This is a genomic window from Dyella marensis (assembly GCF_049532885.1).
GTDB classification, from domain to species: Bacteria; Pseudomonadota; Gammaproteobacteria; order Xanthomonadales; family Rhodanobacteraceae; genus Dyella_D; species Dyella_D marensis.
Genome location: NZ_CP064029.1, coordinates 4,431,875 through 4,487,727, shown reverse-complemented (window position 1 = coordinate 4,487,727; position 55,853 = coordinate 4,431,875). Strand labels below are relative to the sequence as shown.

Genomic DNA, 55,853 nt, shown 5'->3' with positions numbered 1-55,853 from the left:
GCGGTAGCGCACGGTCAGTTCCTGGCGCCATACCAGCAGGCGCCGCGGCCGCGCGCGCCGGCGCAGATGCGGACGCGCCGCGGCGGCGTCCACCGCAGTGCGGAAGGCGTCGACATTGGTGGACAGCGCCAGCCACTGCAGGTGCTGCTGCGGCAGCAGGCGCAGCTCGGCCCAGTCCTGCGGCGCGACGGCGGCCAGCGCCTCGGCGCCGATGGCCGGTTCGTCCGCGGCGTCGAAACAGATGGAGATCGCCCAATCCAGTTCGGCCGCCTCGGCGAAGGCCGGCCGGTCGCGCCAGGGCAGCGCGTAGCGCAGGAACGCGGCCAGCCCCGCGCCGTGCCAGCGCAGGTTGTAGTGCTCGGAGGGGCAGGCGTCGATATAGCGGTCGAGCAAGGCGTTGAAGCGGCGCCCGGCCACGCTGGCGAGGGTGGGGAATTCGTTGCCGAGCGCTTCGCGCAGGCGTGCGCGGTAGCCGTGGCGGTAGATGGCGAGCCGGCTCTTCGCATCGGCGATGCCGTCGCCGACCAGCTCGGCCAGCGGCGTTGCGGCCGATGCCATCACCGCCCGCTGCAGGCGCAGCTGCAAGGCCTGCAGCTCGCTCATGCGGCCGCCTTCGCCAGGGGAGCGGCCAGCCGGCGCGCGTGTTCCAGCTCGGCCAGCAGTTCGCTCAAGGGCGGCATGTGGTCGTCTCGCTCGATCATGGTCGACACCGCGCCGAAGCGGCGCACCGCGGCCTCGTACAGCGTCCACACCGGCGTGGGGACCGGCGCGTCGTGCGTGTCCACCAGCAGCGCCTCGCCGTGTTCGTGGCCGGCGAGATGGAACTGCTGCACGCGTTCGACCGGAATGCCGTCGAGATAGCGCAGCGCATCGAAGCCGTGATTGCGCGCGCTGACGTAGACGTTGTTGATGTCCAGCAGGATCAGGCAGTCCGCGCGCCGCGCCACTTCGGCCAGGAACTCCCATTCCTCCAGCTGCGCATCGGCGAAACGGATATAGCTGGAGACGTTCTCCAGCAGGATGCGCCGCCGCAGCCGCTCCTGCACCTGGCGCACGCGCGCGACCACGTGGTCCAGCGCTTCCTCGGTATACGGCAACGGCATCAGGTCGTGCAGGTTCACGCCCTGCACGCCGGTCCAGCACAGATGGTCGGACACCCAGGCCGGCTCGATGCGCCGGGCCAGCGCGTCCAGGCGCGCGAGATAGCCTTCGTCCAGCGGATCGGTACCGCCGATCGACAGCGACACGCCGTGCATCGCCAGCGGAAAGCGCGCGCGGAAACGTTCCAGCCATACCAGCGGCAAGCCGCCGGGGACCATGTAGTTCTCGGAGACGATCTCCAGCCAGTCGACACTGTGCGGGCGGTCGAGCAGTTCCTGGTAGTACTCCACGCGCAGGCCGAGGCCGTAGCCGAGGTAGGGCGGGCGCTCGTTATCGACATGGCTCATCGCGCGTTACCTCCGCAGTCTTCAAGAGTGAAGCCTTCTCCCATCGGGAGAAGGTGGCGGCAGCCGGATGAGGGTACGGGCGAAGCGGTGCACATCACTCTTGCGCTCCGGCCGTACCCTCACCCCACCCCCTCTCCCAGCGGGAGAGGGGCTCAGAGCATCAAGCCTTGTTCTCAGCCTGCGCCTTCTCGCAGTCCGCCTGGCTCTTCTGCATGGTGAAGCCCTGGCCCTTGCACGCATTCTGGCCTTTACAGGCATTGCTCGCCTGCTTGCATGCGCCGTGGCCCTTGCAGGCCGAGGAGTTCATGCACTTGACCGACGCCGTCGCGCCCTGGGCCTTGTCGCCCTTGGCGTTGTCGGCCATGGCGGCGGAGGCCGCGGTCAGGGCGAACAGGCCGGCGACCATCGCGGCCATCGCGCCGCTCTGCAGAGTCTTCTTCATGGTTCAACTCCCTCTCGAGGTGTGGGTGCCGCCCGGGGCGGCGGTAATGTCCAGTCCGTGCGCCGGTGGCGCGGGTCGGTCTCGACGGCGGGCATTCTGCGCGCCCCGGGGCGGGGGCGAATGTGTCCTGGTATCCGTGGTTCATGCCCGATCGTCCGGTCGCGCGGAACTTCGGCGATGCCGGACCCCGGGCAAGAAAGCGTGGACGCCCGGGCATGGCGGGGCTGCCGGGTGCGGCCGAAGATGCCGCCCACTCTCCTCGACCGGACCACTGCGATGCGTACTTTCCTTGCTGTCCAGGCCTCGCGCCTGCTCGATCTGCTGCATGCCGGACGCTGGCTGGGGCCCTTGGTCATGCGCCTGGGCTTCGGCTATTTCTGGCTGGAGACGGGCATCGCCAAGGTGCAGCACGTGGATGGCTTTGCCGAGCGCTTCGCCAGCTGGAACATTCCGTTTCCGCTGCTGAGCGCCACGGTGTCGGCCTGGACCGACCTGGTCGGCGGTGCCCTGCTGATGCTGGGCCTGTGCACGCGCCTGGTCAGCGTGCCGATGCTGATCAATATGATCGTCGCGCTGACGGTGGTGGTGTCGCGCGATATCTCGGGCCTGGACGAATACGTCGAGAGCTCCGAATTCACCTACATCCTGATTCTGTTCTGGCTGCTGATGGCCGGCCCGGGCAAGGCGAGCCTGGATACCTTGCTGGCGCGCTGGCTGGGCATCCGCACGCGGGACTGAAACGCACGAGGCGCGGTGGATGCCGCGCCTCGTCGATGCTTCTGCGGTAAAGCGCAGCTCAGTAGGCGAATTCGCGGAACACCGGATCCACGCTGCCGTTCCACGCGCCATTGAACAGTTCGAGCTTGCGCTCGGCCGGCGTCTGGTTCGCTTCGACGATCTCCAGCAGCGGCTCCAGGAAGATGCTCTCGTCGGCGCCGTTGCGGTTGAGGCGGGCGCGGCGCTTGAGGCCGTGCGCGGCGATCTTCAGCGTTTCGGCGGCCAGCTCGCGTACCGAGTGGCCGCGGAACGGCAGCTTCAGCGCATGCTTGGGCACGCCGTCGCGCAGCGCGTGGCGTTCCTCGCGGCTGAAATCCTTGACCAGGTCCCAGGCCGCGCCCAGCGCCTCGTCGTCGTACAGCAGGCCGACCCACAGCGCCGGCAGCGCGCACAGGCGGTTCCACGGGCCGCCGTCGGCGCCGCGCATTTCCAGGTACTGCTTCAGGCGCACTTCCGGGAAGGCGGTGGTGAGATGGTCGGCCCAGTCCTTCATGGTGGCGTGCGTGCCGGGCAGGGCCGGCAGCTCGCCGCGCAGGAAGCGCTTGAAGTCCTGGCCGGCCAGGTCGATGTAGCGGCCGTCCTGGTAGCTGAAGTACATCGGCACGTCGAGGATGTAGTCGACGTAGCGCTCGTAGCCGAAGCCGTCCTCGAACACGAAATCCAGCATGCCGGTGCGGTGCGGATCGGTATCCGTCCACACCTGCGAGCGGTACGAGAGGTACCCGTTCGGACGGCCGTCGGTGAACGGCGAATCGGCGAACAGTGCGGTGGCGATCGGCTGCAGCGCCAGGCTGGTGCGGAACTTGCGCACCATGTCGGCTTCGGTTTCGAAGTCGAGGTTGACCTGCACGGTGCAGGTGCGCGTCATCATGTCCAGGCCGAGCGAGCCGACCTTGGGCATGTACTCGCGCATGATCTTGTAGCGGCCCTTGGGCATCCACGGCATTTCGTCGCGGCGCCACTTCGGCTGGAAGCCCATGCCGAGGAAGCCGATGCCGAGGTCGTCGGCGATCGAGCGCACTTCGTTCAAGTGCGTGTTCACTTCGCAACAGGTCTGGTGGATGTTCTCCAGCGGCGCGCCGGAGAGCTCCAGCTGGCCGGCCGGCTCCAGGGTCACCGAGGCCTTGTCGCGCGACAGCGCCACCGGCGTGTCGCCTTCGCGCGCGACGTCCCAGCCATAGCGTTCGGCCAGGCGCTCCAGCAGCACGCGGATGCCGCGTTCTCCTTCGAAGGTGGGCGGGCGCAGGTCGTCGGTGAGGAAGCCGAACTTCTCGTGCTCGGTGCCGATGCGCCAGGCTTCGCGCGGCTTCTCGCCGGCGGCGAGATAGTCGACCAGCTGCTGGCGGTCGCCAATGGGCGTGCTCTTGACGGCACTGGGTATGGACACGATCGGCTCCTTCGCGGGAATCGCAGCACTGTGGGGGTGATCGGGGGATTTTCAAAGTGCCGCGTTACATGAAGCCCCTCTCCCCTTGGGAGAGGGGTGAGGGTGCGGGCGGAGCGCAAGAGTGATATGCACCGCTCCCGGCCGGACCCTCATCCGGCTGCCGCCACCTTCTCTCCCACGGGGACTACCTTCGGGTCGCCGAGGGGAGAAGGGTTCCACCCGAAGGGTTGAGGCTAGCGATCCGGCGACGAGGCGCGCACCGGGAAATCGATCCGCATCCGCGCGCCGCGCCCGCAGCTGCCATCGAGGATGCTGAAGCTGGCGCCGTGGGCGCGGGCCGATTCCTCGACGATGGCCAGGCCCAGGCCGCAGCTGTCGCCGTCGCTGTTGGGACCGCGGTAGAAGCGCTCCTTCACCTTTTCGCGATCGGCCGGCGGGATGCCGCTGCCGGTGTCGTCCACTTCCAGGAACGGCCGCCCGCCCTCCACGCCGCAGCGCAGGGTGACGTGGCCGCCGGCGGGCGTATGGCGGATGGCGTTGTCGACCAGGTTGATCAGCAGCTCGTGCAGCACCCAGTACACGCCGGCCACGCGCGCCGGCTGGCAGTCGGCGCCCAGGTCGATGTCGTGGGCCAGGGCGCGGTCCAGCGAGGCGCTCACCACCTGGGCGATCAGCTTGCCCAGGTCCACCGGCAGGAAGCGGCTGGAGCCGTGCGCCGACGGCTCGGCGCGGGCCAGCGCCAGCAGCTGGTTGGCGGTATGCGCAAGGCGGTCGACGCCGCCATGCAGCAGGGCGATGCGCTCATGCAGCGGCGTGCCGGCGGTGTCGCGGGCCAGCACTTCCAACTGGGCCTTCACTCCGGTGAGCGGCGTGCGCAGCTGGTGCGCCGCGTTGGCGAGGAAATGCTGCTGCGACAGCGCGGAGTCGCGCACCGTGCCCAGCAGCGCATTGAGCGATTCGACCAGCGGCAGCACTTCGCTGGGCACGTTGTCGGTGGGCAGCGCGGTGAGATTGTGCGAGGGGCGGTTGGCGATCTGGTCGCGCAGCCGCTGCAGCGGGCGCAGCGCCACGCTGATGCCGAACAGGGCGATGCCGAACACCAGCAGCATCTGGATGCTGTCGTTGACGCCGAAGGACAGGTCCATCCGCTGCACCGCCATGTCGCGGCGCAGCGGCGTCTCGCCCACGGTAATGACCAGCGGCTCGCCGCCTTCGATCACGCGATAGCTCACCAGGCGCAACCCCAGCCCCTGGTAGCTGGCGTCGGCGTAGGCGAATTCGTCGTCCTTCTCGGCCGGCACGATCGGCAGGTCTTCGGAGCCGGCGTAGGTCGAGCCCTGCGCATTGCTGACGCGATAGAAGAAGCGTTCTTCCGGCAGCGCGCGCAGCGGCGGCGGCGGATGGTCCGGCAGCATGATGTCGAACTGGCCGCCGGGCTGGCGGTGGATCTGCGTGGCGATCGCCAGTACCGCGCGCGCCAGCGAGCGGTCGAACGAGGCGTAGATCGGCGACACGATCGAGTGATGGTCGATCGCCACGCCGACCACCAGCATCACCGTCAGCGGGGCCAGCAGGTAGCCCAGCAGGCGGCGGCGGACGCTGGGGCGCCGCGGAGTGATGTCAGCCGTCCTCGAGCCGGTAGCCGAGGCCGCGGATGCCGCGGATCGAGGCCGAGTCGCCCAGCTTGCTGCGCAGGCGCGACACGTGCACTTCGATGGCGTTGCCGGAGATGTCCTCGCTCCAGCCGGCGATGGCCTGGGTCAGGCGCTCCTTGCTCACCACCTTGCCGCTGTGGTGCGCCAGGCATTCGAGGATGGACCATTCGCGGCGGGTCAGTTCCAGCGCCTCGCCCGCGGCATTGATGGCGCGGCGGCCGGCCAAGTCGATGCGCAGGCCGCCGACGGTGAGTTCGTTGGCGCTGGCGGCGCTGGCGCGGCGGATCAGGGCGCGGCAGCGCGCGGCCAGTTCCGGCAGGGCGAAGGGCTTCACCAGGTAGTCGTCGGCGCCCAGGTCCAGCGTGCTGACGCGGTCGTCCAGGCCGTCGCGCGCGGTGACGATCAGCAGCGGCAGGCCTTGGCCGGAGCGGCGCAGGCGGCGCACCAGGCTCAGGCCGTCCTCGCCGGGCAGGCCTAAGTCGATGATGGCCAGGTCGTAGTGGGCGCTGTCCATCATCCCGGAGACCGGCTCGGCGGTGCCCACGTGGTCGACCACATAGCCCTCGCCGGTAAGGCCACGGACGATGCCATCGGCCACCAGCGGATCGTCTTCGACTAGCAATATGCGCATAAGAGGCACGTTGAACGGAGTGCCCGGCATGCTAGCAGGCCCATGCCCGGGGGAAATAGCCGGTACCGGCTAAGAAAAAACTAAGGTCGCCGCGGACCGGCGCTTCGAATACGCCGCCATCACGCCTAAGCGTTTCCACGGCGCAGGTTTCGATCGAGCAAGCCGCCAATTTCGTACAAATACTGGATGTGCGGGATGCGCTCTGAATCTCCCGCCCAAACCACACCGCGCCCACGGGGCGCCGGCAAAAATGATCGCCACGGAGACGCCCGCGGCGCTGCCCGGAACGGGCGATCGACCTTTCCGGCACGGCGGCGGCCACTCCGTGTTCTCCCTGCTTCGACCCCCGAAGCGCCATGGATCATCAATCAGGCGAGGATTTGCCATGTCATACATTTCGATTGGAAAAGAGGATTCCCGCTACGAAACCTTGAAGAAGGGTTTCAACCAGCGCTGGCCATCTCCCGGCCAGGACGCAGGCTCGATCTACGTCTGCCGCACCGTGGAAGATGCCGAGCGCGCCTTGCAGAACGCCGTGAACCAGGGCTTGCGCCCCACCGTCCGCAGCGGCGGGCATTGCTACGAAGGCTTCGTATCCAACAATTCCGGCGGCGTCATCATCGACATCGGCCAGCTGACCGAGCTGAGCATCCACGACGATGCGGACAACCCCTTTTACCGCGTCGGCGCCGGTACGCAGAACTGGGACGGCTACGTCAACCTGTTCAAGCTCACCGGCAGCCTGCCGCCGGGCGGCTCGTGCTACTCGGTCGGCGTGGGCGGCCACGTGGTGGCCGGCGGCTATGGGCTGATGTCGCGCATGCACGGCCTGACCGTGGACTGGCTCAAGGCGGTGGAGTTGCTGACGGTGGGCAAGAACGGGGCGGTGGAGCGCCGCCTGGTCGATGCCACTAACGATCCGGACCTGTTCAAGCTCTGCCGCGGCGGTGGCGGCGGCAACGTCGGCATCATTACCAGCTATTACTTCGACCCGCTGCCCAAGGCACCCGCCAAGGTGGCGCTGTTGACGAAGCAGTATCCGTGGGCGCAGTTCGAGAACGACAAGCCCAGGTTCAAGGCTTTCCTGCAGGCCTATGCCAACTACATGAAGCGGGCCGACAGCGACCCCCGTACCTATGGCCTGTTCACCTTGTTCAAGCTCACGCACATCAGCGCGGGCAACATCGGCCTGGTGGTGCAGTACACGGACCAGAACGGACAGCTGGAAGACACCCAGCCGCTGCTCGACCTGATCAACGCCATGGACTCGGTGGCGGAGGGCGCGCCGCACACCGCCTACATGCCGGGCACGGGGCCGCTTCCGTTTGCGCGGCATCCTGTCTCGCGCCAGGCCGTCGGCGAGCTGCCGGAGGGCGCCATCGTGTACGACTGGCTGTATGCGACGCAGACGGTCAACGGTTCGGGCAACAACCAGCGCGGCAAGTACAAGTCCTCGTACATGAAGGACATCTTCACCGACCACGAGATGGACGCACTCTTCAAGTACCTGGTGCAGAAGGGCGATGGCGACTTCTCGCAGTCGCTGGTGCAGGTCGATTCCTACGGCGGCGCCATCAACCACAAGGCTGCGGGCAACAACGGTTTCGATCCGGCCGCGAACAAGACCGCGGTATTCCAGCGCAATTCGATCATGAAGCTGCAGTACCAGACCTACTGGACCGACAGCGCCAACGACGAGAAGCACATCCAGTGGCTGCGCGACTTCTACTACGAAGTGCACCGCTTCGACGGCTATAACGGCACGCCGTATCCGAAGTCGCTGGCCTTGCCGGCGTCGCGCTACGAGGGCTGCTATATCGGCTATCCGGACGTCGACATGCTGACCGGCGAGGACCCGTCCAAGCCCTATTACAACTGGGGCGAACTCTATTACGGGCCGCTGTACAAGGAGCTGGTCGCCACCAAGAGCAAGTACGATCCAGGCCGGATCTTCCGCTTCTCGATGTCGCTGGGGGCCACGCCGCCGCCCGTTCACCGCGGCTGACGATCGAAGCCGCGCCGGCAGGCTCTGTGCGTTGCGGGGCCTTTCGGAGCATGCCACGCGGTGGCATGGGCTATGAGGCCGATCCGGGAGCATGCGTGCTCCCGGATCGTTCGAGCCCGTCAGCCAACGATCGCGGCCAGTCCCAGGGTAAGCAGCAGCGCGATGATCGAGATCAGCGTCTCCAGCACCGTCCAGGTCTTGAGCGTCTGCGTCACGGTCATGTTGAAGTACTGCTTCACGATCCAGAAACCGCCGTCGTTGACGTGGGACAGGATCAGCGAACCGGCACCCGTGGCCAGCACCATCAGTTCCGGATGCACGGCCTTGCTCGCCGCCGCGGCGATCGGGGCGACGATGCCGCAGGCCGTGCCCATGGCCACCGTGGCCGAGCCGGTGGCGATGCGCAGCAGGGCGGCGATCAGCCAGCCCAGCAGCAGCGGCGAAATCTGCGAGGACTGCGTCGCGGCGATGATGGCGTGGGAAACGCCCGAATCCAGCAGGATGCGGCCGAAGCCGCCGCCCGCGCCCACCACCAGGATGACGGTGGCCGTCGGCGCGAGGCAGTCGTTGGTGAAACCGAGGATGGTCTCGCGGCTGAAGCCACGGCGCTTGCCGAAGGTGTAGAAGCTCAGCAGCACCGCGACCAGCAGGGCCACCACCGGATTGCCGAGGAAGGCCAGCAACTGGTTGGCCGCGCCGCCCGGCGTGGTCAGCAGGTCGGCCCAGGTGCCGACCAGCATCAGCAGCACCGGCAGCAGCAGCGTGGCCAGCGCGATGCCGAAGCTCGGCAGCTCGCGCGACCCGTCCATCTCGACGAATTCCTTCTCCAGCGGATTGTCGCCCTCGACGAGGACGTAGCGCGTGATCCAGCGGGCGTACAAAGGCCCGGCGATGATCGCCGCAGGCAGGCCCACCAGCACCGCGTAGAGGATGGTCTTGCCGATGTCGGCCTTGTACGCGGTGACCGCCAGCAGGGCCGCGGGATGCGGCGGCACCAGCCCATGGACCACCGAAAGGCCGGCCGCCATCGACAGGCCGATCAGCAGCAGCGGCAGGCCGGCGCGCCGGGCGATATGGAAGGCCACCGGTATCAGCAGCACGAAGCCGACGTCGAAGAACACCGGCAGGCCGACGATAAAGGCCACGAACATCATGGCCCAGTGCGCGCGCCGCTCGCCGAACGCGGCGATCAGCGTATGTGCGATGCGTTCGGTGCCGCCGGACTCGGCCATCATCTTGCCGAGCATGGTGCCCAGCGCGATCAGCAGCGCGATATGGCCCAGCGTATTGCCGGCGCCGGTCTCGAACGCCTTGACGATGCCCTTCATCGGCATGCCGACCGCTGCACCCAAGCCGAGCGATACGGCCAGCAGGGCGACGAAGGGATTGAGCTTGAGCGCCGCGATCAGATAGATCAGGACGCCCACGGCCACGGTTGCCGCCAGCAGCAAGGCATCGCCTTGCAACAGAAAGTTGGTTTGTATGGGGTTCATTGCCTCACCGGTGCGCGATGGATACGGGACACCGGCTCAAGATGCCTGACAAAACGCTCCTGTCGGTTGGCAATCGCCTTTGTCCGCGTTGTTTTCAGCAGACTCCTATAGCTACGCATCGCAATGATGCGAAAGCTCTTACGCGAAGGCCTGAAATCTCGGGCGCGACCGCTGAGATTCCATGGGCTGACTACGCCGCCGTCAGTTTCTTGTAGGCCACGCAGTCGACCTCGACCTTGCAGTCCACCACCATGCTCGACACCACGCAGGCGCGCGCCGGCGGGTGCGCGCCGAAGTACTGCTTGAACACGCGGTTGAACGAAGGAAAGTCGCGTGGATCGTCCAGCCACACGCCGCAGCGCACGACGTGCTCGGTGCCGTAGCCGGCTTCTTCGAGAATGGCGATCAGGTTGCGGATGGTCTGGTGCGACTGCTCGATGATGCCGCCGTGGATCACCTCGCCGTCCACCATCGGCGTCTGCCCGGAGACGAACAGCCAGCCGTCGGCACCCGCGGCGCGCGCGAAGGGCAGATGCTGGCCGCCGGTGCCGGAGCCGCCTTCGACGCCGAATCGAACGATGGGATCGGTCATGCTTGAGTCCTCGGATGTTGGAGTGGATGGAAATCAGACGGTAGCCGCGGCGGCATGCGCCGCCGCCTGCCGGGGAAGGTAACGCCCTGCGCGCTGCGGCAGCGCGCGGCCCTGGCGATAGGACAGCACGCCGTTCACCCACACGGCCTCGATTCCGGCCGCCTGCTGCCGCGGCTGGTCGAAGGTGGCCGTGTCGCGCACGGTGGCGGGGTCGAACAGCACCAGGTCGGCCCAATAACCCGGGCGGACGAAGCCGCGCCCGGCCAGGCCGAAGCGCTCCGCCGACTGCCCGGTCATCTTGCGCACGGCGGTGGCCAGGCCGAACAGGCCGCGTTCGCGGCTGTAGTAGCCCAGCACGCGCGGAAACGCGCCCCACAGGCGCGGATGCGGATGCACGTCGTGCGGCAGGCCGTCGGAACCGATGGTGGTGGCGGGATGCGCCAGGATGTCCGAGACGTCCGCATCGGACATGTTGTGATAGACGGCATTGGCCGGTTGCAGGCGGCGCGCGGTCTCCATCAGATCCATGCCCCAGAGTTCGGCGATCTGCCTGAGCGTGCGCCCGGCCATTTCCGGATGCGGCACCGATGCGGTGACGTCGATCTCGATGTCATTGGTGACCTGCTTCAGGTCGAGCGTGGACGAGCTGGCGATATAGGGATAGGCATCGCAGCCGACCGCATGATCGCGCTGCGCCGCCTCGATGGCGTCCAGTACCTCGCCCGCGCGGCCCCAGTTGGCGGCGCCGGCGCATTTCAGATGCGAAATCACCACCGGCGCCCGCGCCTGCCGGCCGATCCGGCAGGCTTCGTCGATGGCGCCGAGGATGCCGGCGAACTCGGTGCGCAGATGCGTCGCGTAGATGGCGCCGGCCGCCGCCAGCGGCTCGGCCAGCGCCATCACCTCCTCGGTGGTGGCGGCAAACGCATTGCCGTAGGCCAGTCCGGTGGACAGGCCCAGCGCGCCATGCGCCAGCGCCTCGCGCAGCTGGCCGCGCATGGCGTCGATCTCCGCCGGCGTGGCGCAGCGGTCCAGCCGGTCCATATGGTTCTGGCGCAGCGAGGTATGGCCGACCAGGGCCGCCACGTTCACCGCCGGCTGCGCGCGCCCGATGGCTTCGACGTAGGCGGCGAAGGTGGGATAGGCAAACGCCTGCGCCGGACCGAGCAGGTTCATCGGGTCCGGCGGCTCGCCGCCCAGGGCGACGGGCGCGGCGCTGATGCCGCAGTTGCCGACCACCACCGTGGTCACGCCCTGCGACAGCTTGGGCAGCATCTGCGGCTCGCGGATCAGCTGCAGGTCGTCGTGCGTGTGCACGTCGATAAAGCCGGGAGCGAGCGTCAGGCCAGCGCCGTCGATTTCATCGATGCCGCGCCAGCGGCTGACCAGCGCGTGGCCGATCTCGGCGATGCGGCCGTCTTCGATGGCGACGTCGAACAAGGTGTCGTCCATGTCGGCGCCGCTGCCATCGACGATGCGGACGCGGCGGATAAGAGTGTGAAAGTGCTGCATGGCGATCCTTGGTCGGTAGGAAATATCTAGGCTGGTGCGTCGGTAGCTGCTGGTCGTGATGGAAAGATCTGACGGTTAATTCTGAAAATTGGATCGGTGCGATGGCGTCGGCGTTCGCGTGCGTTCAAGATCGATGACCGTTCGCCTATGATCAATTTTTTCCGTGACATCCCCCGGTATTTAGGACAATTCCCTATGCCCGACCGAAAGTCGCCGAGCGGCCTCATGGCCGCCACCGTCCATCCGCTCGACAAAGGCATCGGCGGGCTCGACGCGCCCTGTGCGCCGGAAGAGATCGCCGCGCGCGGCTGGAATCTGTTCGAGGAAGACCTCAGCCTGCCCGCGGCCGTGCTGTCGCAGCCGCGGCTCGAGCACAACCTGGCGTGGATGCAGCGCTTCGCCGCCGAATACGGCGTGCAGCTCGCGCCGCACGGCAAGACCACCATGGCGCCGCGCCTGTTCGCGCGCCAGCTCGACGCCGGCGCCTGGGGCGTCACGCTGGCGACGGCGCAGCAGGTGCGCGCGGCGTATGCGCATGGCGTGCGGCGCGTGCTGATGGCCAACCAGCTGGTGGGGCGGCGCAATATGGCGATCGTCGCCGAGCTGCTGGCCGATCCGTCGTTCGAATTCTTCTGCCTGGTCGACAGCGTCGAACAGGTGCGGCAGCTGGCGGCGTTCTTCGGCGCGGCCGGGCAGCGCGTCCAGGTGCTGATCGAGCTCGGCGTGCAGGGTGGCCGCACCGGCGTGCGCGACGAGGCGCAATGGCAGGCGGTGCTCGAAGCGCTGGCGCAGGCGCAGGGCACGGTCAAGCTGGCCGGTGTGGAAGTCTACGAGGGCGTGCTGAAAGACGAGGCAGTGATCCGCGCCTTTCTGCAGCGTGCGGTCGAGGCCGTGCATGCCCTGGCGCGGGCGGGCCGCCTGGAACGCGCGCCGGCGGTGCTGAGCGGTGCCGGGTCGGCCTGGTACGACGTGGTGGCCGAAGAATTTTCCAAAGCCGATATCGGTGTGCCGCTCGATGTGGTGCTGCGCCCGGGCTGTTATCTCACGCACGATGTCGGTGCCTACCGCGCCGCGCAGACGCGCATCCAGGCGAGCAATCCCATCGCGCGACGCATGCAGTCCAGCCTGCTGCCCGCCCTGCAGGTGTGGGCCTACGTGCAATCCGTGCCGGAACCGGAGCTGGCCATCGTGGCGCTGGGCAAGCGCGATGCCGCCTTCGACGCGGGTTTCCCGCTGCCGGCCGCGCACTTCCGGCCCGGCAGCTCCGCCCCCGCGGCCGTGCCGGAGCACTGGGCGATCACCGGCATGATGGACCAGCACGCCTATCTGAAGATCGCCGCCGGCGACGATCTTCGCGTCGGCGACATGCTCGCCTTCGACATCTCCCATCCCTGCCTGACCTTCGACAAGTGGCGGCAGATTCCCGTGATCGACGATGCCGGCCAGGTGGTCGACATCGTGCAGACCTATTTCTGAGACGGCAGGACGAACAGCAATGACGCAGATCCTGGCCTTCGGCGAGCCGCTCGCCGAATTCAACCAGACCCGTCCGGACAGCGCCGCATGGCAGCTCGGCTACGGCGGCGACACCTCCAACTTCTGCATCGCCGCCGCGCGCCAAGGCGCCGAGGCGGGCTATATCGGCGCCGTCGGCGAAGACCGCTTCGGCGATGGCCTGCGCCAGCTATGGGAAGCGGAGCAGGTCGAGCACACCCATGTACTGACGGACGAACAGGCGCCGACCGGCGTGTACTTCGTGTCGCACGATGCGTCGGGACACCATTTCGACTACCTGCGCGCCGGTTCCGCCGCCAGCCGCTATGCGCCGGACCGGCTGCCGCGCCGGGCCATCGCCTCGGCGCGCGCGCTGCACCTGTCGGGCATCAGCCTGGCGATCAGCCAGAGCGCCTGCGATGCCGGCCTGGCCGCGATGGAAGAGGCGCGCGCGGCCGGCGTCATGGTCTCGTTCGACACCAACTTGCGGTTGCGCCTGTGGCCGCTGGCGCGGGCCCGCGCCGTCATGCGCGAAGCGCTGCGGATGTGCGAGGTGTGCCTGCCGAGCTGGGACGACGTCACCGCCTTGCTGGATTGCGACGACCGCGACTTCATCGTCGACACGCTGCTGGGCTACGGCGTCGAGCTGATCGCGCTGAAGATGGGCGCGCAGGGTTGCTACGTCGCCACGCTGCATCAACGCACCCTGGTGCCGGCGTACGCAGTGGAGGCGGTCGATGCCACCGGTGCGGGCGATTGCTTCGGCGGCGCCTTCGTCGCGCGGCTGGTGGCAGGCGACGATGCCGTGGCCGCGGCGCGCTATGCCAACGTGGCCGCGGCACTGTCGACCACCGGCTACGGCGCCGTCGCTTCCATTCCGCATGCCGCGGCGGTGTACGGGGCGCTGGAGAAATACGCCTGCGCTTCGTGAGCGCAGGCCAGGCCCGATAGGCATCGCGCCATCGGCGTCATCCAGCGCGAGGGGCGCGGGTCACCGCGCCGGTCGCGGATGAACCGTCAGGATCGCCACCGCCGGCGAAGCCGGCACGACAGGCGCGACATCGGGCAGGGCCGCGCCGGCCGTGGCGGCCACCGCCGGCCCGGCCTCCTGCAACAGCGACGATGCCTCCGCCTGCCTGTTCATCACGATGATGCTGATGCGCCGGTTGACCGGGTCGGCCGGATTGCTGCGGTCGAACGGCACTGAGGCGGCCAGGCCTACGACGCGGGCGATCTTGTCTTCGGTCAGGCCGCCGGCGAGCAGGGCGCGGCGTGCGGCGTTGGCGCGGTCGGCCGACAGTTCCCAATTGCTGTAGCGATGATCGCTGTTGTACGGCGCGTCGTCCGTATGCCCGGACAGGCTGATCCGGTTCGGCACGCGGTCGATGAAACCCGCCAGTTCCTCAAGAATCGTCATGGTGTACGGCCGCAGCTGGGCGCTGCCGATGTCGAACATGGGGCGGTTCTGCTTGTCGACGATCTGGATGCGCAGGCCTTCGGGCGTGATGTCCAGCAGCAGCTGGTCCTTGAAAGGGGCCAGGGCCTGGCTGTTCTGGATCGCCGCCTGCAATTGCTGCATCAGGTCTTCCAGCCGCGCGCGTTCCTGCCGCCGCGCTTCTTTCTCGATCTCCTTCGGGTCCACGCTGGCCGCGATGCCGCCTTGGGCTTTGCCGCCGGGAGCGCGCGCCAGATCTTTCGCGCCACCGAGCTTGATCATGCTCGTGCTGGCGCCGCCCGGCCCGGTCTGTCCCGGTGGCGCCATGGTGGCGGTGCCCTGCGTCATGCTGGGATTCTTGAAATACTCGGAAATCGCCGCGCGCTGCTCGCGCGTGCCGGCGCCGATCAGCCACATCACCAGGAAGAACGCCATCATCGCCGTGACGAAGTCGGCGTAAGCCACCTTCCAGGCGCCGCCATGATGGCCGCCATGGCCGCGCCGCTTCACCCGCCGCACCACGATGGGCGGCAGCTGGCCCTGCTCGCTCATGCCGTGGCCTTGGCGCGCGGCGCCTTGAGGTGATCCTCCAGGTCCTGGAAGCCCGGGCGGGTGTTGGTGGAAAGCGACTTGCGCGCGAACTCCACGGCTACCTTGGGGTTATAGCCGCGCAGATTGGCCAGCAGGGCGATCTTCACGCACTCGAAGGCCTTGCCGTCCTCCTGCACCCGGTTCTCCATCGCCGCGCCGAGCGGACCGACAAAGCCGTAGCACAGCAGGATGCCGAGAAAGGTGCCGACCAGCGCGCCGGCGATATGCATGCCGATGCGCGAGGTATCGCCATCGAGCTGGGACATGGTGGTGACGATGCCGAGCACGGCCGCCACGATGCCGAAGCCCGGCAGGGCGTCGGCCAGCTTGGTCACCGCCAGCGCGGGCGCCACCGCCTCCTGGTGGTGCGCTTCCAGCTCCACCTCCAGCAACTGCTCCAGCTCATGCGGATTCATGCTGCCACCCACCATCAGCCGCAGGCAGTCGGTGGTGAATTCGATCAGGTGATGCTCGCGCAGCAGCCGCGGATAAGCCGAGAACAGCGGGCTGGACTGCGGGTCCTCCACGTGCTGCTCCAGGCTGAGCAGTCCTTCCTTGCGCATCAGGCTGAACAGGTCGTAGAGCATCGCCAGCAGATCCACATAATCCTGCTTGCGATACTTCGGCCCCTTCAGCAGCCCCAGCGCATCGCGCGCCGCCGCCTTCACCACCTTGGACGGATTGGCCGACAGAAACGCACCCAGCGCACCACCGCCGATGATCAGCAACTCATACGGCTGCCACAGCGCAAGCATCTGCCCATGCGACAACAGAAAACCGCCAAGCACGCATCCAAGCACCACGACGGCGCCGATCAGGACCAGCATATTCGCTCCGGGGGACGGAGCCTCTTGCTCCGTGTCCGGGTCTTATCGGCGTGGGGGTAAAAAAATTGAGCCGACCGGCGCCGTGATATGCGTGCTGGAAGAATGAGACGGGCGGTCAATCGCTCCCGTCCATGGCCCCCTAGACTCCGCCCATTCCAATCGCACAGGGGGATTCATGGCTGACAAGCTGAGTTACGACCAGGCGCTGTATCAGGCCAGTGCTCTTATGGGTTGGATCGACAAGGTGGGGCGCGGACCCGGCATCGTGCGGGAGCGCGGCATGACCATTGCCGAGCTGGGACCTCCGGTGGCGCTGAAGCTGCAGACGTTGGACAGCGATATCGGTTCCTCGTGGGACCCGATGGACGGAGACAGGCAGTTGCGTGCGCGCGATCGCCTGGTGGACACGCTGAAGAGGATGCGGCTGCAGCCCGGGATGTCCTTCATGATCGATCCCTCGATGTGGAAAACCGATTGACCGGACAAAGCCAGGGGGAAGGACGGGGAAGCGAGGGAGGCATGGATGCCTCCATTTCCCCGCCCGCATGGCGGCGGAGGCATCCATGCCCCGCGCGCAAGGATCAAAGCCTCTTGCGGAAACCCAGATAGACGTTGTGTTCGCGCAGATGTCCCTTCAGCTGTTCGTCGCGGGCGTGGGCGCGGTTGTCGAACAGATTCGGGTTCGTCGAAATGCGCCCCAGATCGACCTGGCGATAGCCGAGTTCCAGGTGCATGCCTGCCGCGATGCGTAGATCCGCACCGGCGCCCACGGCGTAAGCGGCGCGTACATTCCGGTGAGGTTCGAACGCCCGCTCCGGGCGGGTCTGCCAGCCGGACGTCGTCGTCACCGCCACACCCGCACCGAGCATGCCGAAGAGCGACAGGTTCCGCGTCAGCGGCCAGCTCGCGTAGCCGTTGAGCATGAGCCGCTGCGTGCGGGTATGCAGCACGTTGTCATTGGCGGTGAACGGCGCCCAGCGTCCGACATGGCGCGCGTCCGAAGGCAAGCTGTATTCCAGCTCGGTGCGGAAAGGCGACTGGTATTGATAGCCCAGGCCCAGGGAGCCATTGAGTGAGTGCGCCGACTTCGGATGCTGCGTGCGATGGGTGACGCGTGGGCTGGTGAGGGTCATGTCCGAGAGTTGCCGATCGGCATCGAACAGCTTGATGGTTCCGTAAAGCCCCTGCTCCTGAGGGGCGGCCGTGGCCGCAACCGTTGCGGTCAGCAGCAAGCCGGCAATGATGCACTTCGTCATGCGTTACCTCGCTGTTAAAAGTGCGGGCAACGTATAGAAGAGGCTGTCATGCGCCCTACTCGAATTATCCAGTGCTGGGTGTTGGTCCGGCGTTGCTTCGGCGGGAGCCTCTCCGAAAAATCGCGTCACGCTTCCGGTAACGCAGAACTAGGGAACACCCTAGTAATAACCCCCGGGGATTAGTCCTACATTCGGCTCCATCGCGCACAGCCCCCGGCAAGGAGCGACTCCGATGACTTCGACCAGCGGTGTAGGCGGCAGCGACTCGCAGAACAACGCGCCATCGCTCGGCAATCAAGCAGCGAATCCCCATGGCGGCACGCCGCAGGCGGATGCCGTCGTGGGCACTACGCTGAGCATTCCCGCGGCGACGGTGGGCCTGGATTTCAGCCACACGGTGGCGCCTGGCGAAACGGTCGACGCACTGGCCGCGCGCTACAACGTGGACGCCAATGCCATCCGCGCCGCCAACCCGGATCTGCTGCAGCCGGCGGGCGGCAGCTTCGATTTCACCTCGTCGGTGCCCGAGCTGCAGGACGCGGTCAAGGACGTGCAGCCATGGGCCGGCGTCAGCCTTACCGTCCCGGCCGCCAATCCGCGCATGGTGATGGAACACACGGTGATGCCGGGCGAGACGATCGAATCGATCGCCAAGGACTACGACGTCAAAGCCACCGACCTGCGCCAGGCCAATCTCACGGCGCTGGCCTTGCAGAGCATGCTCACCGCGCCGCCGTCGATCGAATCCGGCCCGGGCAGGCTCGGCCTGATCGATACCTCCAAGCTCACGGGCGTGCAGCTCACCGTGGCGCAGACCTATAACAAGTACGGCGCCGCCATCGAAGGCCTGGCGGCCGAAGCCGGCATCAAGGTCAAGGACGTGCTCGGCATCATCACGCAGGAAACGGGTGGCGCGATCGACCCCCATGCGCGCATGACCATCCGCTTCGAGGCACACAAATTCGACCAGGCGATCGACCCGTCGCTGCAGCCGGAATTCGATCAGCATTTCCAGTACAACCAGGCGAAGGGGCTGGGCTACAAAGGGCAGAAGTTCAATGCCACGGGCGATCCGGACGATTGGCATGCGCTGCATCCGACCGGTACCGCCAAGGACCAGGACATCAACTGGTCGGCATTCAATTACGCCTATGGCATGAACCCGGAGGCCGCCGCGTCCTCCATCTCGATGGGGCCCGGCCAGGTGATGGGTTTCAACCATGCCACCGTGGGTTACGCCAGCGCGGACGCGATGTACCAGTCGCTGAAGGACAGTGCCTACAACCAGTTCGCCTCGATGACCGATTTTATCGGCGCCAACGCGTCGATGAAGAAAGACCTCAACGACGGCGATTACGACGCCTTCGCCAAGGCCTATAACGGCGGCATTGCCGGCTACGGCGACCACGTAAAGAGCTATGCGGACGCGTTCGACACCATTACCGCCGGCATGCAGCCGACGGGTGCGCCGGCCGCTACGGGTCCCGTTGCCGCGCCGTAAATAGAACGCCAAGGCCGATGGAGGCAGCCAGCCGTGCCGGCTGCCTCGCATGCACTGATTACTTCTTCGCCGCCTTGGCCGCGGCTTCCTCTTCCGCGTCGGCCTTCAGATAAGCGGCATAGCCCTTCGCCTCATCCGCCTGCGTGGTGATGTGCAGCGTCACCTCGTCGCTTACCTGCGGCACGAACTTGCCCAGGCCGAAGTCGGAGCGCTTCAGCGTCGCCATCGCCTCGAAGCCCACCGCCGGCAGTTTCAGCCGCGGGTTCTCGCCCACCTTGTTGATGGTGACATCCAGCGTTACCGGCCTGGTGATGCCGTGCACGGTGAGGTTGCCCGTCACCTTCAGCTGGTTGGCCATGGCGGTGGTCTCGACCTTGGTGCTCTTGAAGGTGGCGGTGGGGAAGCGGGCCAGGTCGAAGAAGGCGGGAGAGCGCAGGTTCTCGTCCAGGTCGGGGATGCCGCTGCTCAGGTTGGCCAGGGGAATGGTGACCATTACCGAAGCCATGCGCGGATTGGCGGGGTCGAACTCCAGCGTGCCCTCGACGCGGGTGAACTGCGCCGTGGGGTTGGCGAAGTCCAGGTGGCTCCAGCGGAGGGTGCCCATGGAGTGGTTGGGCTCCAGCGTGTAAGTGGCCGCCCAGAGCGGGCAGGCGGCGAGGGCGAGCGCAAGGGCGAAGGCGGTACGGCGGATCATGGGCAGGGCTCCAGGGCTGAGGTCGGCGCGGGGCCGATGGTGGGTCTCCAGCACGCATCGGCGTGCGTCGGCACCGTGCCGGCGGCGGCGCGGGAAGTCCTGAAAAAGCGTCTGAATTGGCCTGAAGAGTTCTGAAGCAGGGCCGGGTTGCCTTCGGTTGTGGCCCGCAAACGTTGATGCGACTATCCGGCGGCTTTCCCCAAGGTGGCGATAAACAGTGAGTTACGTGCCCTCCGACCCCGAGCGCTCGACGCGCGCAACCCTGCGCATCGGCGACTGGATCGTCGACCCGATGGCCGACCAGCTGTCGCGCGACGGCAACGTGCTGCGCGTCGAAGCCCGCACCATGCGCCTGCTGCTGTGCCTGGCGGACCGCGCCGGCCAGGTGGTCAGCATCGACGAACTGCTCAACGAGGTCTGGGCGGGGGTGATCGTCACGCCGGATTCGGTCTACCAGGCGGTGACGTCGTTGCGGCGCTTGCTGGGCGACGATCCCAAGCAGCCGGCGTATATCGCCACCGTGCCGCGGCGGGGGTATCGGCTGATTGCGGCGGTGCAGGCCTTGCCGGACAAAGCGGCCGCATCCGTTGAAGCGCCCGCGGCGAAGCCGGAGCCGCCCAGGGTTCCCAGACAGGGGCGAGGCGCACTGGTCGGCTCAGCCCTGGCGCTAGGCGTGATCCTGCTGTCCTGCGGCGCCATCTCCGCCTACTGGCTGCTGCGCGACCATCCCGCCGCGCAGGCCGCCCGCGGCGCCCGCTCCATCGCCGTGCTGCCCTTCCTCGACCTCACCGACAAGATGAACGAGGAGCCGTTCGCCGACGGCATGACCGAGGAGCTGATCGACCAGCTCAGCAAGTTCCCCGGCATGCAGGTGTCCGCGCCGACCTCGTCGTTCTATTACAAGGACAAGCAGGTGCCGGTGGCGAATATCGCCAGGTCGCTCGGTGTCGCCTACGTGCTCGACGGCAGCGTGCGGAAGTCGGGGGATACCATGCGCGTGGCGGCGCGGCTGGTTCGCGCGGCGGATGGGTTCGTGGTGTGGTCGGCGACGTACGACCGGCCCTTGGGCGACAAGCTCAAGGTGCAGGATGAGATTGCCGGCGAGGCGGCGAAGGCGCTGACGCCGGCGATTCGATAATAAGTCCGCACCTCTCACCTTCGTCATTCCGGCGCAGGCCGGAATCCAGTGGCGATATCGACTGGTTTTCGCGAGAAGCCATCCAGCTCTATCGCGAAAACCGCGCACTCCCGCCACTGGATTCCGGCCTGCGCCGGAATGACGGTATTAGGCTCCGTTGCCGGAGTCGGTTGCGCAGCGGCTCAATGAAGCTGTTTTTTGCGGCTTCGAACCGAACGTCACGAAGCTCGCCGCCGCCAGCATCCACGCGCCGATGCCGCCATACAGCATCACCCAGTGGAAGCCCTGGACCAGCGCGTCGTGCGCCGGCGCGCCGTAGGAAGAGAGATTGCCGGCGGCGATCTGGTTGGCGATATCGCGCAATGCCGACGCATCCGCCGCGCCGGGCATGGCGCGCTTCAGGTGCGCAAGTATCCCTTCGATCAGCAGGAACCCCATCAGCGCGATATTGATCGCCAGGGTGATCAACCGCGCGCTCATATCGATGCCCGATGCCATGCCGGCACGCGCCGTCGGCACCGAGCCCGTCGTGGTGTTGGACACCGGCGTATTGGTCATCCCCAAGCCGATGCCCGCGAGCACGCAGCCGGTCAGCAAGGCAGCCAGCCCGTGCAGCGGCATGGCGAAGAAGCCCAGGCCGATGGTGAACAGGCCCGCGGGAATGACGGCGCGCGGCTGATAGCGCACGGTCAGTTTCTCGGCGAGCGGCGGTACCAGCAAAGTCGGCAGCGTGTATGCCAGCAAGGCTATGCCGGAGGTGACGACGCCATAACCCAGCACCGACTGGAAATAGATCGGCAGATAGATCATGAAAGGCCAGAAGCTGAAGTTCATGCCCATCGAGCCGTACAGCGCACCGGAGAACGGACGGATCCGGAACACCGAAAAATCGAACATCGGATGCGCGTGGTTTTTCTCCACGTACAGGAATGCGGCGAAGCAGGCGGTGGCCCCGGACAGGGCGATCAGCACCAGCGGGTGGTGCAGTCCAAGCGACGGCCCCTGCGTGATGAAATAAGTCAGCCCGAATACCGCCAGCGACATCGACACGATGCCCGCCAGGTCCAGATGCCTGGCTTCCGGATCGCGCGATTCGTCGACGCTCCATGCAATCAAGGCCAGCGTGACCAGCGACAGCGGCACCTGGATGAGGAACACCCAGGTCCAGTCCAGCCAGACGGCAATCGCGCTGCCGATCATCGGCCCGAAGCCCAGCCCCACGCCGAAGATGATCCCCCACGCCGCAAACGCGCGGCTGCGCGCCGGCCCCTCCTGGAACTGGTGCGACAGCGCGGCGATCTGGCAGATCACCATGGCGCCGCCGCTCATGCCCTGCAGGAAGCGGCTGGCGATCAGCACCGACGCATCGCGCGCCAGCCCGCAGGCCAGCGAAGTGAAGCCGAACGCCGCCACGCTCAGCAGCAGCATGCGCTTGCGTCCATAGCGGTCGGCGAGCGTGCCGGAGGCCATCAGTACCGTGGTGCAGGCGATGGTGTAGGCATTCATGATCCACTGCGCGCCGCTGAAGCCGGTGTGCAGCAGTTTTTCCACGGTCGGCAGCACGGCCGGCACGCTGGAGATCTCCAGGCCGAACATCAGGGCCGCGAGGCAGATCGCTACGGCGGCGACGGCGTTTCGATGGGTGGGGGAGGGCGCCACGGTGGACTCCGGGTCGAAAGGCAAACGCCGGCCGCACGCGGCTGGCCGCGCGGCTTGTGCATCGCCGAGGGAGGAGGGGAAGGCCTTTATTTTCGGCACGCGCCATCCATGATGGAAATGATTTATTTTTGTCGCCCCCATTAAGGCTGTTCATCAATCGCCCATGGACTTCGACCCCGCCCTGCTGCGCGCCTTCGTCGCCGTGAAAGAGGCCGGTGGCTTCACTCGTGCGGCGCAGCGCCTGAACCTGACCCAGTCCGCGATCAGCCATCAGATCCGGCGCCTGGAAGAACAGGTGGGCCGGCAGCTGCTCTACCGCACCACGCGCGCGCTGACCCTGACGGAGGACGGCGAGGAGTTTCTGCAGTACGCGCAGAAAATCCTCGACACGCTTGACAGCATGGCGCGCCGCTTCCGGCCGTCGCCGATTTCGGGCGTGGTGCGCTTCGGCGTGCTGGAGAATTTCCTCGGCGACCGCCTGCCCACTTTGCTGTGCCAGTTCGGCCGCGCGTTTCCGTCGGTGCGGCTGGATGTGAGCGTCGGCATGAACCTCGATCTGATGCCGATGATCAAGGCCGGCGAACTCGATCTGGCGGTGGTAATGACCGCGCCGGACGACAAGGAAGGCACGCCGCTGCGCCGCACGCAGTTCGTATGGGTGGCCGCGGAGACCTTCGACGTGCCCGCGGGCGCATCGCTGCCGTTCGCGTTCTTTCCTTCGCCGTGCATCAACCGCCAGGTCGGCATCGCCTCGCTGGAGGGGCGGGATGTGCCATGGCATGTCGTGTTCACTTCGCAGAGCCAGCAGGGCATCCGCGCGGCGATACTCGCGGGGCTGGCGGTGACGGTGCTGGCGCGCGACGACGTGGAGCCGGGCATGAAGATCGTCGATGGGCAGTACGGGCTGCCGTCGCTGTCCAAGGCGGACTTCACCCTGGTGTGGAGCAGCGGCGGCAAGACGCCGGCGGCGGTGGAGTTCGGGCGGATGATCGAGCAGATGACGCGGGTTCCGCTCGCGGCCAGCCACGGCTGAGCGCAGGCCGGGCGGCCGGCGCCTGCGCTATGCTTTTAGAAGAACAGGGGAAATGCATTATCCATGCGTAAATGGGGCTTGCTGCTGGTCCTCGTGCTGCTCGGGCTGGTCGCACTGCACTGGTCGCGGCAGCGTCCATCCGTGCCGGCTGCCGGCGTGCTCGCTCCCGCTGCGCCCATCCAGGACGACATCGCCAACGGCACCGTCCTGCAGCGTGGCGACGTCAGCCTGCTCACGCGTGCTCATTTCGAGCTCACCGCGCGCGTGCTTTCCCGCGAGGATTACCGCTTCGATGCCGGCGCTTCGCTGGCGCCGGTGGATCTCGCGCTGGGCTGGGGCCCGATGTCCGACAGCGCGGTGCTGGCGAAGATCTCGATCAGCCAGTCCCATCGTTTCTACTACTGGCGCGTCGAGGAGTTCCCCATCCCGCAACGCGATATCGAAATCTCCAGCGCCAATATGCACATGATCCCCGCCGACGACGCGGTGCGCCGCGCGCTGGAGCGGGTGCAGCCGGGGCAGGTGATCCACCTGCAGGGCTTTCTCGTCGACGCCAGCCGGCCCGATGGCTGGCGCTGGCATACCTCGATGACGCGCGAAGACACCGGCAACGGTGCGTGCGAGCTGGTGTTCGTGGAAGACATCGGCACGGTCAGCCGCTGATCCCGCCGCAAAGGTTTTTGCCGTACCCTGCTGCCACCCCACTCCCACGGAGTACCCCCAATGAAAGCGTTCTGCGCTGCTGTGCTGCTTTGTGGCTTGATCCAGGGAACGCCCGCGCTCGCCGCACCACCCGCGGCATCGCCATTGCTCGGCACCTGGGCGGTGGACACCGCGCGCCTGCCCATGGCCGCCGCGGCGCGCCCGAAGAGCGTCACCTTCACGTTCGCCGAGGCGGGCGGCAACAAGCTCAAGACCGAGGTCGATATCGTCGATGCCGGCGACGTGCGGATCCATTCGACGTCCACCGTGGGTACCGATGGCGTCCCGGGTTCCATCACGGGCGGCATGGAGGCCGACACCGTGGCATTGACGCAGCCGGCGCCGAACGTGCTGGTGATGGTGTTGAGCAAGGCCAGGACCCCGGGTTCGACGCGCATCTACGTCGCCGCCCCGGATGGCAAATCGATGGTGGAAACGGCCACCTATTTCGGCGACAACGGCACGCCGATCATCCGCACCAACTACTTCACGCGCGTGCGCTGACGCGGCGGCGCACGCACACGGAGACCGCCGGCGCCCGCATCAAGGCGTCGGCAGCTGCGCATCCAGGAAGGCGTAGATATCCGCAAACTCCGTCGCCTCCGCGCCCAGCGACACCTGGATGCCATGCCCGCCGTTGGCATTGGTGCGGATCCAGATCGGCTTGCCGCTGGTATTGGCGGCACGCAGCGCGGCGGCGAACTTGCCCGTCTGCCACGGATCGACGCGGCTGTCGTTGAGGCTGACGTCCAGCATCACCGGCGGATAAGCCGTATGCGGCTTGATGTTCTGGTACGGGTCCGACGCCAGCATGTAGGGGAAGTCGGAAGCCTTGCCCGGGTCGCCGAATTCGCCGATCAGGTTGGCGCCGTTGTGTGCGTGCATCAGGCGGATCGGATTGACGAAGGCCACGCGCAATACCGCGGCGCCAAACGCCTTCGGCTCGCTCACCAGCGCGCCGCCGAGCAGCAGGCCGCCGCCGCTGCCGGAAATCAGGCCGGTGCGTTCCGGGCGGCTATAACCCAGCTTGCCCAGTGCCTGCACGCCGGCGACGAAATCCTCCACGCCCTTGTGCTTGTTCGCGCCCTTGCCGTCCTGATGCCAGGACTCGCCCTTCTCGCCGCCGCCGCGCACGTGCGCATAGGCAAAGATATTGCCGTGCTTCACCCACTCCAGGCGCACGGGATTGAACACCGGCACCACCGATAGTCCGAACGTGCCATAGCCCCACAGAATCGCGCGATGGCTGCCGTCCGCCACTGCGTCCTTGCGGTGCAGGATGGTGAGCGGCACATGGGTGCCGTCCTTGCTGACGTACTCGGTTTCGGTGGTCTCGATCATGCTGTAGTCGGCCGGGCTGGACTGATCCTGGCCGAGCGTGTGCATGGCGCTGTCCTTGGGGTCGTAGCGCCAGGATTTCGGCGGCGTGGTCCAGCCGCGCAGTTCCAGCAGGAAGCCGCCCTGGTTGTCGTCCGCATGGAACAGCGAGGCGGCGCCGGCCAGCGGCATCGGTATCGCGCTGGACTTGCCGCTGACGTAGTCGATGCGCCGCACGCTGTCGATGCCGTTGCGGGTGACCTTCACGTACAAGGCGTCGCGGGCCGGCGCCAGTTTCTGCGTGTCGGTCAGCACTAGGCCGACCACGATGTCGTCCTGCTCCAGCGGAAGCACGGAGCGCGCCTGCGCCAGCGTGGCATCGGCCTGCGAGAGATCGAGCGCCAGCACTTCGCCGTTGGAGCGCTTGTGCGCGGAGACGAGATAAAGCGTGTCGCCATGGACCACGGCTTCCTGCACCTGGTCCTCCTGCGCGGCGATGCAGCGCCAGTGGACGCCGGGCTTGATCGCCTCGGCCTGCGGGGCGACGCAGTAGCGCGTCTCCGGTTGCGCGCCCGTGACGGCAGCGACGGCCCAGCGCGAGCCGGTGGGAAATTTGATAGTGGGAAAACGGTTTGACGGAATCTCGAACGAGGCATTGACGCCTTCGCCCTTGCCCGCGCGCAGCAGGATCGGATCCTGCGCCGCGGGCGCACCCAGGCGATGGAAGCGCAGGCGCATGTCCTGCAGCGGGTCGCCGTTCGTGCGCTGGTCCGCCGGGGCCATCTGCGTATACGCGAAGCCGCTGCCGTCGGGCAGCCAGTCGGCCGCGAACTCGCCCCACACCGGTTCCACCGCATCGCCGGTGGGCTTGCCGGTGTTGACGTCGAACACTTCCAGCCGCGTGACTTCGGCGCCGCCGCGGTCGGTATTCACCGCCACCTTGCTCCCGTCCGGCGACGGTGCGAACAGCGTGATCGAGGCATGGCCGCCTTCGCCGGCAAGCGTAGCCGGATCGAGCAGCACGCGTTCCTTGCCGTCGGCCTCGCGCAGCATCAGCGTGCCGCTGCCCTGGCCTTCCTGGCGGATAAAGAACAGGCGCCCGCCGACATAGCGCTGGGCGCGATGAACCACTTCGCTGCCGCTGGTCTTCTGCAGGGTTTCCTGCCACGCCTTCAGTGTCGGCAAGGCATCGAGCCTGGCGCGCGTGTAGTCGCCTTGCGCGGTGAGCCACTTCTGGAATTCGGGATTCGGCTCGTTTTCCATCCAGCGGTACGGATCGCTGACCGTATGGCCGAAGATCTGCTCGGTCACGTTCACGCGGCGCGCCGGCGGCGGGCCATCGTTCTGCTTGGCGAAAGCCGCCGATGCAAGCATGCAGGCGATCAGGGCGAGGCCAAGGGAAGCGTGTCGGCGCGGCGAAGCGGACCTGCGGCTCATGCGGTGTCCTTGCGAGCGAGGAAGCGCAGGAGCTTAGCTTCGTTCGCAGGAACCTGTCGTCATAACCGCCGTTAGTCATTACTGCCGGGCGGAATGTGATCGTCATCGCACTTCGCTGGCTCGTGTGCAGCACGCAAAGAACTGCATGGCCTCGCCAGCCCATATGCCATGCGGAATCACATTGCCTTCACGTCAACGGGCGGTTGATAAACATTCGGACATGAAAGGCGCGCCCTCCAGGGCGTTTCAAGGAAACGGCCACGGCAGCTGGCCACCGACGCATGCAGGGGGCATCGCGTGAAAGGACAGGAAGGGACGTCGCCACGGATGACATCGCCCAGTACATCGCCTCTGCTTCCGCTTCGCCGCAACGCTTCGCCACGGCATGCCTCTCCCGCTCGTGCGCGGTCCGCCTGATCCCCATTCGCTTTCACCGCAGCCGCGCTCACTGCGGTAGACGCGTACGCGTCCCATCCGAGCGCACACCATCAAGGAGTACGACCCATGCAGATCGATCACATCGTGGAAGGCTGGCTGAAGGGCTCCGATAACGTGGACGGCTACGCCAATCCGGCGGGCTCGCTGTACACCGAAGGCCAGGCGGCCACCATCGCGGCCGTGACCAGCCCGGAAATCGCGCTGGATACCCGCTGCAGCGGCTGCACGGCTTCGCGCCCCGGCTTCTGCTGTTGATTTGATTCGCCGCAGCCGTGGCCGTGCCACGGCTGCGGACGAATTCCGTTCCTCACTACCGGGTGTTGAGCATGGGCGACGCGCCGTCGAACGATACGTTCCTGGGAATCATCGATCACCTCACCGCCGATGCCCGGCGTTCGCTGGCCGAACGCATCCGCGCCGTGCCGGGACTCGGCGACGGCGAAAGCGCGATCCTGATACGGCAGGCGCACCAGGCGCTGCGCGACAACGCCGAGCGCAAGCTCAATCGAGTGCTGCTGCTGGAGCTGCATGCGGCGAAGCTGTCCGGGCAGCTCACCGCACCCGACGAAAGCGGCAAGTTCGCGCAGTTTCTCGAACTGGCCAGGCAGGACGCCTTCAAGGACACCTTGCGCCGCCGCTATCCGGTGCTCGAAGAGCGCCTCGATCGCGCGCTCGGCCAGCAGAGCGAAGCCATTCTTGCCTTGGCCCAGCGCATCGTCGCCGACCGAGCCGCCTTCGCCGCCTTGCTCGGCCAGCCCGCAGGCGCATTGCGCGCCGCCAGCCTGGGCCAGGGCGATGTGCACGACGGCGGCCAGTCCGTGGCGCAGCTGGAATTCGACGGCGGCCGGCTGATGTACAAGCCGCGTTCGGTACGCGTCGACCAGGCGCTGGAAAGCTTTCTCCACGATCTGTTTCAAGGCGTGACCGAGCGCATCCGCGTACCTGCGGTGCTCGATCGCGGCGCTTACGGCTGGACAGCTTTCGTCGAGCATCGCCACTGCGTCGACCAGGACGAACTGAAAACCTTCTACCGCCATATCGGGCATTGGCTCGCCGTGCTGCGCCTGCTGGGCGGCACCGACGTGCATCATGAAAACCTGATCGCCTGCGGCCCCGTGCCCTATGTAGTCGACGTGGAAAGCCTGTTCGTGCCCGAACCGCCGCCGCAGGTCACTGAGCTTGGACAGGCCGTGGATCTCGCCGACGCGATGATCCGCTCTTCGGTGCTGCGCACCGGCCTGGTGCCGTTCCGCGCGCCGGCGCTGGGCATGGATGGCGTCGATATCTCGGCCATCGGCGCCTTGCCGGGACAGCAGCCGAAGATCCGCGTGCCGGAGATCGTCAACCACGGCACCAGCGACGCGCGCGTGGGCCTGGTCAGCATCGACGTCGACATGGCGCGCAATCACCCGTGCGAGAACCCGGATATCTCGCGCTTCTGGCCGGATATCCTGGCGGGTTTCCAGCAGCTCACCGGCCGCTTCGCCGCGCTGCATCGCGACGGTGCGCTGGCGCCGAAGCTCAAGGTGTTCCTGGGCAGCCGTATCCGGCTGATCCTGCGGCCCACGCAGATCTACGTCGAGGTGATGCGCATGCTGTGGCATCCGGCCTCGCTGCACGACGAGCCGGCCGCGATCGAACGCGCGCGCGACCTGCTGGAAAAGAATTCGCAAGCCTCGCTGGTGGCGCCGCGCGACGCCGCGGCGATCCGCGCCGAGATCGACGACATGCGCTACGGCGACGTGCCCGTATTCGCCAACGAACTGGATCAGGCCCAGCTCGACGAGATCTTCGGCGCCTGGCAGGCGATGCGGCTGGACCTGGAAGAACTCACCATCCGCGGCGCGCTGGTGACAGCCCATCTCAACGGACGCCTCAACGACGACAAGCGCGCGCCCTACGATCTGCGTCCAAGCGATCCGAGCGCACGCGACCTCGACCGCCGCCGCCGCACCATGGCCGCGCTCACCGTGCAGGAACTGCTCGAGCTCTCCGTGCGCGGCGAGGACGGCACCGTCACCTGGATCAGCCCCATCCTGGGCCGCGCCGGCTGGGCCATGCGCAGCCTGCAGCCGAATCTCTATGTCGGCCTGTGCGGTGTCGCCGTCACGCTGGCGGCGTATGTGCGCGAGATGCGTGCGGGGCGTGCCGATGAAGTGGCCGGCGTGCAGGAAGCGCTGGATGGCGTGCTGATGGTGATGCGCAGTACCGAGCGGGTGCGTCCCATCGAAGCGGTGGGCGGTTTTATCGGCGTGGGCTCGCAGATTCTGTCCTGGCTCATCTTGCACGCGTTCCAGCCGCAGTCGGATTTCCTCGCGATGGCCATTGCGCGCGCCGAGGCGATGGAGCGGCGATCCTTCGGCGAGGAGCGCAATTTCGACATCCTCGAAGGCGTCTCCGGCGCCATCGTGCCGCTGCTGCAACTGGCCGATGCCAGCGGCGATGCGCGCTGGCTGGCGCTTGCCGCAAAGGCGGCGCGGCGGCTGGAAGAGGCAGCGATCGTCGACGAGCGCGGGGCGCGCTGGCCGGCGGCGGTATACGACGAGCCGCTGGGCGGCTTCGCGCACGGGTCCACCGGCATCGGCTGGGTGCTGACGCGGCTGGGCTTGAGCGGAACGGGCAGTGCCGAAGATCGCCGGCGCTGGCTGGCGCTCGGCGAGCGTGCCTTCGATTTCGAGGAATCGCTCTATCTGCCGGAGTTCGGCAACTGGCTCGACGTGCGCAAGCCGGACAGCCGCGAGTTTCCCAACACCTGGTGCCACGGCAGCGTGGGCATCGGCCTGACCGCCTGCGACCTGTACCTGCGCACCGGCGAGGACCGCCACCTCGATACGCTGCGCCGCGCCGTGCAGGCCGCCAAACAAGGCGGCTGGGGCTACAGCCACACGCTATGCCATGGCGACCTGAGCATGTGGGAGCTGCTGCTGCGCGCCAGCCCGCTGGTGCCGGACCTGCTGCCGCCGCAGGCGATGCCGGGCAGCGCGGTGATTCTTTCGAGCATCGAGGAGCACGGCATCGTCGGCGGCCTGGCCAGGGATGCGTTCACGCCGGGCCTGATGAGCGGCATTTCCGGTTCGATCCACCAGCTGCTGCGCATGCATCCGGACTGCGATATCCCTTCGCCGCTATTGATGGAAACCCGCCTGGGCGAGTACGCGCGCAACCGCGCCTTCGAACAGGAAGGGCTGACCGCCTGAGCGGCGCACCTCCATGATCCTGCAGCGCTTCCTCCGCCGGCATTACCGTTCGCTCGCGGGCGCGGCGCTGCTGTCCTGCGCCAGCGCCGGCTGCACGGTGGCCTTGCTGTCGCATATCAACCGGCTGGCATCGGAAGGCCTGCACGGAGCGATGGCGCATCCGCTGGCGGCAGGCGTGTGCTGGCTGCTGGCGCTGCTGGCGGCCAATGCCTTGTCGCAGCTGCTGCTGGCGCGGCTGGGCGCCGCGCTGGTAGCGCAGTTGCGCACGGAGCTGGCGCGGCGTTTTATCGATCTCGAGTACGAAAAGCTGGCCGACCAGAAACACACCGTATTCGGCTCGCTGATCGACGACGTCGCCAACATCGCACCGCTCGCCCTGGTGGCGCCGCTGCTGGCCTACAACCTGTTGCTCGCGGTGTTGTATGCGGGCTATCTCGCCACGGTGTCGCCGCCGTTGCTGGGCATGCTCGGCGTTTTCCTTTGCGCGAGCTTCGCCGCTTCGCTGCTGCTGGCGCGGGTGATGCGCGGCAAGCTGGACGAGCTGCGGCGCGCCAACGAGAAGGTGTTCGAGTATTTCCGCTTCATCAGCGACGGCAAGAAGGAGATGACGCTGAACGAGGCGCGCGCCGGGCACTTCACGCGCGAGCTGATGAATCCGGCGATCGGCCGCGCGCGCGGCCTGATGCTGCGCGCGCATGCGGGGCTGGGGCTCAACGAAGCCTGGTCGATGGCGGTGCTGTACGGCTCGATCTTCCTGATCGTGTATCTGGGCTACGCCTCGCTGGGGCTGACGCAGAACACCATCATCCGCTTCGTCATCGGCGCGGTATTTCTCGGCGGGCCGGTGGGTTTTCTGGTGAGTGCGGGGCGGCAGCTGGCCGTCGGCGCGGCCAGCCTGCGGCATCTGGAGCGGGTGGGACTGGATCCGGGCGGAGCGTTCGATGAACCGCCGTCGCGCGCGCCAGCACCGGCCGCGCTGGAGAGCTGGCGCGAGATCCGCCTTGAGAATGTCTGCTATCGGTATCCGGGTCACACCGGCACCCGACCGACGGTCGGTCCGATCGATCTCACGCTGGCTCGCGGCGAGATGGTGTTTATCGTGGGCGGCAACGGCAGCGGCAAGTCCACGCTGCTGCTCCTGCTCAGCTCCCTGATCGCACCGGGCGAGGGCCGCGTCAGCATCGACGGTGCACCGGTCGGGCAGGATCCGCGCGCCTATCGCGAACGCTTTACCGGCGTGTTCGGCGATTTCTTCCTGTTTCCGCATGTGCTGGATGCACAGGGCAACCCGCTGCCGGATGCGCGCATCGAGCAACTGCTCGACGTGCTGGACCTGGGCGAACACGTACAGACGCGCGATGGCCAGCTGTCCCGCCTGGCTCTGTCCACCGGCCAGCGCAAACGCCTGGCCCTGCTGCAGTGCTATGCCGAAGACCGCGATATTTTTTTCTTCGACGAATGGGCCGCCGACCAGGACGTGCATTTCCGCGATTACTTCTACCGCAGCCTGCTGCCGGCCCTGAAGGCGGCCGGCAAGACGGTGATCGCGATCAGCCACGACGACCGCTATTTCCATGTGGCCGACCGGGTGATCGCGCTGGACCTGGGCCAGATCGTCTCCGATACGCGCCCCGCGGCGCCCCGGAGCGCACTGGCCTAGCCGCTTGCGGCGGCCCGGATGCCGCAGGCCGTGTCCCGGCTCACTCGCGCGCACCCCGCACCTGCTGCTAATGTCTGCGCCCGAACCGGGGCCCGCCAGCCGCCCCCGGGGGGAGCAGGGACGCGGTTCAAGCCAGAGGGATGGCTTTCCAGGTCGATCCGGCCGGATCGGACGGGGCCCGAGGGGCCCATGCGTTCACCACTCCCGCCCAGGCGACGGCGGCACCGGTATGGGTGCCTCACAGGCGCATTTCACACTTACTAGGGATAGGTCTTCATGCGTCATCTGCTTCTTACCGCGTCGCTGGGCGCCGCCTTGGCCGCCTGCTCGTTCTCCGCCCATGCCGGCAATGCGGACCCGAACAACTTCTTCATCAACGCCAGCGCCGGCATGTCGCACTCCAACGTCGACGGCCTGACCGACAAGAACAGCTGGGGCTACGGCCTGAACTTCGGCTACCGCTGGCAGGACACCTGGGGCATCGAGGCCGGCTACGTCGACCTGGGCAAGCCGGAAGCCAAGGGCTTCTATTACGGCTACCCCTACGACCTGAAGCTGCACGTCAACGGCTTCACGCTCGGCGGCAACGGCCGCTGGCGCCTGTCCGACACTTGGCACGTCACCGCGCGCCTGGGTGCGTTCTTCTCCAAGTCCAAGGTCACCGCCAGCGGCGGCCTGCAGGGCGAGGATTCGGACAACGACGTCAACGTCTATGTCGGCGCCGGCATTGCCTACGACGTCAGCCCGAACTTCAGCCTGGGCCTGAACATCGATCGCTACCAGGCCAAGGCCAAGCGCTTCATCACGGGCACCAACAGCCCGCTCATGGCGTCGGCGACGCTGGAGTGGCGCTTCGGCCAGTAATGGCCTTGGCTGAAGCGCCGCTTCAGCGGATGTCCCGAGCCGGGTGAGCGATTCCCCGGCTCTTTTTTTGCAAGGATCGCTGGTGTTTTGCCATCGGATGATCTGAACTTGCACGCGGTCAATGCAGCGATACCTCGGTCATGTGGATCAATCTTCTGCTGGTCATGCTGCTGCTGCTGTTTATCGTCATCTACCGTGTCTGCGGATGGGGCGGGAACGGCTCATTGGATCTGCTGGAAATGTCATTCGAGAGCCAGCAGGCCATGGTCCACGGCAAGCCGATGCCGGCTTCGGACCTGCGGGTCGTCCATCGCTGGCGCCCCAGCTGCATGACCAGCCGCTGGGGCGATGTCCTGATGATCGATGTGAACTGGCTCTGCCGGAGCCCCGAGGGCCTGTTCGTCCTGGGCATCGCGCAGGGCGGCGATGACGGAACCACGCCCAGCCTTTACCCGCATAAGCTGTTCCCGCGGGATATCCGCTGGGTATGGCGCAGCCTTTCCGAAGACCGGGTCCGGCAGATGCTGACGCCGACGCCGCGGATTTACCGCAAGGTCTTTGGAGTCCCGGCTCCCGGGCGTTGAGGCAGGTCCGGCGCCAAACCGGATATTCTTGGCGGCCTTGTCCAGCGGGAAATACGCCGTGCCGCATTATTCCGGTCCATTGCTGACGCTCCCGGCGGCGGAAGCGCTCAAGCAGGCGCACGCGGCGGGTGCGGGCACCTGGACCGGCTCGCTCGATCTCGGGCGTTCGAACGGCACGGCCTCGCTCCAGCCCGACGGCTGGCTCTGGAAAGACCAGCACTACCCGTACCCCGGCAAGATCAAGGACCGCACCATCTATTACTGGGACGGCGACGAGTTCGCGCCCGTCTCCCGTTTCTCCGCTTCGCTGATCAAGCTGGTGCCCACCGAATGGGGCGCGCCCACGTTCGAGATCGACGGCATCAAGATGCTGCCCACCTCGAAGGAATCGCCGGTGGACGATGCGCGCCGCAAGGTGGCGCTGGTGGAGCCGCGCGGCAAGGCGGTGCTGGATACCTGCGGCGGGCTGGGTTATTTCGCGGCCTGCTGCCTGGACGCGGGCGTGGGGCGGATCCAGTCGTTCGAAAAGAACCCCGACGTGCTGTGGCTGCGCACACTCAACCCGTGGTCGCCGGATCCGGATGCGCCGGCGGCGGGCGGGCGCCTGCAGCTTGCGCAGGCGGATGTCTCGCAGGCGATCGCCGCGGTGGCCGATGCCTCGGTGGACGCGGTGCTGCACGATCCCCCGCGCTTCGGCATCGCAGGCGAGCTTTATTCGCGGGCCTTCTACGACCAGCTGGCCCGCGTGATCCGCCGCGGCGGCCGGATGTTCCATTACACCGGCAGCCCGAACAAGCTGACCAGCGACCGCGATGTGCCGCGCGAAGTGGCGCGCAGATTGGAGAAGGCGGGGTTCAGGGCGGAGTTGGCGCTGGATGGCGTGCTGGCGGTGCGGCGCTGAGGCTGCGGTGCGGACAGTGCGCGGGATGCCGCGCAGGTAAGCGGTGCTAAAGTTCTCCGCCTCACCCGACCCCCGCGGAGCGCACCACGCCATGACCACCCCCTATCCGATCGGCACGCCCGGCACCCCTTGGGGTCCCGCGGAAAAGGCGGCATGGCTGGCGCGCCAGGTGAAGCACCGCAGCTACGCGGACGAAGTGCAGAGCAAGATCGACGCGCTGCGTGCGCGTTTCGACGTGACCGAATACGGCCGCCTGGACTATGCCGGCGAAAGCTATCCGCTGCTGGCGATCAGGAGCCGCGGCTGGCGCGAGGATCTGCCTATCGTGCTGGTCACCGGCGGCGTGCATGGCTACGAAACCAGCGGCGTGCATGGCGCGCTGCAGTTTGTCGACCTGCACGCAGCCGATTACGAGGGGCGCGCCAATCTGCTGATCGCGCCGTGCATCAGCCCCTGGGCTTATGAGCGCATCCATCGCTGGAATCCCGACGCGATCGATCCCAACCGTTCCTTCCGCGAGAACAGCCCGGCAGGCGAATCCGCGGCGCTGATGCGGCTGGTGGCTCCCTATCGCGATCGCGTGCTGATGCATATCGACCTGCACGAAACCACCGACACCGATGAGAGCGAATTCCGCCCCGCGCTGGCGGCGCGCGACGGCAAGCCGTCCGAGCCGGGCGAGATTCCGGATGGTTTCTATCTGGTCGACGACAGCGAGAACCCCCAGCCGGCGTTCCAGCAGGCGGTGATCGAGGCGGTGGCGAAGGTGACGCATATCGCGCCGGCGGATGCCAAGGGCGAGATCATCGGTTCGGAAGTGGTGGCGCCCGGTGTGATCCGCTATCCGCTGCGCAAGCTTGGGCTGTGCGCGGGCGTGACCTCGGCGCATTACACGACCACCACCGAGGTCTACCCGGACAGCCCGCGCGCCACACCCGAACAGTGCAATGCGGCACAGGCGGCGGCGGTCTGCGCGGCAGTAGATTTCGCGCTGGCTCACCCATAGGGCCCCGCGCTTCTTCACGGAGTGAAGTTCATGAATGTCGAAGCTACCCAGGCGATCAACCGCGAACTGAACCGGGACGAGCGCCTGCTGTGGTCCGGCCGGCCCAGCCAGGGCCTGCTGCTGCGCGGCTCGGACCTGATGATGATTCCCTTCAGCCTGCTGTGGGCGGGCTTCGCCTTCTTCTGGGAATACAACGTGGTCAGCTCCGGCAAGGCACCGCTGTTCTTCATGCTGTGGGGCGTGCCCTTCGTGCTGATGGGCCTGTACGTCACGGTCGGGCGTTTCTTCGTCGACAGCTACCAGCGAGGGCGCACGTTCTACGGGCTGACCACCGAGCGGGTGGTGATCGTGTCCGGCATCTTCAACCGCAAGGTGGAAAGCTTGTCGCTGCGCAATCTGCCGGAAATCACGCTGTCGGAGCGCTCCAACGGCAACGGCAGCGTGGAGTTCGGCGGCAAGGCAGTGTCGCAATTCATGCGCGGCTTCTACTGGCCCGGCGCCACGCGCCAGCTACCGCCGACCTTCGACCTGATCGAGAACGCCCGCCAGGTCTACAACCAGGTGCGCGAGGCGCAGCGGCAGGCGGCCTGAGGCCGCTTTCAGTCGCCGCGTAAGTTACTGCGAAGCGCGAGCAATGAAGGCAGCAAGGTCTCGGGCTCGCGCAGCGACCGCCGCGCCGCGCCGACCGCCTGGCGTATCCGGCCGGGCGTGGCGCCTTGGTCGATAAGAGCCCGCGCCGGTTCGCCGCAATCGAGCAAGGTGTCGGCCCAATCGGCCGGGTGCAGGGTGCGCCGGCGCAGCAGCAGGCGCGCGGCGCGGAAGGGAGGGGCCACTTCTTCCACGCGGTCGAGCGCGGTATTGAAGCGCGTTGCGCTGCGCTGTTCCGTGGCCGGATCCAGCGCGTCGCTCAAGGCCGCCAAGGCGTCGGCGAGCCGGCGCCGCAGCACGTCGGTGGAGCGCACGGGCAGCACGAACCAGGCGGCGGCGATGCCGATGATCGCGCCCAGCACGATCTCCTCCATGCGCAGCCACAGCAGGCCCACCGGTTCGCTGTCGCCGAAACCTTGCAGCAGCGCCAGCGCCACGGTGACGAACAAGGCCCACCACGCGTAGCCGAACGGGCGCAGCCACACGCCAAGGAACAGCGCGGCAAGGATCAGGATAGCGCTGCTGCGATGGTCGATGCCCACATGCTGGCCCAGGCCCAGCGCGATCGCCGTGCCGGCCGCGGCGCCCAGCACGCGCATGCCGCTCTTGTAGACCACGTCGAGCCGTCCGCGATTGCCGCTGTTGACGATGAACGCGGTGAGCACGATCCAGCCCCAGCGCTCGTGGAAAAAAAGAAAGCCGACCACGAACGCAACCGTCAGGGCGACACCCATCTGAATCGCCATGCGCGTGCTGGCGGCGAGCCCGGGCTTGTCCGGCGCGGCGGGTTCGGCGGCCGGCGCGTCTTCGGTGTCGACTGGCGGACGTATGCGCAGCCAGCGCACCAGCAGATGAAAAACCGTCACCCAGAACAGCGCCAGCAGCGCCACCACGATCGGCACCAGCCATACCGGCAACACGCCGCTCGCCGCGGCCGGCCCTAGATGCGGCACCGTCAGCAGCACCACGAAGGGTAAGGCGATCAGGCTGCCGGCGCGGCGCGCCATCGGGCCGAAGCGGCGCAGCCAGATCGATACGAACATGCCGGCCACGAACACCGCCGCGCCCACCCATGGCAGGTGCCGCAACAGCAGCCCCACGCCCAAGGCGGCGATGCCAACCACCGGCAGCACCACCGCGGCTTCCAGCCGTCCGCGCAGGTCGCGGTCAAGCTGGCTGCGTGACAGCGAAATGCACAGCACCACGGCGAGCGTGGCCGCGCCGGCCCCGGGTGCGATGGCCAGCGCGCACAGCATGGTGGCGAGGGCCGCCAGCAAGGTGGCCGTGGCTTCGGCCAGCGCTCGCCCAAGCGCGGACGGGCTCGGGATGCGGTCGCGTGTTCTTGCGAAAACGGAGCGTGACATGGGCATCGGCGGTTGGGCGGTGCGCCATCCTAATCGCTGTGCCGAAGGACGGCGCATGCCGTTGGGCATCGCCGTCCCTGTCGCCGGTCAAGCCGGCTGGGCTAGCGCATCCAGTTCGGCCATCGTCGACGCGGACAGCGCAAGCTGCGCGGCCTGCAGGTTTTCATGCAGGTGCTTGACCGACGAGGTGCCCGGAATCAGCAGGATATTCGGCGAGCGATGCAGCAGCCACGCCAGCGCCACCTGCATCGGCGTGGCATTGAGCGCGGCGGCGATGCGCGAAAGCTCGCCCGACTGGATCGGGCTGAAGCCGCCGAGCGGGAAGAACGGCACGTAGGCAATGCCTTCCCGTGCGAGTTCGTCGACCAGCGCGTCGTCCTGGCGATGTACCAGGTTGTAGTGGTTCTGCACGCAGACGATCGGCGCGATGCCGCGCGCTTCCGCCACCTGCGCCGCGGTGACGTTGCTCAGGCCGATATGCCGTATCAGGCCCTGGCGCTGCAGCCCGGCCAGCGCGGTGACCTGTCGTGCGATCGAACCTTCGCTCGGCGCATGGGTAGCGCCGAGGATGCGCATATTGACCACGTCCAGCCTGTCGAGACCGAGGTTGCGCAGGTTGTCGTGCACGGCGCGTTCGAGGTCATCCGGCTCCTGCGCCGGCAGCCACGACGCATCGGCGCCGCGGACCGCGCCGACCTTGGTGACCAGCAGCAGGCGCTCCGGATACGGATACAGGGCCTCGCGGATGATCTGGTTGGTGACGTGCGGGCCGTAGAAGTCGCTGGTGTCGATATGGTCGACGCCGACGGCCACGGCTTCGCGCAGCACGGCGACGGCGGCGGCGCGGTCCTTGGGCGGGCCGAACACGCCGGGGCCGGCGAGCTGCATGGCGCCGTAGCCCATGCGATTGATGCTGCGGCCGGCGAAGGAATAAGCGAGCGGGGACATGGCGGTTGCCTCATCAGTGGGTGCGGTGGGCACTATGAGGAAAGCCGGCCTGGCGGATAATCCGGTTCCATGTGCACGGGCTGTGCGAAGGACTGAACAATGGCCGAGATCAACGATCTCATGGCGTTCGTGTCGGTGGTGCGGGCCGGCGGCTTCCGCGACGCGGCGCGTACGGGCGAGCTGTCGGCTTCCGGCCTGAGCACCGCGGTGCGGCGCCTGGAAACCAAGCTGGGCGTGCGCCTGCTCCATCGCACCACGCGCAGCGTGGCGCCGACCGAGGCCGGCCAGCGCCTGATCGAGCGGCTGGCGCCGGCGCTCAGCGAAATGGAAGCGGCGCTGGACGTGCTCAACGTCTTCCGCGACAAGCCGAGCGGCACGCTGCGGCTCAACGTGCCGGCGGGCGTCGCGCGCACCGTGCTGCCGCCGCTGGTGGCCGGCTTCATGCGCGAGTATCCCGAGATCCGCGTGGACGTGGTGGTCGAGGACAGTTTCGTCGACGTGCTGTCCGCCGGCTGCGATGCCGGTGTCCGCTACGACGAGCGGCTGGAGCAGGACATGATCGCGGTGCCGCTGGGGCCGCGCGTGGAGCGCTTCGCCACGGCCGCGGCGCCGGCCTATCTGGATGCCCGCGGCAGGCCTAAGCATCCGCGCGACCTGCTCGCCCATGCCTGCCTGCGTGGACGCTTCGCCAGCGGTGCGATGCCGCTATGGGAATTCGAACGCGAGGGCGAAGTGGTGCGCGTCGACCCGTCCGGTCCGCTGGTGGTGAGTCTCGGCGGGGCGATAGACCTGAAGATTCATGCCGCGGTGGCGGGGCTGGGTGTCATCCATCTGTACGAGGAGATGCTGCGGCCATATCTGGAGCGCGGCGCGCTGGAGCCGATCCTCGAAGACTGGTGGCAGGCGTTCTCCGGGCCGTTCCTGTATTACCCCGGGCGGCGCCATCTGCCGGCGCCGCTGCGCGCTTTCGTCGATTACGTGAAGGCCGCGGCCCCGGCGTAGGTTGGGGTGAGCGCAAGCGAACCCCAACGTGGCCACACGCGGCGACGTTTGTTGGGGTTCGCTTCGCGCTCACCCCAACCTGCGCCGGGCCTCGGTGTTACAGCTTGAAGTTCATGCTCAAGGTGTACGTGCGGCCGTTCTTGTACGCGTTGTAGGGCTGGCTCGGCGTGCCGTTGTAGACGAAGTACGTTTCGTCCAGCAGGTTGGTGCCATCCAGCTGTAGCCGCACGTGATCGTTGAGCTGGTACGACACCGAGGCATCCAGCTGGCGGAAGCGGCCGGTGATCTGCTGCGATTCCAGCACGCCGATCTGCGTGAAGTACGGCGAGCGGCGGCTGAAGGTGACGCGTGCGCTCCACGGACCCTGCTCGTAGTACGGCGTGAGCGTGAAGGAGTTCTTGGAGTTGTACGGCAGCGGGAAGTTGTTGCTGGTGTCATCGTCCGAGTAGGTGTAGTTCGCCGCCAGGCCGAAGCCGTAGCCGAAGCTGGCCTGATACGTGAGCGACACGCCCTTGACCTTGGCCACGCCCGCGTTCACCGGCGTCACCATCTGGTACACGGCGTTCTGCTGCGCGGTCAGGTCGTAGTAGGTGCGCGCCACGGTGTCGTACAGCACGTAGTCGCTGATGCGGCGGAAGAAGAACTCGGCCGACAGCAGGCTGTTCTCCGCGAAGTACCACTCGGCGGTGGCGTCGTAGTTGGTGGACTTGTACGGCTTGAGGTCGACGTTGCCGGAGGAGCCCGTGTGGGTGCGGTCGTCCAGCGCCACGTACGGGGTCATGTCCTGGTAGCGCGGGCGGGCCAGGGTCTTGGCGGCGGCGAAGCGCAGGGTAAGGTCGTCGCGCACGTCGTAGGCGATGTTGAACGAGGGCAGCCACTCGTTGTAGCGGTTCTTCTGGTCGACCGGCTCGTACTGGTTGTTGGCGATCACGTTGTAGCCGGTGATGCCGTTGCGCGTGTGGATGTAGCGCGCGCCGACATTGCCGCGCCAATCGGTGCCGCCGAAATCGCCCTGGATATAGAAGGCGCGATTCTGCTCGGTGATCGCATAGGTCGCCTTCGGGTCCATCGGCGCGCCGGTGAACAGCGAATTGACGTAGTTCTTCAGGCCGCCCTTATCGATCTGCACCCAGCGCGCCATATTGCCGGCGGGGCTCAGGCCGTCGAGATAATTGCTGCCGGTCATGCCGCCCTGCAGGTTGGCGAGCGTGACGCCGCTGTTGTCGAGCGTGGGAATGCTGGCGGCGTAGTTGGTCTGGCCGTTGAAGTGGTTGCTGCTCTTGACGCCCAGCTCCACCGTATTGAACGGCCCCAGCGCCACGTCGTGGCTGAAATCGGCCTGGAAATAGCGCTCGCGGTCATAGCTGGGCGCGCGGCTGAAGCCGGCGCCGTGGGCGAGCATCTGGCTGGCGTCGGTGGGGTCGGTGTTGTAGTTGATCTGCGGATGCTCGCCGGCCAGGTTCCAGTTATAGCCGCCGTAGCCGCGGAACTGCAGGCTGTAGATGCCCTGCGAGCCGCCCGAGGAATTGGTGTAGCCGATCTGGCTGGACGCATTCCAGCCTTCGCCGTGCCAGTCGGCGCGCAGCTGCAGCGCACCGGTGTTGACCTTGGAGAAGCGCTCGTAGCCGTCCAGGTAGGTGGGCGCGCTGGCGCCGTACGAGCCGCCGGTGGCCACGCCGTTGGCGACGTTGACCGAGGTGGCAGCAGGTGCGCTGCCGGACCAGTCGCCGTAGCGGCTCTGGTTGTAGTTGTCGAACTTCTCGGTGACGTACAGGCCGGTGAGGTTCAGCTCGAACGACTGGTTCGGCTTCCACTGGATGCCGGTGGCCACGCCGTCGCGCTTGCGGTGCTGGGTGAACAGCGCGGTGTTGATCGCGGTGGGGTAGGTGAAGCTGCTGCCCGGCGGCACCACGCTGGCCGGGAACTGGTGATTCGGATCGGTATCGTTCGGGTCGTTGGCGCGCTGGTAGCCGAAGATCTCGGTGCCTTCGCGATGGATGATGCGGTCCGAATGCATCAGCGAGCCGAGCACGCCGAAGGTGCCTTCGTCGTTCTTCCAGCTGTACAGCACCGAGGCGTTCGGCTTGCCCTTGTCAGCGCGGTCGTTATAGCCGTAGCTGACCGTGCCGGTGAGCGTATTGGCCTTCAGGTCCAGCGGGCGGCGCGTGTTGACGATGACCGTGCCGCCGATGCTGCCTTCGTCGATGCGCGCCTGCGGCGTCTTGTACACCTCGGCGGTGCCGATGATTTCCGAGGTGAGCAGGCTGTAGTTGAACGAGCGGCCGTCCGGATGGTTCGGGTCGCTGGTCCAGTTGGTGGAGGCCACGGTCTGGCCGTTGAGCAGCAGGCGGTTCAGTGCCGGATCGGTGCCGAGGATGCTGACCTTGTCGCCCTCGCCGAAGTTGCGGTCCACGCTGATGCCGGGCAGGTGCGACAGCGACTCGGCCACATTGGTGTCGGGGAACTTGCCCACGTCCTCGGCGGAGATCGCGTCGATGATCGAATCGGAATTGCGCTTCAGGTCCAGCGACTTCTGCAGGCTGGCGCGGATGCCGCTGACAGTGACGGTCTCCAGCTGCTTGGCCTGGCCCGGCTGGGTTTGCGGCTGGGTTTGCGGCTTGTTCGGGTCGTTGCTCCGGGCGGGAGCCGTGCCCGCGTCCTGCGCCATCGCCGTGCCGGCGCACAGCAGGGCGGACAGGATGCTGACGGCGAGCGTGCTTCTGCGGTAATCCATGGTCGATGCCTCCGATCGGGGGTTTGTGCCGGGTGTCGGGCACCCGTTCGTTTTCGTGGGGCGAACGAAACCGCACGAGCTCCAGGCTCGTGTGCGTCTGTCCGCCGATTGCTCAGTTCCTGCGCCGCGCTTCTTGTGGCCGGTACGTCAGTCCCCCCGACTGTCGATACCGTCCCGCGGCCGCTCCGTCGAACCACTCCCTTTCCACGGAGGCGTGCCGCGCAGTCTTAGGCGTGCCCGATAACGTTGTCAACGAATTTTTGCCACGATCTAAACGACGGTGGTCAACATCTAAGCTATTGAGTGCCTGAGTCTTTATGGCGCATCGCAAAAATTTGGAGCGTCTAATTTGAATCGATTCAAGCAGGGCGCCGATGTGCGCGTTTTGCAGTGCACACATGACTCGTTCTTAAAGCTGTGCCGGGGAGTTTTGTCCGGATGGCTGCGGAAGGCATGACGACGTTGTCGCGCCGGCGTCGATGGCCCTTGCCGAGATCAGAGCGTGGGGGCAGGAAACCACGCCCTATTGAGAATCCCATCTGAAGATCAAATCATGTCGCGACGACCGGGAGGAATCATGATGAGCGACAACGGAGGCTCCGGCATTGCGGCGCGCCTGATGCTTGGCGTCATCGTCGCCACCGTAGCGAACGCCTATTACACCGCATGGGATGGGCCATTTCTGGCCTTGGCGCGATGGGTGCTCGCGGCCTTGGTCGTGCTCTGGGTGGTGGCTGGCGCGGCGAGCGATGACGGCGGCGCCAGGAAGGCCGGCCTCTGGGCATTGTTCGGTATCGGCGTGGCGAGTGCCGGCACGATGCTGCTCTTCATGTCAGCCAGCTCGTTTCTTACGGAGAACTGGTACAGCTTGAGCTGACTGGCCGCCGCGCTTACCGCGGCGTACGCAGAATCGAATGCCGCAACGCATCTTCCCGCTGCAGTTCATCCAGCTCGCTGGTCTCCACCGTATCCAGCACCGTATGCCCCGGGCGATGCATGCCGGGATGGTCGGCGCTCTCGGCGGGGTCTGGGACGACGTGCGTTTCGGCGGGAGTCTTGTGAGTCATGGGCGTAGCCGCGTGGGCGGATCCGGACGGGAATCCGGATGATGGGGGCGGGGATGGCGGAAGTCACGTAGCCCGGCCGGCGAAGACGCCACTAGAGTCCGGCGGACGCGTGGGCCGCCCGCGCATCCTAAGGGGAACCACCATGGCAAGGACCACGCTCGCCGCCTGCATCGCCGCGGCCGCCCTCTGGGCCGCCGGCGCGCAGGCCGCGCAGATCGCCCAGGAGCGCCTCGACGAGGCGGCCCGCAAGGAGGGCAAGGCCTTTATCGAGGCCGGCAATGCCGAAGGCCTGTCCATCGCGGTGGTGAAGGACGGCAAGGCCTCGTTCTACGACTTCGGCACCGTCGAGCGCGGCAAGGCACGCGCACCCACCGCCGACACCGTCTACGAGATCGGCTCCATCACCAAGACCTTCGGCAGCCTGCTGCTGGCGCAGGCCGTGCTGGAACACAAGGCGCAGCTGGGCGACGACATGCGCCGCTACCTGCCGTCCGGCGACTATCCCGGCCTGGCCTACGAAGGGCGGCCGGTAACCTTGCAGCAGCTGGTGTCGACCACTTCGGCGCTGCCGGACAACCTGCCGGAGTCGCTGGCGCTTGCGGCCAGGCAGGCCAAGCCGGGCGAGGCTCCGTTCGTGCTCGTGGCAGGACTCAATCGCTACACACCGCCGCAGTTCCTCGCCGATCTGCACGGCGCGAAGCTGCAGCGCGAACCCGGCAAGACGCCGGCGCATTCGAACGTCGCGGCGCAAGTGGTGGGCCTGATCGATGCGAAGCTGCTCGGCAAGCCGTTCGAAACCCTGCTCGCCGAGCGCATCGAGCGCCCGCTCGGCATGGCCAGCGGCACCGACAAGGCGCGCGCCGCGCAGATGGCCGTGGGCTACACCAATGAAGGCCGCGTGTCGCCGGTGTGGGATGCGCCGGTGACGCGCGCTGCGGGTGGCCTCCGCTACAGCTCGCGCGACATGGCGAAGTACGTGGCGCGGCAGCTCGACGAAAGCGATCCGGCGGTGAAGCTCACGCACCAGCCGCAATGGGGCGACCCGGGCGAGTTCGCGATCGGCTTCAACTGGATCATCGACACCACGATCGAGGGCCAGCGCCATTTCGTGCATTCCGGCGGCACCTTCGGCTTCGCCAGCTTCATGGAGGTCTATCCCGGCACCGGCTACGGCGTGGTGCTGCTGGCCAACCGCAGCGCCAACAATACGCAGGGCCAGCTGCAGGTGGCGGCCAACCATATCCGCGACCAGGTGTTCGGCAAGCCGGCCGCGGAGGCGGCGCTGGAGAAGGCATTCGCGGAGCACGGCTATGGCGATGTGGCCGGTACGGTGGCCGAGGTGGCGCGCACCTATCCGGGCCTGCACCTGAGCGAGAACTACCTCAACGGCTGGGGCTACCGGCTGCTGCAACAGGAAAAACGGCCCAAGGATGCGGTGCAGGTGTTCGCCTATAACGTGGCGCAGCATCCACAGAGCTTCAATCCCTACGACAGCCTGGCCGAATGCCAGGAGGCATTGGGCGAGCGCGAACACGCCATCGCCAATTACCGCTTGTCGCTGGAGCGCAACCCGGACAACGAACACGCCAAGACGCGGTTGGCGGAGCTGGCGCCGGCGAAGCCATGATGGCATTGGCAGGGAGCGGCGCTTGTGTTTCGATGGCCGCCGCTCTCCGCTGCCGCTCTCGCCAGGGATTCCCATGATGTTTCGTTCGGCCGCCATGATGGCGGCACTCGTTCTCCTCGCGGCCTGCTCGAATGGCGCCGCGCCTTCTGCTTCGACCCATACAGCCGCACCGGCGCCCGCGGCCACGGCGCCGCCAGTTGCCGCCGCACCCGCCACGCCGCCGGCATATGCGCTGGAAGGCACCGAGGTGCGCGACCTGCCGTCGAAGATCCTTGGGCGCGATTACCAGCTCGACGTCTACCTGCCTGATGGCTACGCCGAACATCCCGAGCGCATCTATCCGGTGGTCTTCGTCACCGACGCGCCCTACGCGTTTCCGCTGATCCGCAGCATCGCCCGGCGCGTCGGCGACCACGGCAACGGCCTGCGCGACTTCATCCTGATCGGCCTTTCCTACGCCAAGGGCGACACGCCGAAGTACAGCCGCAACCGCGACTACACGCCCACGGCGAAGGGCCCGTCCAGCGCCGAGTCCGACATGCCCGGCCGCGCGCCGCTGTACGGCGAGGCGGAAAACTACCGGCGCTTTATCGCCGAAGAAGTGTTTCCCTTCGTCGCCAGCCATTACCGCGCCGACATGCACGACAAGATCTATGCCGGCCATTCCTATGGCGGCCTGCTCGGCGTGCACATGCTGCTGACCGAGCCGGGCATGTTCGAGCACTACATCCTGGGCAGTCCGTCGCTGCAGTTCGACGGCAAGGTGATGTTCGAGCGCGAACGCGCCTATGCGGCCAGCCATAAAGACTTGCCGGCGGATGTGTTCATGGCCCTGGGCGGTTTCGAAACCGTGGATTCAGGCTCCCCCGACAAGCGCTATCACAACACCGTGGACATGGTGCGCAATGCGCAGGCCTTCGAGCGCGTGCTGAAGTCGCGGCATTACCCCGGCCTGCATATCCGCTCGGTGGTGATCGGCGACGAGGACCACCTCACCGTCTTCCCCACGCTGATCACCCGCGGCCTGCAGGCCATGCTGACGCCGCCGCAGGAACCCGCCGCGACCCGGTAACTCCCGCCGCGCCTCCGTTTGCGGCACGATACGGCGCGCGCCCTGGGGGACAGGGAGGGCGCTGATCCGGCGACCAGCCACCACAGGGGGACAATATGAGCAATCCGTACGAGGCGCCCAAGGCGCCGGTAGGCGACACGCTGCGCAACGATCCGGGCATCGAGCAGGTCGCCAGCGGCCAGAAGCTGGTGATCTACGCGATCCTGGTCTACCTGGCGATCATCCTGGTGCGCGGCGCCGGGGAAACCATCGCCGGCCTGCTGGCCATCGCTTCGCTGGTGCTGTCGCTGATGGGCATCCTGCGCATCAGCAGCGGGCTGGGTTATGGCACGGGGACGAAGGTGATCCTGGTGATCCTGATGTTCGTACCGCTGGTGGGGTTGATTACGTTGCTGGTGCTTAATGCCAAGGCCACGAATCGGTTGCGGGAGGCGGGGTATAAGGTGGGGTTGTTGGGGGCTAGTCGTTGAGAAAAGGGAAGATTTTTTTGGAGTTGCTGTTGTTTTAGGACTGCCCCTAGAGGGAGAAAATCATGGATGAGGGTTTGATCACGTTCGACGGCGGGGCCGTCGTGGAAGATTTCGATATAGGGCCGGGGTTGCGGTGCAGCCTCGGTTTTTTTGTGGGTAAAAGTTTTGCTTGCTCGAAGGAACTGGGTATGAAGCGTTGGCTGCTCGCGGTGTTCTGTTGCGTATTCGGATTGATGTCGGTTGCTAACGCGCAGAACTGGAATACGTGGAAGTTGGGTACGCAGGCCAGCAGCTATAACCAGCTGATGTGGTCTGAGGCTGATGCCCGTGCGTTCTGGCAGCCGTATCTGGCGTCGGGTTGGCCGTATGGCGTTCCGACCTGCGTGCCTATCGGGTGGAGGGAACTACCTGAAAATGCGACGCATGGTGTTCATCAGTACACGCGCTACATGATCGGCGAAACAAGTTGTGCCGATTCTTCCGGTCATGCCAGCCTCTATACGGTGGCTACGTATGAGGTCTATACCTGCGACAACAACTCCGTCTGGTCTTACTACAAGCCGTCAGGCGAATGGTTCTGTCGAGAAGGTTATTACCTCACTTTGGCAGGTAGTGAAGCCGATAAAGGGCAGTGCCAATGCGAGCAGGGGCGAGCGGAGACGAAATATCCCATTGAGATGGGCTCCGGGAACATGTCGGAGTCGGCCGTTGACTTCGTGGGCGGCGATGGCGGGTTGACCTACACCCGCTACTACAACAGCAATCCACTGGCTCCCGATCTTGGCAGATATGGCTGGCAGAACGAGTATGCGTCCAGACACATTTACCCTTTAAACAGAAGTCTGAAGTCGTCTCTGCCTAAGGCGACGTTCCGCGCTTCATCGACTTCTTCGGTCTATGGCTCGGCCGAAGAGGCCTGCGTCCAAGGCGTGAGCGATATCGTCCAAGGCATTGGCGGAAGTGCGCCCAACCCCAACTTTGCGGGGGTTACCGCGACATACGCAGGGAGTGGCAAGTGTCAGCTCTCCAATGGAGCGGTGGTTTCGGTGCTCAACACCCTTGGCGCCCTGGCGTACTCGAAGCCCATGGGGGACGCGGCGATTGCTTTCTCCGTCTTCCGTCCCGATGGCCGCTATTACCACTTCGTCTGCTACAACGGTACCTGCTCATCAACTGGCCAGAGCGCCATTTCTCTCGCGGCGACTAGCGCCGGATTCACGCTGACCGCCGAAAATGGCGATGTCGAAAGTTACGACGTGAACGGCAATCTGCTGCAGATCGTCCGGCGTGACGGCTACACAAGAACGGTTGCGACGACGTTTGGACCCAAGTCGGATATGGGCCAGGTCAGCTCCGTGACCGACAGCTACGGGCGAGTGCTGAGCTTCAGCTACTCCACCGCCGGGCTGCTCGATCAGCTCACCTTGCCCGATCAGACGACTGTGCATTACGCGTACGACAGCATCGGCCGCCTGTCTTCCGTGACCTATGCGGATGGAAAGTCGGTCGGCTACAAGTATGAGGCCACGGGTTTCCCTCAAGCTTTGACTGCCTGGGTGGATGAAGCCAACTCCACCTACGCCACCTGGACCTACGACAGCACCACCGGCATGGCGACCGGCAGTGCGCTCAATGGCAATGTGGACACGAGCACCCTGAGTTACAGCGGCGACGTAACCACGGTAACCGACAATCTCGGCGCCCAGCGCACTTATAACTACCAGAGTATTGCCGGTGGCCGGCGGTTGATGTCGGTCAGCGGGCCCGCATGCAAGGAATGCATGGGGCAAAGCATGACCTATGACGCCAATGGCTTTCTGAAGACGGCCAAGGATTGGAATGATGTCACCACCAGCTACGTTTTCAACGCACAAGGCCTGCTCCAGCAGCGCGTTGAGGGCGTACGCCGCGCGGCTGGCTGTCGACTCGCACCGTCCGCGCGAACGCGGACGGCAGTACCTCGCCGAACGATGCCGTCACGCAGATCGGCTACACGCCTTACGGTGCCGTCGCCTCGATCAAGGACCCGGATGGCGTGCAGGTGACCTACACCTATGACGCCGCCCATCGCCTCACCGATATCACCGATGCCCTGGGCAACCGCATTCACTACACGCTGGACGCCGCCGGCAACAAGACCAAGGAAGAAACCTTCGACGCCAGCAACACCCTGCGCCGCTCGCTGGCCCGCAGCTACAACACGCTGGGGCAGCTGACCGGCATCAAGGATGGCCTCAATCGCACGGTCTTCGACGCGAGCTTCAGCGACAGCTACGACGGCAACGGCAACCTCGTGCGTAGCGCCGATGCGCTGGGCATCCAGCGCAAGCAAGGCTACGACGCGCTGAACCGCCTGGTCAGCACGATCGACAACTACAACGGCACCGACACCGCCACGCAAAACACCCAGAGCGTGTTCGCCTATGGCCCGCGCGACGAGCTGCAGGGCGTGAGCGATCCGGATAGCCTGAATACGACGTACGACTACGACGGGCTGGGCAACGCCACCGGTCTGCACAGTCCGGACACCGGTACGTCGACCTACGTTTACGACGCCGCGGGAAATCGCATCCAGGCCACGGATGCAAGGGGCGTGGTCAGCCATAGCACCTACGATGCGCTGAATCGCATTACGGCGACGACCTATCCGACCAGTTCGGCCAACGTCAGCTATCACTATGACGAGGCTGACAGCGTCACCGGTTGTACGGGTTCCCATCCGGCCGGCCGTTTGACCAGCATGGTCGAGACTGCGGTCACCACGGTCTACTGCTATGACCTCCGCGGCAATGTGGTGCAGAAGCGCCAGACCCAAGGCACCAATGTCGATACGGTCAGCTACGCCTATACGCTGGCCGATCGCCTCGCCAGCACTCGCACGCCTGACGGAACATTCATCCAGTACGGCCGCGATGGCTTGGGGCGCATCAATGTGGTCACCGCACAGCTGCCGGGTGCGGGCAGTGTCGGCAACGTGGTAACCAATGTCAGCTACCTGCCGTTCGGTCCTATTGCCAGCTATACGTTGGGTAATGGCCAGACGATCACGCGTAGCTATGACGCTAACTACGCCGTAACGGATGTCGTCAGCCCGGCACTGAATCTGCACTTCGCGCGCGATGCGATGGGCAACATCACGGCGCTGGGTAATGCGTCCGGGGCCAATCCGGCGATCGAGACTTACAACTACGATCCGCTTTATCGCTTGCTGGGACTTAAGGATGCCCAGGGGCAGGCCATGGAGACGTATACCTATAACAAGACGGGCGATCGTCTAAGCAAAGCAAGCAACGGTCTGGCAACGGGAACCTATGGTTATCAGGCGGGTACGCACAGGCTGACGAGCATCGGAAGCAGCGCGCGCACATACGACGCCAACGGCAACACCACGGGTAATGGGACGGGTGGTGACACGTTTGGCTACGGCTACAACGATCGCAATCGCATGACGGTGGTGCAGCGCAATGGCCTGACCGTTGCGAACTACGTCTATAACGCCATGGGGGAGCGTGTGGCCAAAGTGGCCGCGACCAATCAGCGCTTCGCCTACGACGAAGATAGCCAGCTTGCGGGTGAGTACGGTACGACGAGCCGCACCTACGTCTGGCTCGACAACTTGCCAGTGGCTATGGTGGATACCAATGGCGTCACCAGCACTGTGAGTTACGTGCATGCTGATGCGCTGGGCACACCACGTGCAATTACCAATAGCTCGGGTGCTGCGGTTTGGCAGTGGGGCTATAACCTGAATCCGTTTGGCGAAAAGGCTCCTTCAGTCGCTGGAGTCATCTTAAACCTACGGTTCCCAGGGCAATATTACGATACAGAAAGTGGTTTGGTGAGTAATGGAGCCCGGTATTACTGCGCTGAATGTGGCCGTTACAGTGCGAGCGATCCCAGTGGTCTGGCTGGAGGTATGTCGACGTACGCAATCGATCTTAATAATCCTTTGCGGTATTTCGATCCGGATGGACGGCAGGTTGCCGGTACGGTCAATAATGACAGCGTCGACTGGGCTGCACGGGCGCACGCTAACGATGTTGCTTTGGCGTACTTGTTGTTTGGGGTAAATATCGATCAGAAGAATCCGCCGGGTGATGATTCCATACAAACGGTGGTTACGCCTTTCGAATTTATGGCGGCAGGTAAGATTGCCGGCGGTATCTCCGCAGCTTCGAACGGTATCTGTCGAGGAGCTGGTGCTGCGTCCGGACTTGGCGATCTGACTAATGCAGAGGTGGCCCAAATACAAAGAATTGTGAACAAGGCTGGTCGGCCGTTGGAGATAGTGGGTTCTGCAGCAAAGGGTACTAGACGAGGGGTGGGAAGTAAGCTTCCGGTAGGAAAAGGTCCTGGTACTCGGAGTGATATTGATTATATCGCTCCTCCAGGGAGCTTGCCCTATTACGATGGGCTCGGAGGAGGCCTGCCTTCGATTGACTCGGGTACAGGCATAATCCCAGGGTCGGCAAATCCAAGTATTGGTCCGTCAATTCGTTTTGAGCCGTTCGCTCCACCATATGCATCGCCTGGAGGTTAATTATGCTGCACCGATACTGGTTCAGATTTTCAATCGGCAATGCGCCGTCCGTGCTAAATATCGGCTGTGGCATAACTGCCTACGATATGGAGGATGCCGAAAGCTTGTTGCATGAAAGAGTTTTTTCTGTATTTGGTTCAAGGGATGTTCTTGAGGTGATTCCGGATGTCGATATCAATACCCTTGATCAAGGGCACGTGATTCCGAACATGGCGGCCCCGTCAAATAGAGGGGTTTGGTTTCCCAGGTTATAAATTTATTCCAAAGATCCGAGCCAATAAGAGAGTGGGTGGTGTTAAATGCGCTATAGCCGGGCTAAGCTCAATCCTTAGGTTTTTAGGATGACTGCTTGAGGCAATTTAACTACTCTCGTCCCATTTATACTGCGTTTACGGATCCGATCGTATCGAATGGATCACCTCGCTATACCCGACAGGATGTTGATCGTCTCCTAGAGATTTTGCGAAGCAAAGAAACTAGCTTAGAGGGATGCAGAGCACCAGGAGGTGGCAATGGAGGATCTCCAAATTTTCTTACCCCTAACCAAGCTCGTCGCATTCAGAATGCTGCCGATCGCATTGGAAAGCCAATTAATGTCGTGGGGAGTCGAGCGAATGGAACTGCAGGCCCCAACTCGGATTGGGACTATGTGATTGATGCAAATGCTCCAACTCGCAACAGTGTGTCTAAGTCACTGCCTGGCACCGGCAATTTGAGTGAAGGGACTAGACCAAATTTGGATGTCTTCAAAGGTCAGGTTAATCCTGGGCCCCTTATATAGAGTTTGTTCCGAGGTCGCAGCAATGAATAAAATTGAAGTAGAAATTTTTACAGATCAAGGGAATAACGCCGTCCTTCGTCTCCCTAGTAGGAAATTTCCTGGGCTCCTGTTGCAGGGTGACTCGCTTAGGAATTTGGCCGAGTCTGCGGAGCGAGTGGTAGAGCTCTGCGAGGGCGGGGGGGATGAACTTAAGGAGGAGGCCGCGGAACTGGCTGATTCGCTTCGAGGCCTGCTCCGCTGGTACGAGTCGATCGCTGGAATGTAGCTCGAGAACGTAGCCAATCCGGGATAAGCGGTAACCCAGGTAGATTTTCATATTTCATAAGTCAACCTAACCCGTATGCCCGTAGGTTGATTCAGGTTCCTATTTCGGCACACGATCTGAGGGTGCAGAGATGGAAGTATTTCCTGTCGAGATTGCGTTTAAGGATGAGGCAATTTGGCTTGGCTGGGTATCTCCAGAGGAGGGGCATAGTTTTTTTCTAACGAGTAATGGGCTCTTAATTTTTTCGGGTGACAGCAAGGAGGAGCTGGCCCGGGAGGTGGTGAAATCCTTTCCCGATGCTCAGATGGAGGTTGAAACTTTTTTTGATTTTAATCCTGTTTTTGGTGAATTCGACAAGAATGTCATTCTCAAGAACAATTTTGCTCTAGATGCTTGGAATTTGTTGATCGATCTCTACTATACATTTGATAGCGATGGAGCGATTTTTTTCGAATCTAGTGTGGAGGTTTATCGTCGGCTGTTCTCTCAGAGTGAGGCCGCTTTAATGGTCGGTGTTCATGGTGTCGCATTATCTAAAGAGGATATGGAGGTGGTGCGGAAAGTCTTTTTGGAAGGGCTTGAGCTTTTGGCCAAAAAGATTAATGTTGCAAGGTCAGTCCGGAGCCACTAATGCGACAAGCCGGTCGGGCACTAACGGCTCTTTGACCTTCGAATAAGGGGCCGGTGGTAGTTAAGTACAGGCCATTTCTAGCGGAAGCCCTAACTGGTTCCGGACCTTACTCCGGCCGAAAGGATCGCGGTTGCTAATTAGGGATGAAGCTATGTCGAGCACGGCAGTATTGGGGCGCGAGTTCGATGATTCACTTCGAACTGATCTTAAGACTGTTCTGAGTGAGCTCGGAGCGACCTTTGGTCCGGTAAGGTGGGGAGCTGGCGGATCCCAGCAAGTAGAAAGCATGTCGGTACAAGTGCGAGGTCAGTCATTGCTCGTTGAAGCAGAGACCTATGTTGGCCTTTCGATCACGGGGCCTGAGGAATTGGTCGCTGAAGTCGAGAGTATGATCAAAGCTAAACGAGCGTAACGGTATTCCGCTTTACGCAGATCACCGCGAAGACGCTAACGTTGAATGTCGAGAAGCTGGCGATCTCGACTGATTCGTCCAGGGAGATAGACGTGATCAAGAACTTCGACATGGCCAAACAGATCAGCGACCTCATGATCGCCATCTCCCAGCAGATCAACGACAGCATCTTCGACGTGCAGGAGTGCTGCTCCGACGAGGAATTCAGAACCTACCGGCTGGCTGCGGCGAAAGTGATGGGGGAGGCTTATCTTGAAGTGCTGAAGCCCATTTACCTCGAGCATCCATCTCTTGAGCCAGAGGGGCTGCGCCGCAGGTAATGCTCGTGATCGGGCGAGAAGTGGCTCCCGCCCGCACCCTTACGCATACCACGCAAGGAACATATCCACCGCGGATTCGGCCACGCGCTTGCGCTCCTTCGGCTTTAGCGGTGGCTGGCCCAGGGTGATCTGCGGCCAGAAGGCGAAGGTCTTCACCATGCCTTGCAATTGGTGCGCGGCGAAATCCGGGTCGCTGATCTTCAGGCGCCCGTCCTTGGCGGCGGCGCGCAACCACACCGTCAGCCCTTCCTCGCGCTCATTCATCCTCACCACCATCGCCTGCGCCCGCTCCGGCGAATGAATCGCCGCAGCAATCGCCACGCGCGCCAGCGAGACGAACGCCTCGCCGTGCAGCAGGCGCATCTTGTGGCCCACCAGTTCCAGCAGCTGGTCGCGTAGCGGGAGGTCGGGGCGGTAGACCAGCTCTTCGCCCTCCCGGCTCGCCTCCCACAGCTGGTGCATGATCTCGATGAACAGCACTTCCTTGCTGGGAAAGTGGTTGTAGACCGTGCGCTTGGAGACTTCGGCGCGGGCGGCGATGCGGTCCATGCTGGTGGCTTCGTAGCCGGCGGAGCGGAACTCGTCGATGGCGGCCTCCAGGATAGCGGCGCGCTTGAGGTCGGTGAGGCGGGTGGGGCGTGTCGGGGTCGGCATGCCCGGATTTTACACTGATGGGTTTACATTTGCCTCGCGGAGAAATTACACTGCTCGGTGTAGTTTCCTCTCCCGTCCCCCTGAACCCGGGAAATCCCTATGAAGATCGTGCTGGGCCTGCTCGCCCTCGCCATCATCCTGGCCACGCTGGCCAGCCGCCGCGCGCGTGCCGCGCTGGGCGGCTACGAGGCCTCGCCGCAGCGCGGCGGCGACCGTTTCCGCAACCCGCGTCCGCGCCCGCCGGAAGGCCTGGGCAAGATGCTGCGGATCATCTGGAACATGATGCTGTACAAGCCCAAGGACGCGGTGCCGGACGTGCCGCTGCCGGTGCAGCGCCTCACCCGCGCGCAGCTGGAAGCCGCGCCGGACCGCAGCCTGTATCGCCTGGGCCATTCCACCCTGCTGCTGAAACTGCGCGGCGGTTTCTGGATCACCGATCCGGTGTTCGCCGAACGCGCCTCGCCGTTCTCGTGGATGGGCCCGAAGCGTTTCCACGCGCCGCCGATCGCGTTGCAGGACCTGCCGCCGCTGCGCGGCGTGGTGCTCTCGCACGATCATTACGACCATCTCGACCGCGGCACCATCGAATTCCTCGCCGACCGCGCCGAGGTGTTCCTCACCCCGCTCGGCGTGGGCGACCGCCTTGTGTCCTGGGGCGTGGATGCGGGCAAGGTCCGCCAGCTCGACTGGTGGCAGGAAACCGAAGTGGACGGAATGCGCTTCGTCGCCACGCCGGCCCAGCATTTCTCCGGCCGCGGCCTGTTCGACGGCGACAAGACGCTATGGGCCTCGTGGGCCGTCATCGACGGCGACCTGCGCGTGTTCTTCAGCGGCGACACCGGCTATTTCGACGGCTTCAAGGCGATCGGCGAGCGCCTCGGCCCGTTCGACGTCACCTTTATCGAAACCGGCGCCTACGACGCGCAATGGCCCTACGTGCACATGCAGCCGGCCGACTCGGTGCAGGCGCACCAGGACCTGCGCGGCCGCTGGATGATGCCGATCCACAACGGCACCTTCGACCTGGCCATGCACCGCTGGCAGGACCCGTTCGAGCAGGTGACGGCGCTGGCCGCCGAACGCGGCGTTGCCTTGTCCACCCCGCGCATGGGCGAGCGCCTGGACCTGGCCGCACCGCACGCGGGCGAACGCTGGTGGCGTTTGTTCGAAGCGCCCGCCAAGCGTCCCGCGCCGCTGCTGTCCGCGGCGGGCCACGACGCACGCTGAGCGTTCAGCAGGCGACGGCGCGCTCGTTCAGTGCGTCGTCGTCTTCGCGATGGAACACATCGCCGCCGTCGGGAAACTCCAGCACCATCCGCGGCGCGCGCTGCATCCACCTGGCCGTTTCCTGCTGCACGCCAAGCACTCCGGCCATGGCGCGCCGGTCCACCGCGCGGCTGCGCCGGCGGCGGTCGACATGGGCGAAGCGCAGGTAGTTGTAGGATGACCAGGCCAGCATCACCACTGCGCACAGCGCCGCCAGCAACAGCAGCCTGGCCAGGTCCTGCCCGCCGTGGCCGTGCTCGCGCACCACCATCTCGACGTAGCCCAGGCGCACGCCCAGCGCCCACGCCAGCATGGTCGCCAGCGGCAGCCACAGCGAGATCCAAGCCATCCATGCCATCAGCGTGGCGGTGGTGAA

The 55,853-nt window shown here is 65.6% G+C and carries 50 protein-coding genes (2 of these 50 running past the window's edge); 29 read left to right on the top strand and 21 right to left on the bottom strand.

Going from position 1 to position 55,853, the window contains the following annotated elements:
* The 3 genes from ISN75_RS19625 to ISN75_RS19615 all read right to left on the bottom strand — a co-directional run.
* Positions 1-603, bottom strand: the 5' portion of a protein-coding gene (locus tag ISN75_RS19625) for a DNA-binding domain-containing protein (RefSeq protein ID WP_343817738.1). 183 nt of this gene lie to the left of the window's left edge; the window shows 603 of its 786 coding nt (coding positions 1-603); the start codon lies at positions 601-603; the stop codon falls past the left edge of the window.
* A complete protein-coding gene (locus ISN75_RS19620; protein WP_168648248.1) occupies positions 600-1,448 on the bottom strand; it encodes a DUF692 domain-containing protein in 849 nt (282 codons plus the stop codon). The genes ISN75_RS19625 and ISN75_RS19620 overlap by 4 nt, the downstream gene beginning before the upstream one ends.
* 160 nt (positions 1,449-1,608) lie before the next feature.
* The gene (locus tag ISN75_RS19615) at positions 1,609-1,890 is read right to left on the bottom strand and encodes a hypothetical protein (protein ID WP_167253654.1); all 282 of its coding nucleotides are present in this window, start codon (positions 1,888-1,890) and stop codon (positions 1,609-1,611) included.
* A 276-nt stretch (positions 1,891-2,166) separates the two neighbouring features.
* On the opposite strand from ISN75_RS19615, the gene ISN75_RS19610 reads away from it, so the two are divergent.
* Positions 2,167-2,628, top strand: a complete 462-nt coding sequence (locus tag ISN75_RS19610; protein ID WP_343817735.1) for a DoxX family protein — start codon at positions 2,167-2,169, stop codon at positions 2,626-2,628.
* Between the two features lie 58 nt (positions 2,629-2,686).
* Here ISN75_RS19610 and ISN75_RS19605 read toward each other — a convergent pair whose 3' ends face one another.
* The 3 genes from ISN75_RS19605 to ISN75_RS19595 all read right to left on the bottom strand — a co-directional run bounded on the left by ISN75_RS19605 (position 2,687) and on the right by ISN75_RS19595 (position 6,340).
* A complete protein-coding gene (locus ISN75_RS19605; RefSeq protein ID WP_167253658.1) occupies positions 2,687-4,054 on the bottom strand; it encodes a glutamate--cysteine ligase in 1,368 nt (455 codons plus the stop codon).
* A gap of 233 nt (positions 4,055-4,287) precedes the next feature.
* A complete protein-coding gene (locus ISN75_RS19600) occupies positions 4,288-5,607 on the bottom strand; it encodes a sensor histidine kinase (protein ID WP_167253660.1) in 1,320 nt (439 codons plus the stop codon).
* A 67-nt stretch (positions 5,608-5,674) separates the two neighbouring features.
* Positions 5,675-6,340: a response regulator gene (locus ISN75_RS19595; protein ID WP_167253662.1), complete on the bottom strand. Its 666-nt coding sequence runs from the start codon at positions 6,338-6,340 to the stop codon at positions 5,675-5,677.
* A gap of 385 nt (positions 6,341-6,725) precedes the next feature.
* Between ISN75_RS19595 and ISN75_RS19590 the strand changes: the two genes are divergently transcribed.
* Positions 6,726-8,345, top strand: coding sequence for an FAD-dependent oxidoreductase (locus ISN75_RS19590; protein WP_343817732.1), 1,620 nt, complete (start codon positions 6,726-6,728; stop codon positions 8,343-8,345).
* A gap of 119 nt (positions 8,346-8,464) precedes the next feature.
* On the opposite strand, the gene ISN75_RS19585 is transcribed toward ISN75_RS19590, so the two are convergent.
* The 3 genes from ISN75_RS19585 to ISN75_RS19575 form a co-directional block, all read right to left on the bottom strand.
* Entirely contained in the window at positions 8,465-9,838 is a 1,374-nt protein-coding gene (locus tag ISN75_RS19585; protein WP_343817731.1) for a gluconate:H+ symporter, read from the bottom strand.
* 190 nt (positions 9,839-10,028) lie between these two features.
* The gene (locus tag ISN75_RS19580) at positions 10,029-10,430 is read right to left on the bottom strand and encodes a RidA family protein (RefSeq protein ID WP_343817729.1); all 402 of its coding nucleotides are present in this window, start codon (positions 10,428-10,430) and stop codon (positions 10,029-10,031) included.
* Between the two features lie 33 nt (positions 10,431-10,463).
* Positions 10,464-11,942 (bottom strand): D-aminoacylase, encoded by a 1,479-nt coding sequence (locus tag ISN75_RS19575; RefSeq protein WP_343817725.1) that lies wholly within the window; start codon positions 11,940-11,942, stop codon positions 10,464-10,466.
* A gap of 225 nt (positions 11,943-12,167) precedes the next feature.
* Between ISN75_RS19575 and ISN75_RS19570 the strand changes: the two genes are divergently transcribed.
* Together ISN75_RS19570 and ISN75_RS19565 are read left to right on the top strand one after the other, a co-directional pair.
* Positions 12,168-13,418, top strand: a complete 1,251-nt coding sequence (locus tag ISN75_RS19570; RefSeq protein WP_343817723.1) for an amino acid deaminase — start codon at positions 12,168-12,170, stop codon at positions 13,416-13,418.
* A 19-nt stretch (positions 13,419-13,437) separates the two neighbouring features.
* Positions 13,438-14,367 carry a sugar kinase gene (locus ISN75_RS19565; RefSeq protein ID WP_167253674.1) on the top strand — a complete coding sequence of 310 codons (930 nt, stop codon included), beginning with the start codon at positions 13,438-13,440 and terminating at the stop codon, positions 14,365-14,367.
* Positions 14,368-14,427: 60 nt separating this feature from the next.
* On the opposite strand, the gene motB is transcribed toward ISN75_RS19565, so the two are convergent.
* Entirely contained in the window at positions 14,428-15,423 is a 996-nt protein-coding gene (motB, locus tag ISN75_RS19560; protein WP_343817720.1) for a flagellar motor protein MotB, read from the bottom strand.
* Positions 15,420-16,289, bottom strand: a complete 870-nt coding sequence (gene motA / locus ISN75_RS19555) for a flagellar motor stator protein MotA (protein WP_167253678.1) — start codon at positions 16,287-16,289, stop codon at positions 15,420-15,422. The genes motB and motA overlap by 4 nt, the downstream gene beginning before the upstream one ends.
* Positions 16,290-16,464: 175 nt before the next feature.
* On the opposite strand from motA, the gene ISN75_RS19550 reads away from it, so the two are divergent.
* Positions 16,465-16,767 (top strand): hypothetical protein, encoded by a 303-nt coding sequence (locus tag ISN75_RS19550; RefSeq protein WP_343817718.1) that lies wholly within the window; start codon positions 16,465-16,467, stop codon positions 16,765-16,767.
* Between the two features lie 103 nt (positions 16,768-16,870).
* On the opposite strand, the gene ISN75_RS19545 is transcribed toward ISN75_RS19550, so the two are convergent.
* Positions 16,871-17,545: an outer membrane protein gene (locus ISN75_RS19545; RefSeq protein WP_343817716.1), complete on the bottom strand. Its 675-nt coding sequence runs from the start codon at positions 17,543-17,545 to the stop codon at positions 16,871-16,873.
* A gap of 232 nt (positions 17,546-17,777) precedes the next feature.
* Here ISN75_RS19545 and ISN75_RS19540 point away from each other — a divergent pair, with 232 nt between their 5' ends.
* Positions 17,778-19,046 (top strand): N-acetylmuramidase domain-containing protein, encoded by a 1,269-nt coding sequence (locus ISN75_RS19540; RefSeq protein ID WP_343817714.1) that lies wholly within the window; start codon positions 17,778-17,780, stop codon positions 19,044-19,046.
* Positions 19,047-19,104: 58 nt separating this feature from the next.
* On the opposite strand, the gene ISN75_RS19535 is transcribed toward ISN75_RS19540, so the two are convergent.
* Positions 19,105-19,740 carry a YceI family protein gene (locus tag ISN75_RS19535; protein WP_167253686.1) on the bottom strand — a complete coding sequence of 212 codons (636 nt, stop codon included), beginning with the start codon at positions 19,738-19,740 and terminating at the stop codon, positions 19,105-19,107.
* Between the two features lie 217 nt (positions 19,741-19,957).
* Here ISN75_RS19535 and ISN75_RS19530 point away from each other — a divergent pair, with 217 nt between their 5' ends.
* Positions 19,958-20,878, top strand: coding sequence for a winged helix-turn-helix domain-containing protein (locus tag ISN75_RS19530; protein ID WP_343817712.1), 921 nt, complete (start codon positions 19,958-19,960; stop codon positions 20,876-20,878).
* A gap of 147 nt (positions 20,879-21,025) precedes the next feature.
* Here the strand turns inward: ISN75_RS19530 and ISN75_RS19525 are convergent, their stop codons facing one another.
* Entirely contained in the window at positions 21,026-22,537 is a 1,512-nt protein-coding gene (locus ISN75_RS19525; RefSeq protein ID WP_343817710.1) for an MFS transporter, read from the bottom strand.
* Positions 22,538-22,700: 163 nt separating this feature from the next.
* Between ISN75_RS19525 and ISN75_RS19520 the strand changes: the two genes are divergently transcribed.
* From ISN75_RS19520 to ISN75_RS19510, 3 genes are all read left to right on the top strand, one after another.
* Positions 22,701-23,570: a LysR family transcriptional regulator gene (locus tag ISN75_RS19520; RefSeq protein WP_343817708.1), complete on the top strand. Its 870-nt coding sequence runs from the start codon at positions 22,701-22,703 to the stop codon at positions 23,568-23,570.
* Between the two features lie 63 nt (positions 23,571-23,633).
* Entirely contained in the window at positions 23,634-24,233 is a 600-nt protein-coding gene (locus ISN75_RS19515) for a hypothetical protein (protein ID WP_343817706.1), read from the top strand.
* Between the two features lie 60 nt (positions 24,234-24,293).
* A complete protein-coding gene (locus ISN75_RS19510; RefSeq protein WP_343817704.1) occupies positions 24,294-24,776 on the top strand; it encodes a hypothetical protein in 483 nt (160 codons plus the stop codon).
* 39 nt (positions 24,777-24,815) lie between these two features.
* Here ISN75_RS19510 and ISN75_RS19505 read toward each other — a convergent pair whose 3' ends face one another.
* Positions 24,816-27,026 (bottom strand): prolyl oligopeptidase family serine peptidase, encoded by a 2,211-nt coding sequence (locus ISN75_RS19505; RefSeq protein WP_343817702.1) that lies wholly within the window; start codon positions 27,024-27,026, stop codon positions 24,816-24,818.
* A 504-nt stretch (positions 27,027-27,530) separates the two neighbouring features.
* On the opposite strand from ISN75_RS19505, the gene ISN75_RS19500 reads away from it, so the two are divergent.
* The 8 genes from ISN75_RS19500 to ISN75_RS19465 all read left to right on the top strand — a co-directional run bounded on the left by ISN75_RS19500 (position 27,531) and on the right by ISN75_RS19465 (position 36,267).
* Positions 27,531-27,719: a DUF6229 family protein gene (locus tag ISN75_RS19500; RefSeq protein WP_167253698.1), complete on the top strand. Its 189-nt coding sequence runs from the start codon at positions 27,531-27,533 to the stop codon at positions 27,717-27,719.
* A gap of 71 nt (positions 27,720-27,790) precedes the next feature.
* Positions 27,791-30,661, top strand: a complete 2,871-nt coding sequence (locus tag ISN75_RS19495) for a type 2 lanthipeptide synthetase LanM family protein (protein ID WP_343817700.1) — start codon at positions 27,791-27,793, stop codon at positions 30,659-30,661.
* Between the two features lie 13 nt (positions 30,662-30,674).
* The gene (locus ISN75_RS19490) at positions 30,675-32,321 is read left to right on the top strand and encodes an ATP-binding cassette domain-containing protein (protein ID WP_343817698.1); all 1,647 of its coding nucleotides are present in this window, start codon (positions 30,675-30,677) and stop codon (positions 32,319-32,321) included.
* Between the two features lie 276 nt (positions 32,322-32,597).
* The gene (locus ISN75_RS19485) at positions 32,598-33,185 is read left to right on the top strand and encodes a porin family protein (protein WP_167253704.1); all 588 of its coding nucleotides are present in this window, start codon (positions 32,598-32,600) and stop codon (positions 33,183-33,185) included.
* A gap of 140 nt (positions 33,186-33,325) precedes the next feature.
* Entirely contained in the window at positions 33,326-33,769 is a 444-nt protein-coding gene (locus ISN75_RS19480; RefSeq protein WP_343817695.1) for a hypothetical protein, read from the top strand.
* 58 nt (positions 33,770-33,827) lie between these two features.
* On the top strand, positions 33,828-34,670 hold the full coding sequence (locus ISN75_RS19475; protein ID WP_343817693.1) for an SAM-dependent methyltransferase: 843 nt from the start codon (positions 33,828-33,830) through the stop codon (positions 34,668-34,670).
* A 91-nt stretch (positions 34,671-34,761) separates the two neighbouring features.
* The gene (locus tag ISN75_RS19470) at positions 34,762-35,676 is read left to right on the top strand and encodes a M14 family metallocarboxypeptidase (RefSeq protein WP_343817691.1); all 915 of its coding nucleotides are present in this window, start codon (positions 34,762-34,764) and stop codon (positions 35,674-35,676) included.
* Positions 35,677-35,706: 30 nt separating this feature from the next.
* Positions 35,707-36,267, top strand: a complete 561-nt coding sequence (locus ISN75_RS19465; RefSeq protein ID WP_168648229.1) for a hypothetical protein — start codon at positions 35,707-35,709, stop codon at positions 36,265-36,267.
* 8 nt (positions 36,268-36,275) lie between these two features.
* Here ISN75_RS19465 and ISN75_RS19460 read toward each other — a convergent pair whose 3' ends face one another.
* Positions 36,276-37,688 (bottom strand): FUSC family protein, encoded by a 1,413-nt coding sequence (locus ISN75_RS19460; protein WP_343817689.1) that lies wholly within the window; start codon positions 37,686-37,688, stop codon positions 36,276-36,278.
* 87 nt (positions 37,689-37,775) lie between these two features.
* Positions 37,776-38,636, bottom strand: a complete 861-nt coding sequence (locus ISN75_RS19455; RefSeq protein WP_343817687.1) for an aldo/keto reductase family oxidoreductase — start codon at positions 38,634-38,636, stop codon at positions 37,776-37,778.
* 99 nt (positions 38,637-38,735) lie between these two features.
* On the opposite strand from ISN75_RS19455, the gene ISN75_RS19450 reads away from it, so the two are divergent.
* Positions 38,736-39,638, top strand: a complete 903-nt coding sequence (locus ISN75_RS19450) for a LysR family transcriptional regulator (protein ID WP_343817685.1) — start codon at positions 38,736-38,738, stop codon at positions 39,636-39,638.
* Between the two features lie 97 nt (positions 39,639-39,735).
* Here the strand turns inward: ISN75_RS19450 and ISN75_RS19445 are convergent, their stop codons facing one another.
* On the bottom strand, positions 39,736-42,372 hold the full coding sequence (locus ISN75_RS19445; protein WP_343817683.1) for a TonB-dependent receptor: 2,637 nt from the start codon (positions 42,370-42,372) through the stop codon (positions 39,736-39,738).
* A gap of 577 nt (positions 42,373-42,949) precedes the next feature.
* Here ISN75_RS19445 and ISN75_RS19440 point away from each other — a divergent pair.
* On the top strand, positions 42,950-43,249 hold the full coding sequence (locus tag ISN75_RS19440) for a hypothetical protein (protein ID WP_343817681.1): 300 nt from the start codon (positions 42,950-42,952) through the stop codon (positions 43,247-43,249).
* A 13-nt stretch (positions 43,250-43,262) separates the two neighbouring features.
* Here ISN75_RS19440 and ISN75_RS19435 read toward each other — a convergent pair whose 3' ends face one another.
* Positions 43,263-43,439: a hypothetical protein gene (locus tag ISN75_RS19435; RefSeq protein WP_167253724.1), complete on the bottom strand. Its 177-nt coding sequence runs from the start codon at positions 43,437-43,439 to the stop codon at positions 43,263-43,265.
* Positions 43,440-43,581: 142 nt separating this feature from the next.
* Between ISN75_RS19435 and ISN75_RS19430 the strand changes: the two genes are divergently transcribed.
* The 8 genes from ISN75_RS19430 to ISN75_RS19395 all read left to right on the top strand — a co-directional run bounded on the left by ISN75_RS19430 (position 43,582) and on the right by ISN75_RS19395 (position 53,557).
* Positions 43,582-45,066: a serine hydrolase gene (locus tag ISN75_RS19430; RefSeq protein ID WP_343817678.1), complete on the top strand. Its 1,485-nt coding sequence runs from the start codon at positions 43,582-43,584 to the stop codon at positions 45,064-45,066.
* A gap of 73 nt (positions 45,067-45,139) precedes the next feature.
* A complete protein-coding gene (locus ISN75_RS19425) occupies positions 45,140-46,138 on the top strand; it encodes an alpha/beta hydrolase (RefSeq protein ID WP_343817676.1) in 999 nt (332 codons plus the stop codon).
* A gap of 95 nt (positions 46,139-46,233) precedes the next feature.
* Positions 46,234-46,608, top strand: coding sequence for a hypothetical protein (locus ISN75_RS19420; RefSeq protein ID WP_343817674.1), 375 nt, complete (start codon positions 46,234-46,236; stop codon positions 46,606-46,608).
* Positions 46,609-46,670: 62 nt separating this feature from the next.
* Positions 46,671-48,653: a hypothetical protein gene (locus tag ISN75_RS19415; protein ID WP_343817672.1), complete on the top strand. Its 1,983-nt coding sequence runs from the start codon at positions 46,671-46,673 to the stop codon at positions 48,651-48,653.
* Positions 48,650-51,148: an RHS repeat-associated core domain-containing protein gene (locus tag ISN75_RS19410; protein WP_343817671.1), complete on the top strand. Its 2,499-nt coding sequence runs from the start codon at positions 48,650-48,652 to the stop codon at positions 51,146-51,148. Before ISN75_RS19415 ends, ISN75_RS19410 begins: the two co-directional genes overlap by 4 nt.
* A 740-nt stretch (positions 51,149-51,888) precedes the next feature.
* Positions 51,889-52,194 carry a DUF6959 family protein gene (locus ISN75_RS19405; protein WP_423385095.1) on the top strand — a complete coding sequence of 102 codons (306 nt, stop codon included), beginning with the start codon at positions 51,889-51,891 and terminating at the stop codon, positions 52,192-52,194.
* Positions 52,195-52,324: 130 nt separating this feature from the next.
* Positions 52,325-52,825 (top strand): hypothetical protein, encoded by a 501-nt coding sequence (locus tag ISN75_RS19400; RefSeq protein WP_343817669.1) that lies wholly within the window; start codon positions 52,325-52,327, stop codon positions 52,823-52,825.
* A gap of 504 nt (positions 52,826-53,329) precedes the next feature.
* Complete coding sequence (locus ISN75_RS19395) at positions 53,330-53,557, top strand: hypothetical protein (RefSeq protein ID WP_343817667.1); 228 nt, start codon at positions 53,330-53,332, stop codon at positions 53,555-53,557.
* A gap of 39 nt (positions 53,558-53,596) precedes the next feature.
* On the opposite strand, the gene ISN75_RS19390 is transcribed toward ISN75_RS19395, so the two are convergent.
* A complete protein-coding gene (locus tag ISN75_RS19390) occupies positions 53,597-54,211 on the bottom strand; it encodes a TetR/AcrR family transcriptional regulator (protein ID WP_343817665.1) in 615 nt (204 codons plus the stop codon).
* 99 nt (positions 54,212-54,310) lie between these two features.
* Here ISN75_RS19390 and ISN75_RS19385 point away from each other — a divergent pair, with 99 nt between their 5' ends.
* Positions 54,311-55,438, top strand: coding sequence for an MBL fold metallo-hydrolase (locus ISN75_RS19385; RefSeq protein ID WP_343817663.1), 1,128 nt, complete (start codon positions 54,311-54,313; stop codon positions 55,436-55,438).
* A 4-nt stretch (positions 55,439-55,442) separates the two neighbouring features.
* Here ISN75_RS19385 and pgaD read toward each other — a convergent pair whose 3' ends face one another.
* Positions 55,443-55,853: the 3' portion of a poly-beta-1,6-N-acetyl-D-glucosamine biosynthesis protein PgaD gene (gene pgaD / locus ISN75_RS19380; protein ID WP_343817661.1), read on the bottom strand. The gene runs 63 nt beyond the window's last position; 411 of the gene's 474 nt are visible here — the last part of the coding sequence; its start codon lies beyond the right edge, outside the window; the stop codon is at positions 55,443-55,445.

What these genes read in the sequence shown, in the direction of transcription:
- ISN75_RS19620 (WP_168648248.1), bottom strand. Translation starts at nt 1,448, where the DNA reads ATGAGCCATGTCGATAACGAGCGCCCGCCCTACCTCGGCTACGGCCTC.
- ISN75_RS19615 (WP_167253654.1), bottom strand. Translation starts at nt 1,890, where the DNA reads ATGAAGAAGACTCTGCAGAGCGGCGCGATGGCCGCGATGGTCGCCGGC.
- ISN75_RS19610 (WP_343817735.1), top strand. Translation starts at nt 2,167, where the DNA reads ATGCGTACTTTCCTTGCTGTCCAGGCCTCGCGCCTGCTCGATCTGCTG.
- ISN75_RS19600 (WP_167253660.1), bottom strand. Translation starts at nt 5,607, where the DNA reads ATGCTGGTGGTCGGCGTGGCGATCGACCATCACTCGATCGTGTCGCCG.
- ISN75_RS19595 (WP_167253662.1), bottom strand. Translation starts at nt 6,340, where the DNA reads ATGCGCATATTGCTAGTCGAAGACGATCCGCTGGTGGCCGATGGCATC.
- ISN75_RS19590 (WP_343817732.1), top strand. Translation starts at nt 6,726, where the DNA reads ATGTCATACATTTCGATTGGAAAAGAGGATTCCCGCTACGAAACCTTG.
- ISN75_RS19585 (WP_343817731.1), bottom strand. Translation starts at nt 9,838, where the DNA reads ATGAACCCCATACAAACCAACTTTCTGTTGCAAGGCGATGCCTTGCTG.
- ISN75_RS19580 (WP_343817729.1), bottom strand. Translation starts at nt 10,430, where the DNA reads ATGACCGATCCCATCGTTCGATTCGGCGTCGAAGGCGGCTCCGGCACC.
- ISN75_RS19575 (WP_343817725.1), bottom strand. Translation starts at nt 11,942, where the DNA reads ATGCAGCACTTTCACACTCTTATCCGCCGCGTCCGCATCGTCGATGGC.
- ISN75_RS19570 (WP_343817723.1), top strand. Translation starts at nt 12,168, where the DNA reads ATGGCCGCCACCGTCCATCCGCTCGACAAAGGCATCGGCGGGCTCGAC.
- ISN75_RS19565 (WP_167253674.1), top strand. Translation starts at nt 13,438, where the DNA reads ATGACGCAGATCCTGGCCTTCGGCGAGCCGCTCGCCGAATTCAACCAG.
- motB (WP_343817720.1), bottom strand. Translation starts at nt 15,423, where the DNA reads ATGAGCGAGCAGGGCCAGCTGCCGCCCATCGTGGTGCGGCGGGTGAAG.
- motA (WP_167253678.1), bottom strand. Translation starts at nt 16,289, where the DNA reads ATGCTGGTCCTGATCGGCGCCGTCGTGGTGCTTGGATGCGTGCTTGGC.
- ISN75_RS19550 (WP_343817718.1), top strand. Translation starts at nt 16,465, where the DNA reads ATGGCTGACAAGCTGAGTTACGACCAGGCGCTGTATCAGGCCAGTGCT.
- ISN75_RS19545 (WP_343817716.1), bottom strand. Translation starts at nt 17,545, where the DNA reads ATGACGAAGTGCATCATTGCCGGCTTGCTGCTGACCGCAACGGTTGCG.
- ISN75_RS19540 (WP_343817714.1), top strand. Translation starts at nt 17,778, where the DNA reads ATGACTTCGACCAGCGGTGTAGGCGGCAGCGACTCGCAGAACAACGCG.
- ISN75_RS19535 (WP_167253686.1), bottom strand. Translation starts at nt 19,740, where the DNA reads ATGATCCGCCGTACCGCCTTCGCCCTTGCGCTCGCCCTCGCCGCCTGC.
- ISN75_RS19520 (WP_343817708.1), top strand. Translation starts at nt 22,701, where the DNA reads ATGGACTTCGACCCCGCCCTGCTGCGCGCCTTCGTCGCCGTGAAAGAG.
- ISN75_RS19515 (WP_343817706.1), top strand. Translation starts at nt 23,634, where the DNA reads ATGCGTAAATGGGGCTTGCTGCTGGTCCTCGTGCTGCTCGGGCTGGTC.
- ISN75_RS19510 (WP_343817704.1), top strand. Translation starts at nt 24,294, where the DNA reads ATGAAAGCGTTCTGCGCTGCTGTGCTGCTTTGTGGCTTGATCCAGGGA.
- ISN75_RS19505 (WP_343817702.1), bottom strand. Translation starts at nt 27,026, where the DNA reads ATGAGCCGCAGGTCCGCTTCGCCGCGCCGACACGCTTCCCTTGGCCTC.
- ISN75_RS19500 (WP_167253698.1), top strand. Translation starts at nt 27,531, where the DNA reads ATGCAGATCGATCACATCGTGGAAGGCTGGCTGAAGGGCTCCGATAAC.
- ISN75_RS19495 (WP_343817700.1), top strand. Translation starts at nt 27,791, where the DNA reads ATGGGCGACGCGCCGTCGAACGATACGTTCCTGGGAATCATCGATCAC.
- ISN75_RS19490 (WP_343817698.1), top strand. Translation starts at nt 30,675, where the DNA reads ATGATCCTGCAGCGCTTCCTCCGCCGGCATTACCGTTCGCTCGCGGGC.
- ISN75_RS19485 (WP_167253704.1), top strand. Translation starts at nt 32,598, where the DNA reads ATGCGTCATCTGCTTCTTACCGCGTCGCTGGGCGCCGCCTTGGCCGCC.
- ISN75_RS19480 (WP_343817695.1), top strand. Translation starts at nt 33,326, where the DNA reads ATGTGGATCAATCTTCTGCTGGTCATGCTGCTGCTGCTGTTTATCGTC.
- ISN75_RS19470 (WP_343817691.1), top strand. Translation starts at nt 34,762, where the DNA reads ATGACCACCCCCTATCCGATCGGCACGCCCGGCACCCCTTGGGGTCCC.
- ISN75_RS19465 (WP_168648229.1), top strand. Translation starts at nt 35,707, where the DNA reads ATGAATGTCGAAGCTACCCAGGCGATCAACCGCGAACTGAACCGGGAC.
- ISN75_RS19460 (WP_343817689.1), bottom strand. Translation starts at nt 37,688, where the DNA reads ATGTCACGCTCCGTTTTCGCAAGAACACGCGACCGCATCCCGAGCCCG.
- ISN75_RS19455 (WP_343817687.1), bottom strand. Translation starts at nt 38,636, where the DNA reads ATGTCCCCGCTCGCTTATTCCTTCGCCGGCCGCAGCATCAATCGCATG.
- ISN75_RS19450 (WP_343817685.1), top strand. Translation starts at nt 38,736, where the DNA reads ATGGCCGAGATCAACGATCTCATGGCGTTCGTGTCGGTGGTGCGGGCC.
- ISN75_RS19445 (WP_343817683.1), bottom strand. Translation starts at nt 42,372, where the DNA reads ATGGATTACCGCAGAAGCACGCTCGCCGTCAGCATCCTGTCCGCCCTG.
- ISN75_RS19440 (WP_343817681.1), top strand. Translation starts at nt 42,950, where the DNA reads ATGATGAGCGACAACGGAGGCTCCGGCATTGCGGCGCGCCTGATGCTT.
- ISN75_RS19435 (WP_167253724.1), bottom strand. Translation starts at nt 43,439, where the DNA reads ATGACTCACAAGACTCCCGCCGAAACGCACGTCGTCCCAGACCCCGCC.
- ISN75_RS19430 (WP_343817678.1), top strand. Translation starts at nt 43,582, where the DNA reads ATGGCAAGGACCACGCTCGCCGCCTGCATCGCCGCGGCCGCCCTCTGG.
- ISN75_RS19425 (WP_343817676.1), top strand. Translation starts at nt 45,140, where the DNA reads ATGATGTTTCGTTCGGCCGCCATGATGGCGGCACTCGTTCTCCTCGCG.
- ISN75_RS19420 (WP_343817674.1), top strand. Translation starts at nt 46,234, where the DNA reads ATGAGCAATCCGTACGAGGCGCCCAAGGCGCCGGTAGGCGACACGCTG.
- ISN75_RS19415 (WP_343817672.1), top strand. Translation starts at nt 46,671, where the DNA reads ATGGATGAGGGTTTGATCACGTTCGACGGCGGGGCCGTCGTGGAAGAT.
- ISN75_RS19405 (WP_423385095.1), top strand. Translation starts at nt 51,889, where the DNA reads ATGTCTTCAAAGGTCAGGTTAATCCTGGGCCCCTTATATAGAGTTTGT.
- ISN75_RS19400 (WP_343817669.1), top strand. Translation starts at nt 52,325, where the DNA reads ATGGAAGTATTTCCTGTCGAGATTGCGTTTAAGGATGAGGCAATTTGG.
- ISN75_RS19390 (WP_343817665.1), bottom strand. Translation starts at nt 54,211, where the DNA reads ATGCCGACCCCGACACGCCCCACCCGCCTCACCGACCTCAAGCGCGCC.
- ISN75_RS19385 (WP_343817663.1), top strand. Translation starts at nt 54,311, where the DNA reads ATGAAGATCGTGCTGGGCCTGCTCGCCCTCGCCATCATCCTGGCCACG.